Source organism: Nocardia neocaledoniensis, from assembly GCF_029868625.1.
In the GTDB taxonomy this organism is placed as follows: Bacteria; Actinomycetota; Actinomycetes; order Mycobacteriales; family Mycobacteriaceae; genus Nocardia; species Nocardia neocaledoniensis_A.
On record NZ_JARWOJ010000178.1, the window covers coordinates 1 to 52889 of the forward strand.

At 68.8% G+C, this 52889-nt stretch carries 50 protein-coding genes and 1 tRNA gene; 19 read left to right on the top strand and 32 right to left on the bottom strand.

All coding sequences use genetic code 11. The features are described from left to right. Window positions 1-71: 71 nt before the first annotated feature. The 6 genes from purM to purF all read right to left on the bottom strand — a co-directional run bounded on the left by purM (window position 72) and on the right by purF (window position 8417). A complete protein-coding gene (gene purM / locus QH270_RS12790) occupies window positions 72-1151 on the bottom strand; it encodes a phosphoribosylformylglycinamidine cyclo-ligase (protein WP_110037393.1) in 1080 nt (359 codons plus the stop codon). A gap of 88 nt (window positions 1152-1239) precedes the next feature. Beyond that, the gene (locus QH270_RS12795; RefSeq protein WP_280341316.1) at window positions 1240-2913 is read right to left on the bottom strand and encodes an ABC transporter ATP-binding protein; all 1674 of its coding nucleotides are present in this window, start codon (window positions 2911-2913) and stop codon (window positions 1240-1242) included. Further along, window positions 2910-3890, bottom strand: coding sequence for an ABC transporter permease (locus QH270_RS12800; protein ID WP_280341318.1), 981 nt, complete (start codon window positions 3888-3890; stop codon window positions 2910-2912). The genes QH270_RS12795 and QH270_RS12800 overlap by 4 nt, the downstream gene beginning before the upstream one ends. Beyond that, the gene (locus tag QH270_RS12805) at window positions 3890-4900 is read right to left on the bottom strand and encodes an ABC transporter permease (protein ID WP_432420353.1); all 1011 of its coding nucleotides are present in this window, start codon (window positions 4898-4900) and stop codon (window positions 3890-3892) included. The genes QH270_RS12800 and QH270_RS12805 overlap by 1 nt, the downstream gene beginning before the upstream one ends. A gap of 98 nt (window positions 4901-4998) precedes the next feature. Beyond that, window positions 4999-6600, bottom strand: coding sequence for an ABC transporter substrate-binding protein (locus QH270_RS12810; protein ID WP_432420354.1), 1602 nt, complete (start codon window positions 6598-6600; stop codon window positions 4999-5001). Between the two features lie 269 nt (window positions 6601-6869). Continuing rightward, window positions 6870-8417 (bottom strand): amidophosphoribosyltransferase, encoded by a 1548-nt coding sequence (gene purF / locus QH270_RS12815; protein WP_280341323.1) that lies wholly within the window; start codon window positions 8415-8417, stop codon window positions 6870-6872. Between the two features lie 303 nt (window positions 8418-8720). Between purF and QH270_RS12820 the strand changes: the two genes are divergently transcribed. Beyond that, a complete protein-coding gene (locus QH270_RS12820; RefSeq protein ID WP_280341325.1) occupies window positions 8721-9962 on the top strand; it encodes a YhgE/Pip domain-containing protein in 1242 nt (413 codons plus the stop codon). 4 nt (window positions 9963-9966) lie between these two features. On the opposite strand, the gene QH270_RS12825 is transcribed toward QH270_RS12820, so the two are convergent. Continuing rightward, complete coding sequence (locus tag QH270_RS12825) at window positions 9967-10365, bottom strand: sterol carrier family protein (protein WP_280341328.1); 399 nt, start codon at window positions 10363-10365, stop codon at window positions 9967-9969. Window positions 10366-10419: 54 nt separating this feature from the next. Continuing rightward, on the bottom strand, window positions 10420-11052 hold the full coding sequence (locus tag QH270_RS12830; protein ID WP_280341330.1) for a TetR/AcrR family transcriptional regulator: 633 nt from the start codon (window positions 11050-11052) through the stop codon (window positions 10420-10422). A gap of 82 nt (window positions 11053-11134) precedes the next feature. On the opposite strand from QH270_RS12830, the gene QH270_RS12835 reads away from it, so the two are divergent. After that, entirely contained in the window at window positions 11135-12004 is an 870-nt protein-coding gene (locus QH270_RS12835; protein WP_280341332.1) for an alpha/beta fold hydrolase, read from the top strand. A gap of 12 nt (window positions 12005-12016) precedes the next feature. Here the strand turns inward: QH270_RS12835 and QH270_RS12840 are convergent, their stop codons facing one another. Further along, on the bottom strand, window positions 12017-12631 hold the full coding sequence (locus tag QH270_RS12840; RefSeq protein WP_280341335.1) for a CPBP family intramembrane glutamic endopeptidase: 615 nt from the start codon (window positions 12629-12631) through the stop codon (window positions 12017-12019). Window positions 12632-12785: 154 nt separating this feature from the next. Next, on the bottom strand, window positions 12786-14516 hold the full coding sequence (locus QH270_RS12845; RefSeq protein ID WP_280341337.1) for an alpha/beta hydrolase: 1731 nt from the start codon (window positions 14514-14516) through the stop codon (window positions 12786-12788). Window positions 14517-14657: 141 nt separating this feature from the next. On the opposite strand from QH270_RS12845, the gene QH270_RS12850 reads away from it, so the two are divergent. After that, a complete protein-coding gene (locus QH270_RS12850; protein ID WP_280341340.1) occupies window positions 14658-14948 on the top strand; it encodes a YiaA/YiaB family inner membrane protein in 291 nt (96 codons plus the stop codon). Between the two features lie 48 nt (window positions 14949-14996). Here the strand turns inward: QH270_RS12850 and QH270_RS12855 are convergent, their stop codons facing one another. Then, entirely contained in the window at window positions 14997-16772 is a 1776-nt protein-coding gene (locus QH270_RS12855) for an alpha/beta hydrolase (protein WP_280341342.1), read from the bottom strand. Window positions 16773-16825: 53 nt separating this feature from the next. Next, window positions 16826-19120, bottom strand: coding sequence for a phosphoribosylformylglycinamidine synthase subunit PurL (purL, locus tag QH270_RS12860; protein ID WP_280341344.1), 2295 nt, complete (start codon window positions 19118-19120; stop codon window positions 16826-16828). Between the two features lie 165 nt (window positions 19121-19285). Here purL and QH270_RS12865 point away from each other — a divergent pair, with 165 nt between their 5' ends. Next, window positions 19286-20581, top strand: a complete 1296-nt coding sequence (locus QH270_RS12865; RefSeq protein ID WP_280341346.1) for a glycosyltransferase 87 family protein — start codon at window positions 19286-19288, stop codon at window positions 20579-20581. Window positions 20582-20585: 4 nt separating this feature from the next. Here the strand turns inward: QH270_RS12865 and QH270_RS12870 are convergent, their stop codons facing one another. Beyond that, complete coding sequence (locus QH270_RS12870) at window positions 20586-21878, bottom strand: M18 family aminopeptidase (protein ID WP_280341348.1); 1293 nt, start codon at window positions 21876-21878, stop codon at window positions 20586-20588. A 34-nt stretch (window positions 21879-21912) separates the two neighbouring features. On the opposite strand from QH270_RS12870, the gene QH270_RS12875 reads away from it, so the two are divergent. Both QH270_RS12875 and QH270_RS12880 read left to right on the top strand, forming a co-directional pair. Further along, a complete protein-coding gene (locus QH270_RS12875; protein WP_280341349.1) occupies window positions 21913-22785 on the top strand; it encodes an AraC family transcriptional regulator in 873 nt (290 codons plus the stop codon). 7 nt (window positions 22786-22792) lie between these two features. Then, a complete protein-coding gene (locus QH270_RS12880) occupies window positions 22793-23911 on the top strand; it encodes a serine hydrolase domain-containing protein (RefSeq protein ID WP_280341351.1) in 1119 nt (372 codons plus the stop codon). 7 nt (window positions 23912-23918) lie between these two features. Here QH270_RS12880 and QH270_RS12885 read toward each other — a convergent pair whose 3' ends face one another. Next, entirely contained in the window at window positions 23919-24350 is a 432-nt protein-coding gene (locus tag QH270_RS12885) for a MarR family winged helix-turn-helix transcriptional regulator (protein WP_232996383.1), read from the bottom strand. A 41-nt stretch (window positions 24351-24391) separates the two neighbouring features. Between QH270_RS12885 and QH270_RS12890 the strand changes: the two genes are divergently transcribed. After that, a complete protein-coding gene (locus QH270_RS12890; protein WP_280341353.1) occupies window positions 24392-25468 on the top strand; it encodes a substrate-binding domain-containing protein in 1077 nt (358 codons plus the stop codon). Here QH270_RS12890 and purQ read toward each other — a convergent pair whose 3' ends face one another. Together purQ and purS are read right to left on the bottom strand one after the other, a co-directional pair. Next, window positions 25469-26146, bottom strand: coding sequence for a phosphoribosylformylglycinamidine synthase subunit PurQ (gene purQ / locus QH270_RS12895; protein ID WP_280341356.1), 678 nt, complete (start codon window positions 26144-26146; stop codon window positions 25469-25471). Then, the gene (gene purS, locus QH270_RS12900) at window positions 26143-26379 is read right to left on the bottom strand and encodes a phosphoribosylformylglycinamidine synthase subunit PurS (protein WP_022565847.1); all 237 of its coding nucleotides are present in this window, start codon (window positions 26377-26379) and stop codon (window positions 26143-26145) included. The genes purQ and purS overlap by 4 nt, the downstream gene beginning before the upstream one ends. A gap of 98 nt (window positions 26380-26477) precedes the next feature. Between purS and QH270_RS12905 the strand changes: the two genes are divergently transcribed. After that, complete coding sequence (locus QH270_RS12905) at window positions 26478-27122, top strand: MBL fold metallo-hydrolase (protein ID WP_280341359.1); 645 nt, start codon at window positions 26478-26480, stop codon at window positions 27120-27122. A 1-nt stretch (window position 27123) separates the two neighbouring features. On the opposite strand, the gene QH270_RS12910 is transcribed toward QH270_RS12905, so the two are convergent. From QH270_RS12910 to QH270_RS12920, 3 genes are read right to left on the bottom strand one after another with little or no spacing between them, the layout of a single operon-like run. Further along, on the bottom strand, window positions 27124-28476 hold the full coding sequence (locus tag QH270_RS12910) for a dipeptidase (RefSeq protein ID WP_280341362.1): 1353 nt from the start codon (window positions 28474-28476) through the stop codon (window positions 27124-27126). Window positions 28477-28486: 10 nt separating this feature from the next. After that, complete coding sequence (locus tag QH270_RS12915) at window positions 28487-28924, bottom strand: hypothetical protein (RefSeq protein ID WP_280341366.1); 438 nt, start codon at window positions 28922-28924, stop codon at window positions 28487-28489. Next, window positions 28921-30345, bottom strand: coding sequence for an APC family permease (locus QH270_RS12920; RefSeq protein ID WP_280341367.1), 1425 nt, complete (start codon window positions 30343-30345; stop codon window positions 28921-28923). The genes QH270_RS12915 and QH270_RS12920 overlap by 4 nt, the downstream gene beginning before the upstream one ends. Window positions 30346-30520: 175 nt before the next feature. On the opposite strand from QH270_RS12920, the gene QH270_RS12925 reads away from it, so the two are divergent. Then, entirely contained in the window at window positions 30521-31921 is a 1401-nt protein-coding gene (locus QH270_RS12925) for a glutamate decarboxylase (protein WP_280341370.1), read from the top strand. A gap of 25 nt (window positions 31922-31946) precedes the next feature. Here the strand turns inward: QH270_RS12925 and QH270_RS12930 are convergent, their stop codons facing one another. Further along, complete coding sequence (locus QH270_RS12930) at window positions 31947-32648, bottom strand: DUF2334 domain-containing protein (RefSeq protein WP_280341372.1); 702 nt, start codon at window positions 32646-32648, stop codon at window positions 31947-31949. 75 nt (window positions 32649-32723) lie between these two features. Then, the gene (locus QH270_RS12935; RefSeq protein ID WP_280341374.1) at window positions 32724-34874 is read right to left on the bottom strand and encodes a S9 family peptidase; all 2151 of its coding nucleotides are present in this window, start codon (window positions 34872-34874) and stop codon (window positions 32724-32726) included. Between the two features lie 83 nt (window positions 34875-34957). Between QH270_RS12935 and QH270_RS12940 the strand changes: the two genes are divergently transcribed. Both QH270_RS12940 and QH270_RS12945 read left to right on the top strand, forming a co-directional pair. Further along, window positions 34958-35998 carry a DUF2330 domain-containing protein gene (locus tag QH270_RS12940; protein WP_280341376.1) on the top strand — a complete coding sequence of 347 codons (1041 nt, stop codon included), beginning with the start codon at window positions 34958-34960 and terminating at the stop codon, window positions 35996-35998. A gap of 206 nt (window positions 35999-36204) precedes the next feature. Further along, complete coding sequence (locus tag QH270_RS12945; protein ID WP_280341378.1) at window positions 36205-37236, top strand: DUF2330 domain-containing protein; 1032 nt, start codon at window positions 36205-36207, stop codon at window positions 37234-37236. A gap of 46 nt (window positions 37237-37282) precedes the next feature. Here the strand turns inward: QH270_RS12945 and QH270_RS12950 are convergent, their stop codons facing one another. From QH270_RS12950 to QH270_RS12970, 5 genes are all read right to left on the bottom strand, one after another. Continuing rightward, window positions 37283-38215: an alpha/beta hydrolase gene (locus QH270_RS12950; RefSeq protein ID WP_280341380.1), complete on the bottom strand. Its 933-nt coding sequence runs from the start codon at window positions 38213-38215 to the stop codon at window positions 37283-37285. Window positions 38216-38374: 159 nt separating this feature from the next. Continuing rightward, a complete protein-coding gene (locus QH270_RS12955) occupies window positions 38375-38797 on the bottom strand; it encodes an HIT family protein (RefSeq protein WP_110037422.1) in 423 nt (140 codons plus the stop codon). A gap of 66 nt (window positions 38798-38863) precedes the next feature. After that, window positions 38864-40285: an adenylosuccinate lyase gene (gene purB / locus QH270_RS12960; RefSeq protein WP_232996371.1), complete on the bottom strand. Its 1422-nt coding sequence runs from the start codon at window positions 40283-40285 to the stop codon at window positions 38864-38866. 6 nt (window positions 40286-40291) lie between these two features. Further along, window positions 40292-40945, bottom strand: a complete 654-nt coding sequence (locus QH270_RS12965) for a TetR/AcrR family transcriptional regulator (RefSeq protein WP_280341384.1) — start codon at window positions 40943-40945, stop codon at window positions 40292-40294. A gap of 155 nt (window positions 40946-41100) precedes the next feature. Further along, window positions 41101-42216, bottom strand: coding sequence for a pyridoxal phosphate-dependent aminotransferase (locus QH270_RS12970; RefSeq protein WP_432420355.1), 1116 nt, complete (start codon window positions 42214-42216; stop codon window positions 41101-41103). A 181-nt stretch (window positions 42217-42397) separates the two neighbouring features. Here QH270_RS12970 and QH270_RS12975 point away from each other — a divergent pair, with 181 nt between their 5' ends. After that, window positions 42398-43777: a peptidoglycan DD-metalloendopeptidase family protein gene (locus QH270_RS12975; RefSeq protein ID WP_432420352.1), complete on the top strand. Its 1380-nt coding sequence runs from the start codon at window positions 42398-42400 to the stop codon at window positions 43775-43777. A gap of 9 nt (window positions 43778-43786) precedes the next feature. Here the strand turns inward: QH270_RS12975 and purD are convergent, their stop codons facing one another. Continuing rightward, a complete protein-coding gene (gene purD, locus QH270_RS12980) occupies window positions 43787-45067 on the bottom strand; it encodes a phosphoribosylamine--glycine ligase (protein ID WP_280341389.1) in 1281 nt (426 codons plus the stop codon). 209 nt (window positions 45068-45276) lie between these two features. Between purD and QH270_RS12985 the strand changes: the two genes are divergently transcribed. After that, on the top strand, window positions 45277-45654 hold the full coding sequence (locus tag QH270_RS12985) for a PH domain-containing protein (RefSeq protein ID WP_110037428.1): 378 nt from the start codon (window positions 45277-45279) through the stop codon (window positions 45652-45654). Between the two features lie 14 nt (window positions 45655-45668). Continuing rightward, window positions 45669-46094 carry an HIT family protein gene (locus QH270_RS12990; RefSeq protein WP_280341391.1) on the top strand — a complete coding sequence of 142 codons (426 nt, stop codon included), beginning with the start codon at window positions 45669-45671 and terminating at the stop codon, window positions 46092-46094. Window positions 46095-46349: 255 nt separating this feature from the next. Here the strand turns inward: QH270_RS12990 and QH270_RS12995 are convergent, their stop codons facing one another. The 4 genes from QH270_RS12995 to QH270_RS13010 are packed head-to-tail and all read right to left on the bottom strand — an operon-like array spanning window position 46350 to window position 48759. Beyond that, complete coding sequence (locus tag QH270_RS12995; protein ID WP_280341393.1) at window positions 46350-46739, bottom strand: contact-dependent growth inhibition system immunity protein; 390 nt, start codon at window positions 46737-46739, stop codon at window positions 46350-46352. Window positions 46740-46760: 21 nt separating this feature from the next. Further along, window positions 46761-48113, bottom strand: a complete 1353-nt coding sequence (locus QH270_RS13000) for a polymorphic toxin type 28 domain-containing protein (RefSeq protein WP_280341396.1) — start codon at window positions 48111-48113, stop codon at window positions 46761-46763. A 5-nt stretch (window positions 48114-48118) separates the two neighbouring features. Then, entirely contained in the window at window positions 48119-48418 is a 300-nt protein-coding gene (locus QH270_RS13005; RefSeq protein WP_280341398.1) for a WXG100 family type VII secretion target, read from the bottom strand. Then, entirely contained in the window at window positions 48418-48759 is a 342-nt protein-coding gene (locus QH270_RS13010) for a WXG100 family type VII secretion target (RefSeq protein WP_280341400.1), read from the bottom strand. The genes QH270_RS13005 and QH270_RS13010 overlap by 1 nt, the downstream gene beginning before the upstream one ends. 237 nt (window positions 48760-48996) lie before the next feature. Between QH270_RS13010 and QH270_RS13015 the strand changes: the two genes are divergently transcribed. Genes QH270_RS13015 through QH270_RS13035 form a run of 5 tightly spaced genes read left to right on the top strand, consistent with a single transcriptional unit; the run spans window position 48997 to window position 52573 of the window. After that, window positions 48997-49518 (top strand): DUF3558 domain-containing protein, encoded by a 522-nt coding sequence (locus QH270_RS13015; protein WP_280341404.1) that lies wholly within the window; start codon window positions 48997-48999, stop codon window positions 49516-49518. A gap of 34 nt (window positions 49519-49552) precedes the next feature. Then, on the top strand, window positions 49553-49942 hold the full coding sequence (locus QH270_RS13020; RefSeq protein WP_280341406.1) for a hypothetical protein: 390 nt from the start codon (window positions 49553-49555) through the stop codon (window positions 49940-49942). Between the two features lie 14 nt (window positions 49943-49956). Next, the gene (locus QH270_RS13025; RefSeq protein ID WP_280341408.1) at window positions 49957-51297 is read left to right on the top strand and encodes a PPE domain-containing protein; all 1341 of its coding nucleotides are present in this window, start codon (window positions 49957-49959) and stop codon (window positions 51295-51297) included. Next, complete coding sequence (locus tag QH270_RS13030; protein ID WP_280341409.1) at window positions 51294-52046, top strand: ESX secretion-associated protein EspG; 753 nt, start codon at window positions 51294-51296, stop codon at window positions 52044-52046. Before QH270_RS13025 ends, QH270_RS13030 begins: the two co-directional genes overlap by 4 nt. A 29-nt stretch (window positions 52047-52075) precedes the next feature. Further along, window positions 52076-52573: a hypothetical protein gene (locus QH270_RS13035; protein WP_280341411.1), complete on the top strand. Its 498-nt coding sequence runs from the start codon at window positions 52076-52078 to the stop codon at window positions 52571-52573. Between the two features lie 124 nt (window positions 52574-52697). Here the strand turns inward: QH270_RS13035 and QH270_RS13040 are convergent. Further along, a tRNA-Thr gene (locus QH270_RS13040) sits at window positions 52698-52769 on the bottom strand. Window positions 52770-52889: the final 120 nt, after the last annotated feature.

The window sequence follows — 52889 nt, forward strand, 5'->3', positions numbered from 1 at the left end:
AAACCCCAAAAACACCCCCCGGGCCGGGCCCCCCAACCCCCCCCCCGGCCCCGAATGGTGCAAAGGTTTCGTCAGAACCTTGGATGATCCCCCAACAGCACGGCGCGCGGCGCGTCGGCGTCGGCGGCCTTCTTCACCTGACCCAGGGTCCAGCAGTCGATGTGGCGGGCGGTGAGCACCGCCAGCGCGCGGTCGGCGTCCTCGGGCGCGACGATCGCGACCATGCCGACGCCCATGTTGAAGGTCTTCTCCATCTCGACCCGCTCCACGCGGCCCCGCTGAGCGATCATCTTGAACACCGGGGCCGGGTTCCAGGTGCCGCGGTCCAGCTCGGCCACCAGGCCGGCGGGCAGCACGCGCGCCAGGTTGGCGGCCAGACCGCCGCCGGTGACGTGCGAGAAGGTGCGCACGTCGGTCTCGGCGATCAGCGCGAGGCAGTCCTTGGCGTAGATGCGGGTCGGCTCGAGCAGTTCCTCACCGAGGGTGCGGCCGAACTCCTCGACGTGACCGGTCAGCGACATGCGGTCGATGTCGAGCAGAACCTTGCGGGCCAGGCTGTAGCCGTTCGAGTGCAGGCCCGAGGACCCCATCGCGATGACGACATCGCCGGGGCGCACCCGGTCGGGGCCGAGCACCGAATCGGCCTCGACCACGCCGACGCCGGTGGCCGACAGGTCGTAGTCGTCCGGGTCCATCAGGCCGGGATGCTCGGCCGTCTCGCCGCCCAGCAGCGCGCAGCCGGCCTTGATGCAGCCCTCGGCGATGCCGGAGACCAGCTCGGCGACCTTCTCCGGGACGACCTTGCCGATGGCGATGTAGTCCTGCAGGAACAGCGGCTCGGCGCCACAGACGACCAGATCGTCGACGACCATGGCGACCAGGTCGAGGCCGACGGTGTCGTGCTTGTCCAGCGCCTGCGCGACGGCGATCTTGGTGCCGACGCCGTCGGTCGAGGCCGCGAGCAGGGGCTCACGGTATCCGCCCTTGAGCGCGAAGAGGCCGGCGAAGCCGCCGAGCCCACCCTGCACCTCGGGTCGGCTGGCCTTCTTCGCCAATGGTCCGAACAATTCGACGGCGCGGTCACCGGCTTCGATGTCCACGCCGGCGGCGGCGTAGGAGGCGCCGGCGCCGCTGGGGGTCTGTTCAGTCATTGTGGGGGAAAGCTCCAAACCGAATCGGCGGATAGATGCCTAGTAACTCTAAGTGATCCGCCGGTTCAGCTGGCCTCCGGCTCCTACATCATTGTTCCAGCTCCGTGGCGAATGTGGCCGCGATCTCGGCCCGCCGCGCTCGCTGACGCACCGGGTCGGGGACGGGGACCGCGGCGACCAGCCGACGTGTGTACTCGTGCCGAGGGGCGCGCAGGATCTGTTCGTTGTCGCCTTCCTCGACGCAGGCACCGTCGCGCAGCACCATGATCCGGTCGGCCAGCTGGTCGACGACGGCCAGATCGTGGCTGATGAACAGGCACGCCCAGCCGCACTCGCGCTGCAGCTGCGCGAACAGCTCCAGCACGGCCGCCTGCACCGAGACGTCGAGGGCGCTGGTCGGTTCGTCGGCCACCAGCAGGTCGGGGTCGAGCACCAGCGCCCTGGCCAGGCTGGCCCGTTGGCGCTGCCCGCCGGAGAGCTCATGCGGATAGCGATTCTCGGCGCCCGCGGGCAACTGCACGTCGTCGAGCAGCTTGCGCACCCTGGCGCGAATGGCCGCACGGTCGCCGGTGCGGTGCACGACCATCGGTTCGGCCACGCACTCGCCGACGGTCAGGCGCGGATTGAGCGAGCCGGCCGGATCCTGGAAGACGAACCCGAACCGGCGCCGGATCGGCCGCAGTTTGCGCTGGGACAGCGTGGCGATGTCCTGCCCGCGGATGCGCACGTGCCCGGCCGTCGGCCGCTGCAGCGCCGCGACGCAGCGTCCGATGGTGGACTTGCCCGACCCCGACTCGCCGACCAGTCCGAGGGTCTCTCCCGGCCTGATCGTCAGGCTCACCTCGTCGACGGCCCGGAAGGCCGGGCGCCCGAACGGCCCGGGAAACTGCACCACCAGATCGCTGACCTCGAGCACGGGTTCCGCGTCGGCGTCGATCGCGGGCCGCGCGGTGGTGGCCGCGCCCAGGTGCGGGACGGCGTCGAGCAGCGCCCTGGTGTAGGCGGCCTGCGGGCTGGCGAACAGCTCGTCCACCGGCGCCTGCTCGACCACCACGCCCTCGCGCATCACCACGACGCGGTCGGCGAGGTCGGCGACGACGCCCATGTTGTGGGTGATCAGCACGATCGCGCTGCCGAGCCGGTCACGCAGATCGCGCAGCAGTTCCAGGATCTCGGCCTGCACGGTGACGTCGAGCGCGGTGGTCGGCTCGTCGGCGATGATGACCTTCGGTTCGCAGGCGATCGCGATCGCGATCATCACGCGCTGCTTCTGCCCGCCGGAGAGCTGGTGCGGGTAGTAGTCCACCCGGTGCTCCGGATCGGGCAGGCCCACCGAGCGCAGCAGCTCGATCGCCTTGACCCTGGCGTCCTTCTTGCTCATCTCGCTGTGCGCGCGCAGCGCTTCGGCGATCTGGAAGCCGACGGTGAACAGCGGGTCCAGCGCGCGGGCCGGTTCCTGGAACACCATCGACACCGCCCCGCCACGCAACGCGGTGAGCTGCTTCTCGCTCATCTGCGTGACGGCCCGGTCCCCGACCGTCACCAGCCCGCTCACCTGCGCGGACTGCGGCAGCAGCCCGATCGCGGTGCGCGAACTCACCGACTTGCCCGACCCGGACTCGCCGACGATGGCGAGCACCTCGCCGGGGAACACCTCATACGACACCCCGCGCACGGCATGCACCGGACCCGCGTCGGTCGCGAAGGTGACCGACAGACCCGAGACCGACAGCGCGGCCGCCGCTTCGACAGTTGTAGTCATTCGGTCAGTTCCTTGTCGTCGACGGCGGCGGCCGGGTTCTCGGTGGCCGTGGTCACCGAGCGCCGGGTGCGCAGCATCGGATTCAGCGTCTCGTCCAGGCTCTCGCCGACCAGCGTCATCCCGAGCACGACCAGCACGATCGCGGTGCCGGGGAAGATCGAGGTCCACCAGATGCCGTTGGAGACATCGTTGAGCGCCTTGTTGAGGTCGTAGCCCCACTCGGCGGCCTGGGTCGGTTCGATGCCGAAGCCGAGGAATCCGAGCGCGGCCAGGGTGAGGATGGCCTCGGCGGCGTTGATGGTGAGGATCACCGGCAGCGAGCTGGTGACGTTGGACAGGATGTGGCGGAACATGATTCGCGTGGTCGACGCACCCGTCACCCGCGCCGCGTCGACATACGGCTCGTTCTTCACCGCGACCGTGGCGTTGCGCACCACCCGGAAGTACTGCGGCACATACACCGCCGTGATCGCGATCGCGGCCGAGAGCACTCCGCCCAGACTGCTGGACGTGCCACCGGCCACCACGATCGAGACGACGATCGCCAGCAGCAGCGTCGGGAACGCGTAGATCGCGTCCATCACCAGGGTCAGTACCCGGTCGACCCAGCGCCCGATGTAGCCGGATACCAGGCCGAGCGGCACGCCGATCAGCAGCGAGAGCGACACCGCGATCACGATGACGCTCAACGCCGTTCGCGCGCCGTAGAGCACGCGCGAGAACACGTCCTCCGCGCGGACCGAGGTGCCGAACCAGTGCTCGGCCGACGGCCCCTGCTGCGGCACGAAGGCCACCCCGTCGGCGGAGTTCTGCGCCAGGTCGTAGGGCGCGAGCAACGGCGCGAACAACGCCACCAGGACGAACACCGCCACCAGGACCAGGCCGGTGATCAGTGTGACCCGTTGCAGCCCCGCCGTTCTCGCCATCAGCTCCGCGCCGGGAATGCGCCACTTGCTGGTGGCCACCGGTGCGCTCATCAGAACCTCACCCTCGGGTCGATCATCGCGACGATGGCGTCGACGACGAAACTCATCAGCGCGACGACCAGCGCGATACAGGCCACGATGCCCTGCACCGCGACGAAGTCACGCGCCTTGAGGTACTCGGCGAGCTGATAGCCCAGGCCCTTCCACTCGAAAGTGGTCTCGGTGAGCACCGCGCCGCCGAGCATCATCGCGATGCACATGCCCATCACCGTGATGATCGGGATCAGCGCGTTGCGCACCGCGTGCCTGCCGACCACCACGCGCGGCGTGAGGCCGCGCGCCTTGGCCGCCTCGACGAAATCGCTGCGCATGGTCTGGATCAGGTTCACCCGCACCAACCGCAGGAACACACCGGCCGTGAGCAGGCCGAGCGCCACCGCGGGCAGCACCGCGTGTTTCAGCACGTCCAGCAGGTAGGACGGGTCGCCGTAGAGGATGGCGTCGATGACCAGGATGTTGGTCTTCGGCGACACATGCTGCAGGGCGAGTTCGACATTCGTGCTCGCCCTGCCGCCGACCGGGAACCAGCCGAGGCCCACCGAGAACACGAGCTTGAGCAGCATGCCGACGAAGAACACCGGCGCCGCGTAGGCCACGATGGCGCCGAGGCGCAAGGCCGCGTCGGCGGGGGTGTCGCGATGGGTCGCGGCGTAGCGACCCAGCGGCACACCCACCGCGAAGGCGACGATCAGCGCCCAGAACACCAGTTCCACCGTCGCCGCGCCGTAGGTGACCACGACGTCGCTGATGGCTCGGTTGTCTTGCGAGCGCCCGAAATCCAGTCGCGCCAGGCCCGAGATGTACTCCCAGTACTGGGTCAGGATCGGCCGGTTGAAGCCGGCCGCTTCCTTGCGTTCCTCGATCTGGTCCTGGGTGAGCCGACCACCCAGGGCCGCACTGATCGGGTCACCGATCACGCGCATGAGGAAGAACACCACCGTCACCAGCAGCCAGGCGGTCGGCACGATCAGCGCCAGCCGGACCGCCAGATACTTCAGCAACGCCACCTGGCGGGACTGCCCGCCGCCCTTGCTCTTTCCCGTCCCCGTCCCCGTGCGCCGCGCCCGGACCGGCGATCCGGGCGCGGCGGTGTCCTGACTCACTTGCCCAGCACCGTGAACCGGAACTTGAAGGAGCCGTCGAGGGTCTGGTCGAGCCCGGTGATGCCAGGCTTGGCGACCGCGACCTGCTTACCCGAGAGCAGCGGCAGGGTCGGCAGATGGTTCTGCGCCAGATCGGTCTGCAGCCGCTTGATCAGTTCGAGCCGCTTGGTCTTGTCCGGCTCGGTGGCCTCGGCGGTCAGCTGCGCGTTGATGCCGGGGTTCTCGAAGTGCGACTGCAGGAAGTTGTTCGGGCCGAAGAACGGCGAGAGGTAGTTGTCGGCGTCCGGGAAATCCGGGAACCAGCCGAACTGGTACAGCGGGTAGGTGTCGGAGGCACGCTCGCGCTGGTAGGTCACCCACTCGGTGGACTGCAGGTTCACCTTGAACAGGCCGGAGGCCTCGAGCTGCGACTTGATCGCGGCGTACTCCTCCGACGAACTCGGGCCGTAGTGGTCCGGGTTGTACTGCAGGTTCAGCGTGACCGGCGCGGCGACGCCGGCGTCGGCGAGGAACTTGGCGGCCTTGTCCTTGTCGGGCTTGGCGCCGTAGATGTCCTGCAGCGGGGTCGCGGCGCCCGGCATGCCCTGCGGCACATAGCCGAACGCGGGCTGGTAGGTGCCCTTGTACACGTTGGTGGCCAGCGCCTCACGGTCGATCGAGGACGCCATCGCCTTGCGCACGGCCAGCTTCTGCTCGGGGGTGTTGCCCGGCATGGTGTTCATGTTGAAGACCATGTAGCGCAGCTCGCCGCCGGGACCGTCGTGCACCTTGACGTTGCTGTCGTTGCGCAGCGCATCGATATCGGTGGGCGTGAACGAGCGGTAGCCGACGTCGATGGCGCCGTTCTGCAGGTCCAGCTTGAGGTTGTCGGAGGTGGCGTAGTACTTGGTCGACACCGTCTCGGTCGCCGGCTTGCCGAGCAGACCCTGGTAGTCCGGGTTCGCCTTGTACTCGACCAGCTTGTTCTTGTCGTAGCTGGTGATCGTGTAGGGGCCGGAATATCCCTTGCCCTGCAACACTTCCTCGTCGGTGGCGACCTTGTCGGCCGGGAACACTTTCTCGTCGACGATCGGGCCCGCCTGGGTCGGCAGGACCGTCGGGAAGGTCTGATCATTGGCGACCTTGAGGGTGAACGCGACGGTGAGATCGTCGACCACATCGGTCTTGTCGAGATTGCCCAGCAGCGAGGCGGGACCGTGCGGATCGTTGATCTTCACCATGCGGTCGAAGGAGAACTTCACGCTCTTGGCGGTGAGCGGATTGCCGCTGGCGAATTTCAGCCCGGATTTGATCTTGCAGGTGTAGACGGTCGGGCTGGTGAACTCACACTTCTCCGCCGCGTCGGGCTTCGGCGTGGTGTCACCGGGCGCGAAATTCAGCAGGTACGAATAGATCTGGGTCTCCACCAGCAGCGAGCCGTTGTCGTAGGCCGCGGCCGGGTCGAGCGCGAAGATCTTGTCGGTGGTGCCGACGACCAGGCCCGCTCCGGAGCCGGCCTGGTCGGTCCGGCCGGAGCCACACCCGGCCAGCGCGGCGGCGACCACGGCGGCGATTCCCACTGCGGCAACTTGTTTCGCGCGATTCTTGCGTCCGCCCATTGCACTGTTCAACATCAGGTCCCATTCTCGAACGCCTGCGTCGCCGCCGCACCCGGATCTCAGGTGCGGTGACGACGCGGTGAGCTAGCGATATAACGGGGGACCGTACAGGCGAACCATTACCGCCCAGTTTCAAATCGAGCGAAAAATTGCCGTCATGTTATGAACTAATCTTACGAAATATTCGTGCACCGGAATTTCTTGCGTACACAACACGAAAAGGGCCAGCCAGGCTTATCCTGACCGACCCTTCCGGCGAACGAGTGACGCTACGGCCTGCTCAACGCGTCGGCGTTGACGTTCTCCGCCAGCAACCGCGACTCCGGCTTGCCCGACAGCATGCCCTCGAGCACGTTCTTGCCGATGGCGGCTTCCTCCGGCAGCGGGATCGGGTACTCACCGGTGAAGCAGGCCGTGCACAGCCGCGAGGCGGGCTGCTCGGTGGCCGCGATCATGCCCTCGGTGGAGATGTAGCCGAGGCTGTCGGCGCCGATCGAGCGGCGGACGTTGTCGACCATGTCGGTGTAGCTGTCCTCGGAGCCGGTGCCGTTGGCGATCAGCTCCGCGCGCGAGGCGAAGTCGATGCCGTAGAAGCAGGGCCACTTCACCGGCGGCGAGGCGATCCGCACGTGGATCTCCAGCGCGCCCGCCTCCCGCAGCATGCGGATCAGCGCGCGCTGGGTGTTGCCGCGCACGATGGAGTCGTCGACGACGATGAGCCGCTTGCCGCGGATCACCTCGCGCAACGGGTTGAGCTTGAGCCGGATGCCGAGCTGGCGGATGGTCTGGCTCGGCTGGATGAAGGTGCGGCCCACATAGGCGTTCTTCATCAGACCCTGGCCGTACGGGATGCCGGAGCCCTGCGCGTAACCGACCGCGGCGGGCGTGCCCGATTCCGGGACCGGGATCACCAGGTCGGCGTCGACCGGGTTCTCCTTGGCCAGCTTGCGGCCGATCTCCACGCGGGTGGAATGCACCGAACGTCCGGCGATCGTGGTGTCGGGGCGGGCCAGGTACACGTACTCGAAGACGCAGCCCTTGGGCTCGGGGTTGGCGAAGCGCATCGAGCGCACGCCGTCGGAGTCGATCGCGAGCAGCTCGCCCGGCTCGATCTCGCGGACGAAGGCGGCGCCGACGATGTCGAGCGCGGCGGTCTCCGAGGCGACCACCCAGCCGCGCTCGAGCCGGCCGAGCACCAGCGGACGCACGCCGTGCGGGTCGCGCGCCGCGTACAGGGTGTGCTCGTCCATGAAGGTCAGGCAGAACGCGCCGCGCAGCTGCGGCAGCAGCTCCATCGCGGCCTGTTCGATGCTGGAGTCCGCGGCGGCGTGGGCCAGCAGCGCGGTGACGATGTCGGAATCGGAGGTGGCGCCGGTCATCTGCGGACGACCGTCGATCACGCCTGCGCCGATGAGGCCGAGTTCGCGTGCGCGCCCGGCCAATTCGGCCGTGTTCACCAGGTTGCCGTTGTGACCGAGCGCCAGCCCGGAGCCGACGGCGGTGGTGCGGAAGATCGGCTGCGCGTTCTCCCAGGTGACACCACCGGTGGTGGAATAGCGACAGTGGCCGACGGCGATATGCCCGGGCATCGCGCCCAGGGTCTGCTCGTCGAAGACCTGGCTGACCAGACCGAGATCCTTGAACACGAGGATCTGTGAGCCGTCGGAGACGGCGATACCCGCCGCCTCCTGCCCGCGATGCTGCAGGGCGTACAGGCCGTAGTAGGTGAGCTTGGCGACGTCCTCGTCGGGAGCCCAGACGCCGAAGACGCCACACTCCTCGCGGGGCTCGTTCTCGGGCTCGTGAAGGTCGTTCACCGTTTGCTCCCTGTTCGGGCGGGCTGGGGGCACTCGTCATTCTACGGGTGCGGGCGACCGCGTTGTACGCGCGCTCGCACACCGGCGGCAATCACCGGTCGCGAACCCACCGATCGGCCCCGGCGAGCTGTTACCGTGCGCAAGGTGACGACTGACCACAGCGCGCACGAACCGGCCGATGGTGCCGCTCAGAACAGTGAGAACGCCCCGGCTGAGCCGAAAGATTCCGGGCAGCCCGCGACAGGCGGAGCGACATTCGCCACATCTGGGAACGATCGACGGCACTGGTCGCACATTGTGGTCATGCCGACGCTGGTCCTCACCGTGCTCACCGCCCTGCTCGGGGTGATGTACCTCGGCTACATCGCCGACCCCGAGGAGAACCTGCACGACTTCCCGGTAGCGCTGGTCAATCTCGATGTCGGCGATGTGACGAGCACCGGCGCGCGCGTCGACTACGGCAAGCAGGTGGCCGACGGACTGATCGCCAACGTGCCGACAGACAAGGTCGACCTGCGGGTGGTCGGCAAGGCCGAGTCCGAGCAGATGCTGCGCAACGCGCAGGTGTACGGGGCCATCATCATCTCCGGCGACTTCAGCAAACGGCTGGGCAATCTCGGTGTCGGCAGCGTGGTGGCCGGGGAGATGGAGCGGCCGGTCATCACGCTGCAAACCAACCCGCGGATGGGCGCCTTCGGCACCCAGATCGTGCACCGCATCGGCGATCAGGCGCTGGTCGAGGTCAACAAGCAGGTCGGCGCGCAGCTCACCCAGCAGGTGCGCGACACCCTCGCGCAGACGCCGGAGGGCGCGCCGGTTCCGCAGGTCTCGGGCGCGGCGATGATCACCCTGGAGAGCCCGGTCGATGTGGCGCAGCAGCAGTTCCGTCCACTGCCGCCCGGCACCGGCGAGGGGTTGACGGCGTTCTTCTACGCACTGCTCCTGCTGCTGGCCGGGATGGTCGGCGGCATGGTCATCCACACGATGATCGACGCGCACCTCGGCTTCGTCCCGACCGAGTACGGGCCCTGGTTCGTGCACTACCCGACGGCGTCGATCTCGCGGTTCCACACGCTGCTCATCAAATGGGGAGTGATGGCGCTGGTCGCGGTGATCGTGTCGGTCGTGTTCATGATCGCGGCGAAGATCGTCGGCATGCCGATCGACAATCCGCTGGCGCTGTTCCTGTTCTCGGTGCTGGCCATGATCGCGGTCGGCTGGACCGCGCTCACCTCGCTCGCCGCCCTCGGCACCGCGGGCCTGCTGGTGAACCTGGCCCTGTTCGTCATCCTCGGGCTGCCGTCCTCCGGCGGCACCGTCCCCATCGAGGCCATCCCGACCCAGTTCGTCTGGCTCGCCGAGTTCGAACCGATGCACCAGGTGTTCCTCGGCGTCCGCTCGATCCTCTATTTCGAGGCCAACTACGAGGCGGGCCTGGATCGCGGCATCTGGATGTCACTGCTCGGCATCTGCATCGCCGTGGTCGGCGGCATCGTCATCACCCGCTACTACGACCGCAAGGGCCTGCACCGCAAGAACGCCTGAGGAGTCAGTCCGGCGTCGCTTTCAGCGGCACGATCGGCAGCCACGCGGCGATCTCACTCGCCCGCGTTCCGGAGACGGAGAGGGCGCCGGACTCCACCGCCGCGTCGAATTCGAGCAGCCCGGTGGCCAGCAGCAACCAGGTCCTGGCATCGGTCTCGACCACGTTCGGCGGCGTCCCCCTGGTGTGCCGCGGCCCTTCCACACACTGCACCGCCACGAACGGCGGCACCCGCACCTCCACCGAATGCCCCGGCGCGTCCGCCGCCAACGCCCGCGCGGTCCCCCGCACCGCCGCCGCGAGCACCGGCCGCTCCGGCTTCGACTCCTCCTCAGCCAACAGCCAGTCGGCCACCTCGGCCACCGCGGCCCGCACCTCGGCCGCTCCCATCACCTTCCGCACCATGCCGACGACGCTACCGAGCCACACCGACCTTCTGCGGCCGCGGGGAGCCGGCGGTCAGACTCGGCCCGTGTGCAGGGCGGAGATGCGGAGGTCGAGGTATTCGCGCATCATCTGGCGGGCGTCGGTGCCGCCGAGGAGGGCGAGGCGTTTGGTGTGGGCGAGCAGGAGCAGGCCGGAGAGGTGGGCGAGGACGTCGGCGGTGATGACGCGGGCTCGGTCCTCGGTGGCGCCGAGTTCGATGGTGGCCGAGACCATCGGGGCGAGGCCGGCGAGCATGGCGGCGTTGAGGCCCGCGTTCAGTTCGGCCCCGAGGCCGTGGGGACGGATGCCGCCGCGGAAGAGGTAGAAGCCGAGGTCCAGGTCGCGGGGATTGCCGTCGTAGAAGTCGAAGAAGGCCAGGCCCGCGGCGCGGAATCGGTCGGCCGGATCCACGAGAGACGTCACCGCGGCCACCGCGGTCGAGAGCCGTTCCAGCGATTCGCCGAGCAGCGCGGCGTAGATGTGTTCCTTGCTCGGGAAGTACGCGTAGAGGGCGCCGGGGGTGTAGCCGGCGGCGGTGGCGATCGCCCGGATATTGGCCGCGTCGACGCCGTCTCGCTCGAAGATCGCGCGGGCCGCGCGCAGGATGATCGCGCGTTTCGCCTCGGCGATCTCGTCGCGTCGTCCCGCCCGGCTCGGTTCGGCCACTCGTCCCCACTTCCCTTCGATCGGGTCATCACGCTACATTCTGAACATCGTTCAGCACAGTGAACGTCGTTCAGGAGGTGTCATGTCGAGCTCGACCGAGCCGCTGGAACCGACCACGCTGCGACTGCGCGGCGCGGACGGGTTGACGTTGGCAGCCGATGCCTTCGGCCCCGCGGACGGGCCACTGGTGGTGATGCTGCACGGCGGCGGCCAGAACCGGCACTCGTGGAAGCGCACCGGACGCGCGCTGGCCGCCGAGGGGATGCGGGTGGTCGCGGTCGACGCCCGTGGCCACGGCGACAGCGAATGGTCGCCGACGCGCAACTACACGCGCGAAGTGATGGTCGGCGATCTGCTCACCGTGCTCGCGCAGCTCGGCGCCACACCGGAGCGCGGCGCGGTGGTCGTCGGCGCCAGCATGGGTGGCATCACCGGCCTGCTCGCGACGGCCGCGCCGGGTGGCGACGCGATCCGCGCGCTGGTGCTCGTCGATATCGTGCCCCGCTCCGAATCCAAGGGCGTCGAGCGCGTGATGGACTTCCTCGGCAGGCACCGCGACGGTTTCGACACCCTCGACCAGGTGGCCGACGCGGTCGCCGCCTACCTGCCGCACCGCCCGCGACCCGACAACGCCGACGGCCTGCTGCGCAATCTGCGTCAGCGCGACGGCCGGTGGTACTGGCACTGGGACCCGGACCTGATCAGCAACCTCGACGCCGACGCCGAGGCGCGCATCGCCGAGATGGAAGCGGCCGCAGAGGCTTTGACCATCCCCGTCCTGCTCGTGCGCGGCGGCAAATCGGATGTCGTCAGCGACGAGGGCACGGCCGCCTTCCTCGCCCTCGCACCGCACGCCCGCCTCGCCGAGATCACCACCGCGGCCCACACCGCGGCGGGCGATGACAACGACGCCTTCACCGACGCCGTCGCGGGCTTCGTCGCGACGGCCTGATCGAGCTCGCGGCTAGCCCCGCCGCCGCTCGATCCACAGGGCAGCGCGCGGCAGCACCGCTCCCCCGGCATTGATCGCCAGGTGCAGCAAGGCGGGCGCGGTCGCGCTGCCGGTGTGCCTACGCAGCACGCCGAAGACCAGCCCGGCCACGGCGGTGAGGGCGACGGTTCCGGCCACCGATTCGCCGGTGGTGCGGGCGGCGTTGATATGGCACAGCCCGAAATCGAGCGCCCCCACCCCCGCCGCCACGCGCGGGTCGGTGATCTCGTCGAGCAGCGGGTCGAGCGTGCCTCGGAAGACGGTCTCCTCGGCCAACACCGTACCGACGGGAATGTGCAGGACGATCCACTCGAGCGTCGAGGTCTCCGGCACCCGCTCGGCGACTTCGAGCGGCAACCGCCGCAGCGCCGGAACCGCGAGAGCCACACCGTAACCGGCGAAAACCAGCGCCGCGCCACCGATGCCCCAGCGAAATCCCTTGGCCGACACCCAGTTCGGACGGCCACTGAACATCACCGCATACCCCGCCGCGAACCCGAGGTTCGCTACTGTCCGCCCACGCAGCGGCAGATCCAGCGCGGGCAGCACCCGATTGCTCCACACCGGCGGTAGTCCCAGCGCGAACACCCCACGCGCCCTTCGCCATAGCGTCGCCGGACGGTGCGGTCGTGCGCCCCGCGCCGCCACTACCGCGTCCGCCACGGGATACCCGGCGCGTACCGCCACGAACCGCCCGGTTCGCCGCCGCTCGACGATGTCGCACCGCTCATCTCGGGCGGAATCACTTGACCTCCCGCTCGTACTCCTCCGCCGATTCCAGTGCGGCACGCGTCTTCTCGACGACCTCAGTACTCACTCCCGGCGGTTCGGCCACCGCCAGCCACCCGTCCAGCACCAGCGTTCCGTATCGATGCCCGTGCCCGTCCGAAACCCCTTGCGCGTTGGTCAGATCGGCCGTCACCTGCCAGAACGTCACGAACGGCGCCCACCGCATCTGCGTCGAGACATCCGCGCCGCGCGGCTCGCTCAACCAGTCGGGCCGCGTGAAGATGAGATCGGCCGACCACCACACGATGGGATCGGAGGGATGCTGCAGATAGGCGATGCGTGGCTCCAACCAGGTGACGCCCTTCGCCAGATCCCCCGCGTCGTCGGCGAATCGGACGACGAGCCCGTCGGCGTAGCGTGGCGCGACGGCGGGCGACCCGGGATCTCGCCGGTCGACGAACTGGCGCCACAACCGATTCGAGTTCGGCGGCCCCACCCACAGTGCCCCGTCGACCTTCTCGCGCAGATCGGCGAGCCCGTCGAAGGCGTCCTCCGAGCCCTGCGAGCCCAGGCTCTCCCCGTACACGAACAGCTTCGGCCGGTGCTCCGGCGGTTGGGCCCTGGTTCGTTCGTACACCGCGTCGAACAGTTCCCGACCGGCCGCGGCCGCCTTCGCCCGGTCCGACAGGAACGACAGCACACTCGGCAGATACGAGTACTGGGTGGCGACGATCGCGGTGTCGCCGCCGTAGAGGTATTCGATCGCGCCCGCCGCCATCCCGTTGACCCAGCCGGTGCCGGTGGTGGTGACCACCACGATCGCCGCGCGCTCGAAGGCCTTGGTCCGCTCGAGCTCGTCGACGGCCAGCCGCGCGGCCGTCTGCTCGCCGGTCACCGACTCCAAACCCACATACGCCCGGATCGGTTCGCGCGCGGGCTGTCCGGTCACCGCGGTGATGTCCGTGGCGCGCGGCCCGTTGGCGACGAACCAGCGGCCCTCGTAGCCCAAGGTCTCCCACGGCGCGAGCGAGGCGAAGCTGCCCGAGCGTTCCGGCTGTGCCGGGCGCACCGCGTGCTCGGTCATCCGGTCGTTGCGCACGCTGAACGCGGAGTTGGCCACGGCGAACAACGCCCGCGACGCCACACCGTTGACGATGGTCACCGTGAACACGACCAGCACCAGCGCGCCCGCGGCCGGGGCCAGCTCGCGCGGCACCCGCACCCACCGGTTCAGCTGCCGCGCCAGCACCAGCACCAGCGTGCGCACGGTCCGGTAGGCGGCGACCACCGCGACGCCGACGGCCACGCTGAGCAGCCCGGTTCGCAGGTAGGCGGGGGTGGTGGTGCCTTCCATCCCCATCAGCGAGGTGATCTCGCGCTGCCAGCGCGCCGACTGGATCAGCATCAGCGCGGCGACCAGCGCGCACCCGACGAGCACGGTCGCCTTGATGCCGTAGCGCAGCCGGTCCGAGGGGCTGGGGATCGGGATCTTCGCCCGTACCCAGCGCCGGAACAGCCATTCGAGCACACACCCGAGCCCGTATCCGATGGCGGCGTTGATCCCGCTGATCAGGCCCTGGAACAGCCAGTCGCGCGGCACCAGCGAGGGCGTCACCGACAGCGCGAAGAACAGGGTGGCCAGGGCCAGACCGGGATAGTTCAGGTCGATGATGTCCTCGAGCCGGCGCAGCACCACGGCGCCGCGCGCACGCAGCGTCTCTAGGGTGGAGCCTGTCGCGGACACCGATCCAGTATGGCTGGCCGGTTCCGGCCCAGCGGGGTGTTGTGGATGGCGCGTCGGTCACTCTCGGCGGCGGCAACTACCCACCTCACTCGAGTAGTTTCACGCGCCCGCGTGAAACCCCCGCTCAGCACACTGATTTCCATGAGCACACCGAATGCCAAGCCGAAGAACACCTCGGCGTACATGGTCCAGGCCGCGATCGCGTTCGCCGTCAGCCTGTTCGGCACCGCCGCCGGGATCTACTACCTGCCGCTGGACGCCTGGCAGCGCGGGTTCCTCGCGATGTCCGGCCTGTTCCTGGTGACCAGCTGCTTCACTCTCGCGAAGGTCGTGCGCGACCAGCAGGAGGCACAGTCGCTGATCGGACGGATCGACGAGGCGCGGCTGGAACAGCTGATCGCCGAACACAATCCGTTCCGATCGGTGCCGTAGCCGGGCCGGGGCAGCCTCGATCGAGGGGTTCGGCGCTGCCCCGCCCGGTTACTTCAGCTGATGTTCGGTGGCCGCGGACTCGACCAGGAAGGCCTTGATTCGTTCGGCCAATTCCGGTGTGTAGTCCGGCGGTTGGGCCACCGCGGCCCATGCGTCGGGCACCACGTTGCCGTAGTTGTGGCCGTGGCCGTTCGACACCGATTGCGCGCGTGGCAGATCCGCGGCGACCTGCCAGAACGTGACGATCGGATACCAGGCCATCGCCGGCGACACATCGGGGCCGCGCCGTTCCCTGAGCCAGTCCGGCTGCTCGAACAGCAGATCCGGCGACCACCACACCACCGGATCGGAGGCGTGCTGCAGGTAGACGATGCGCGGATCGGTCCACTTGTCGGACGGCCGGGCCAGCTGGTCGGCGGCGGCGGCGAAGCGCACCGAGAGCCCGTCGGCGTAGATCGGGGTGATCTCCTCGGTGCCGGGATCGCGGCGGCGCACGAATTCCGACCACAGCCGGTTGGAATTGGGCGGTCCCACCCACAGCACGCCGTCGGCGCGGTTGCGGATGTCGGCCAGGCCGGAGAACGCGCCCTCCGAGCCCTGCGAACCGAGGCTCTCGCCGTAGACCAGCAGCTTGGGCCTGGTGTCCTCGGGCAGCGCGGACCAGCGCTCGTACACCTTGTCGAACAGCAGGCGACCCATGGTCATCGACTTGTCGCGGTCGGACAGGAACGACAGCGCGCTGGGCAGATACGAGTACTGGGTGGCGACCAGGGCGGTGTCGCCGCCGAACATCAGCTCGACCGATTCGGCGCTGGTCGAGTCGACCCAGCCGGTGCCGGTCGTGCTGATCACCACCAGCACTTCCCGTTCGAAGGCCTTGGTGCGGTCGAGTTCGGCGATGGCCAGATCGGTCTGCGCTTCGAAGCCGTCGGCCGATTCCAGGCCCGCGTACACCCGGATCGGTTCGCGCGCGGGCTTTCCGGTGACCTGGCTGATGGCCAGCGCGGTCGGCGCGTTCGAGACGAACCACCGGCCCTCGGAGCCGAGCGTGTCCCAGGCGGCGAGGGATTCGGGGCTACCGGAGCGTTCGGGCAGCGTCGGCTGGATCGCGTGCGCCGAGGTGTGTCCGTTGCGCGCGCTGAACGCCGAATTGGCTACGGCGAAGAAGGCTTTCGCGAGCACGCCGTTGAACAGCAGTACGGCGACGACACCGACGACGAGCGCGCCGAGCGGCCGGGCGACCGAGGCGGGCACCCGGACCCACTGGTTCAGTCCGCGCGCCACCGCGCGGGCCAGGCGGGCGACCCCGCGCGAGATCCAGATCAGCAGTCCCACCACGACCGCGCCGACCAGCAGGGTGCGCAGGTAGCCGGAGTCGCCGATCGGCTCCATGTCCATCAGGTCGGTGATCTCGCGCTGCCAATGACCGGACTGGATCGTCATCAGGAGCGCCGCGATCAGACAGATCACCACGATGACCGATTTGATCGCCAGCGCGGTCCAGCTCGGCCGCTGTTCCCACACCTCCGCGGCGCGGGCGGGCAGCATGATCCGTGGCGCGACCCAGCGCCGCCACGCCCAGGCGAGCAGGCAGCCGAGTCCGTAGCCGATGGTGGCGTTGATGCCGCTGACCAGCCCCTGGAAGAACCAATCACGCGGCAGCAGCGAGGGTGTCATCGACCAGCAGAACAGGATCGTGGCCACGATCAGGCCCACGTAGTTCGGGTGGAAGAACCGCTCCGCCACATGGAGCGCCCGGACGAGCGGATTCGCGCGTCCGGCCGGTGTGGTGACCGCCGCACCGGCGGTGTCCTGCACAGTCATCGTCGTTCCCTCCGCTGAGCCGAACGCCCAGGCGGAGAGAACGAACCCGAGGGTCAGGCGGTGTGCGCTCCGAACAGCTTAGGCAGGGTGCCCTCGAACGCCTCGCGCAATTCGGCGAGTGTCACCGAGAACTGCCCCTGCACCTCGATCGAATCCGAGCCCTGATCGACCACACCGATGCGCGCCCACGGCAGCTGGCGCGCGTCGCACATCTTGGTGAAGCGGGTCTCCTCCGAGCGCGGCACGGCGACGAGCACGCGGCCCGCCGACTCCGAGAACAGCTCGACGAACGGGTCGGCGCCCTCGGGCAGGATGATCCGGCAGCCGGTCTCGCCCGCCAGCGCGGCCTCGACGACGGTCTGCGCGAGGCCACCCTCGGACAGGTCGTGCGCGGCCGAGATCATGCCGTCGCGCGAACCCGAGGTGAGCACCTCCGAGAGCAGCTGCTCGCGGGCGAAGTCGACCTTGGGCGGCACGCCACCGAGGTGATCGTGCACGACCTGCGACCAGATCGACCCGTCGAGCTCGTCGCGGGTCTCGCCGAGCAGGATCAGCGACTCGCCGGGCTCGAGGCCGAGGCCGGTGGGGATGCGGCGGTGCACATCGTCGATCACGCCGAGCACGCCGACCACCGGGGTGGGCAGGATGGCGTCCTTGCCGGTCTGGTTGTAGAAGCTGACATTGCCGCCGGTCACCGGGATGCCCAGCGCCGCACAGCCGTCCGCCAGACCGCGCACGGCCTGCTGGAACTGCCACATCACGCCCGGGTCCTCCGGCGAGCCGAAGTTGAGGCAGTTGGTGACGGCCTTCGGGGTGGCGCCGGTGGTGGCGACATTGCGGAAGGCCTCGGCCAGCGCGAGCTGCGCGCCGGTGTACGGGTCGAGCTTGGTGTAGCGGCCCGAGGCGTCGGTGGCCAGCGCGATGCCGCGGCCGGACTCCTCGTCGATGCGCACGACACCGGCGTCGGCGTGTTCGGCGAGCACGGTGTTGCCGCGCACGTAGCGGTCGTACTGCTCGGTGATCCACTTGCGGCTGCACAGTTGCGGGCTGGCGATCATCGTCAGCAGGGTCTCGCGCAGCTCGTCGGCCGTCTTGGGCCGCGGGAGGTTCGCGGTGGTGTCGGCGATCAGAGCGTCCTGGTACTCGGGACGCTGGACCGGACGCTCGTAGACCGGGCCCTCGTGGGCGACGGTGCGCGGCGGCACGTCGACGACGGTCTCGCCGTGCCAGGTGATGACGAGGTGATCGCCGTCGGTGACCTCACCGATGACGGTGGCCAGCACGTCCCACTTCTTGCAGACGGCCATGAAGGCGTCCACGTTCTCGGGGGTGACCACCGCGCACATGCGCTCCTGCGACTCACTCGACAGGATCTCGGCGGGGGTCATGTGCTTGGCGCGCAGCGGGACCTTGGTGAGGTCGATGTGCATGCCGCCGTCGCCGGCCGCGGCGAGTTCGGAGGTGGCGCAGGACAGCCCGGCGCCGCCCAGGTCCTGGATGCCGACGACCAGACCGGCCTTGTAGAGGTCGAGACAGCACTCGATGAGCACCTTCTCGGTGAACGGGTCACCGACCTGCACGGCGGGCAGCTTCTTGCGGCCGGTGCCGGTCTCCTCGCCGGAGAAGGTGTCCGAGGCGAGCACGGACACGCCACCGATGCCGTCGAGGCCGGTGCGCGCGCCGAACAGGATGATCTTGTTGCCCGCGCCGGAGGCGAAGGCCAGGTGCAGGTCCTCCACGCGCATTGCGCCCGCGCACAGCGCGTTCACCAGCGGGTTGCCCTGGTAGGAGGCGTCGAAGACGGTCTCGCCGCCGACGTTCGGCAGGCCGAGCGAGTTGCCGTAGCCGCCGATGCCGCGGACGACGCCGTCGACCACGCGACGGGTGTCGTGGGCGTCGGCCGCGCCGAAGCGCAGCTGATCCATCACCGCGATCGGGCGCGCGCCCATCGCCATGATGTCGCGCACGATGCCGCCGACGCCGGTGGCCGCGCCCTGGTAGGGCTCGACGTAGGACGGGTGGTTGTGGCTCTCCACCTTGAAGGTGACCGCCCAGCCGTCGCCGATGTCGACCACACCAGCGTTCTCGCCGATGCCGGCCAGCATGGAGGCCTTCATCTCGGGGGTGGTGGTCTCACCGAAGTAGCGCAGGTGCACCTTCGAGGACTTGTAGGAGCAGTGCTCGCTCCACATCACGGAGTACATCGCCAGTTCGGCGTCGGTGGGCCTGCGGCCCAGAATCTCCTTGATGCGGGCGTACTCGTCGTCTTTGAGACCGAGTTCCTTGTACGGCTGCGGAGCATCCGGGGTGGCTGCGGCGGTAGCGACGGTGTCGACCTGCAGTGTCACGGGAGACCAGGGTCCTTTCGGCCGGGGGAACTTGACTACAGAGTCTAATTGGCCCTCGTCGCGGCCGAACGGCCCGCCCCGAGTATTGCGAACAAGTGACAGACCTCGCACTCGCCCTGGTCACACCTGCGCTTCGGGCGCGGCCCGACCCGCTAGTCTGACGCCGTGAACGAGAGTCCGGGGGTTGCCGAGCAGGTCGAGTCACCCGTTCCCGCGCATGACGCAGTGCCCGGCTCCCTTCCCGCCGGGTCCTCGGCGGCACCCCGCGTGACCGATCGGCAGCGCCGCAGGCTCGCCGCCGCGATCGGGCTCTTCGCGTTCTCCGCGGTGGTCGCGGTGCTCGCGCACTGGTGGCACGGGTACATCGACCTGCAGGTCTACCGCAACGGCGCGCGCGTGTGGCTCGACGGCGGCGACCTCTACGGGCCGATGCCGCCGGTCATGGGGCTCGGCCTGCCCTTCACCTATCCCCCGCTGGCCGCGGCGTTCTTCGTGCCGCTGGCGCTCATGCCGTTGCCCGTCGCCGAGATCGCCGTGCTGGTGACCTCGCTGCTGAGCCTGGCCGTCGCCCTGTGGGTGGTGCTGGGCCGGATCCGGCCCGAGCTGGACCGGATCTCGGTGCTGACCGTCGTGATCGCCGGGCTCGGTCTGGCCCAGTTCCTCGAACCCATCCGCCAGACGGTGAACTTCGGCCAGATCAATCTGATCCTGATGGCCGCGATCACCGTCGACGTGCTGGTGCGCAAGCCGTTCTGGCCGCGCGGCATGCTCATCGGCATCGCGGTCTCGATCAAGCTGATTCCGGCCGCCTACCTGCTCTATTTCCTGCTGCGCCGGGACTGGAAGGCCGCGGGCACCATGGTCGTGTCGGCGGCGGGCGCGGTCGGTCTCGGATTCCTGTTGTTCCCGAACGATTCGGTGCAGTACTGGTTCCACACCGTCACCGACACCGGTCGCATCGGCACGCCGTATTTCGCGGGCAACCAGTCGATCAAGGGCACGCTGTTCCGTCTCGGCCTCGACGAGTCGGTGGCGACCGGGCTGTGGCTGCTGCTCTCGGCGCTGACGGTCACCCTGGCCGCGGTGTGGATGTACCGGCTGATCGGCGCAGGCCGGGACGTCTCGGCATTGCTGGTCAACGCGGCCGCCGTGCTGCTGGTCTCGCCGGTGTCGTGGTCGCACCACTGGGTGTGGGTCGCCCCGGCGCTGGTCGTCGCCGTCGACCAGGCCACGCGCCGCCGCTCGCGTGGATTCAGCACGCTCGTGGGCGTTTTCACGGTGATCTTCATCATCGGCCCGCAGTGGGTACTGCCGCACTCGGGCGGCAAGGAACTCGCCTGGGCGTGGTGGCAGCAGATCATCGGCAGTACCTATGTGTGGGCAACCTTCGCGGTGATCGTCTACGCGGTGATCACCTACCGGCCCGAGCGCGAGCCCACCGCGGAACTCGCCACGGCCTGAGGCGTCAGTCGAGCTCGGCCGGGGTCAGGAAGGCCGCCAGTGCCGCCGCGTAGGCGGGGACGTCGGCCGCGCCCATGAGTTCCCGGCAGGAGTGCATGGCCAGCTGCGGTGCGCCGATGTCGACGGTGGAGATGCCGGTGCGGGCCGCGGTCATCGGGCCGATGGTGGAACCGCACGGCAGATCGGCGCGGTGGACGTAGCGCTGCAACGGCACCCCCGCCTGCGCGCAGGCCAGCGCGAACGCGCCCGCCCCCGCGGCATCGGTGGCGTAGCGCAGGTTCTGGTTGACCTTCAGCACGGGCCCGCCACCGACCTCGATCCGGTGCGCGGGCTCGTGGCGATCCGGGTAGTTGGGGTGGGTGGCGTGGGCCATGTCACCGGAGGCGACGACCGAACCGGCGAGGGCGGCCAGGTAGTCCGCGCGACCACCGCCGCGGGCGAGCACGATCCGCTCCAGCACGGCGGGCAGCAGATCCGACTGCGCGCCCCGATCGGACTGGCTGCCGACCTCCTCGTGGTCGAACATCACCAGCACCGGCGTCGCGGCGCCGGGATCGTCGATGGCGGCGAGAAAGGCCTGCAACCCCGCGTAGCAGGTGCCCTGGTTGTCCAGGCGGGGCGCGCTCACCAGGTCGTTGTCGCGCCCGACCAGCGTGCTCGGGGCCAGATCGTGGGTCATCAGTTCCCAGCCGAGCACGTCGGCGCCGTCGACCCCGGCCCGCTCGGCCACGAAATCCAGGAACGACGCCGGCGCGTCACCGGTCCCCCAGATCGCGTTGACGTGCCGTTGCGGATCCAGCGTCACCCCGCGCCGATCCTCGGACAGGTGGATCGCCAGCTGCGGCACCCGCAGGATCGGCTCGTCGACGCGCACCAGCACATCGCGCATCCGCGCGCCCTCGCGCACGCTCAAGCGCCCGGAGACCCCGAGTTCGCGGTCCAGCCACGAGTTCAGCCACGCGCCGCCGTAGGGCTCGAGCCCGACCAGCTGCCAGCCCGCGCCCGCCAGATCGGGATGCTGCTTCACCCGCAGATTGGGGCTGTCGGTGTGCGCGCCGACCACCCGGAACGGGTCGGTGGGCGCCGCGTCGTAGTCGGCCCACGCGATGAGCGAACCGCCGCGCACCACATAGTGTTTCCCACCCGCGCTCTCCCACGGCTGCGCCTCCGACAGCGGCGTGAACCCGTTCGCCGCCAATTCCTCCGCGACGGTCGCGCACACGTGGAAGGGCGACGGCGAAGCGTCGATGAAGGCGCACAGGCCACTCGCCGTGGCCGCGGTCAGAGATACAGGCATATTCGCGATCGTATCTTTCCCCTAGCCTGGAGGGGTGGGGACTGTGGACTCGGACCACCGGCCCGATGGCGGCTGGGATTTCGCTGGTCCGGCCGATGCCGTCCCGCCGGGTGCCGCGATCATCGGCTACCGCGACACCGCGGGGACCGGCGTCGATCTGCGCGTGGCCGGGGCCGCGGTGGTCACCGTACTGATCGAATTCGGGGAACACGGACTGGTCGTCGACGACGTGTCCGGCAGCCGCAGCCTGGGCGGTTTCGTCGCCGGAATGCCCATCGAACCCATGCGCATCCGTGGTGCGCGGGCGGCGTGTATCGAGGTTCGGCTCTCGCCGGTCCTGGCCTATTCGCTGCTCGGCGTCGCCCCGTCGGAACTGGGCCGTGGCGCGCTCGCCCTCGACGACCTGTGGGGCTCGCGCGCCCAGCGCCTACGCGACCAGCTCGCGTCCGCGCGGACCTGGGACGACCGTTTCGCGCTGACGAAAGCGTTTCTGGCACAGGGCGACCGGCCGACGAAAGCCCCCGATCCGGAGGTGCTCGCCGGCTGGGATCGCATCCTCAGCACCGGCGGCCGGGTCCGCATCGGCGCGCTGGCCACATCACTCGGCTGGAGCAACAAGCGATTGTGGACGCGGTTCGAGTCTCAGATCGGCCTGACCCCCAAGCGGGCGGCGATGCTGGTCCGGTTCCGATCGGCGGTCGACGGCCTCCTGGCCGGCCGCCCGGCCGCCGAGGTTGCGGCGGACTGCGGATACGCCGACCAGGCTCATCTGTGTCGCGATGTGTCGATCTTCGCGCACCGCACCCCGGGCACGCTGGCCACGCACTATCTGCCCACCATCGCCAAGCACCGATACCGGGCGTGGGGAAATTTCTTCCAATACCCCGAGGGGGCCATCGCCCGATAGTTGTGCCGTGACCACGACTTTCGATCCAGCCGAGCTCCAGCTCGCCCTCGAGACCATCCATCGCGCCGGCCTGCCCGGTGTCTTCGCCGAGGTACGCGCCGCCGACGAGAGCTGGCGCGGCGCCGCCGGCGTCGCCGATCTCGCCACCGGCCGCCCCGTCACCGCCGATATGCGACATCGCGTCGGCAGCATCACCAAGACATTCACCGCCGCCGCCGTCCTGCGCCTGGTCGAGGACGGCCTGATAGAGCTCGACACACCCATCGGCAGGCACCTGCCGCACCTGGTTCCCGGCGAACGCGGCGCCGCGATCACGATCCGGATGTTGATCGACCACACCAGCGGGCTCGCCGACATCCTGCCGCACGCCTATCCGTCCCTCGCCGCCTTTCCCGACCTGACGAAAACGACCCCGGCCAGCCTCGACGACAACCGATTCACCCGATTCGTCCCGGCCGACCTGATCGCGCTCGGCGTCGCGGCACCCGCCACCGGCACGCCCGGCGGTACACCTGGCGTGTACTCCAACACCAACTACCTGCTCCTGTGCGAACTCGTCACGGCGGTGACCGGCCTGCCCGCGCGGGACTACATCACCGCCGCCGTCATCGAGCCCGCCGGGCTAGGTGAGACCGAACTCCCCACGGGACCGGAGCTCGACGGACCGCATTCGCTGCACTACGAGGCCTGGTTCGGCATGATCGACCCACCGCGCGACTACAGCGTCTACGACATGTCGTGGGTGGGCCCCGGGGCAGCGCTCATCTCGACCGTCACCGATCTGAACCGGTTCTACCGGCTGCTGCTGGCGGGCGAGATCATCAGCTCCTCGTCGCTGGAACGGATGCGGCGCACCGGTCCGGTGGTCTCCTTCGAGGGAAAGATCATCGAATACGGACTCGGCCTACAGAAGATGACCATTCCCGGGCATGGGACCTACTGGGGCCATGAGGGTTCGGTGTGGGGCGGCGGCGCCATCTCCTGGATCAGCGCCGACGGCACGCGGCAGCTGTCGCTGGCGGTGAACATGCAGCGCTGGAACGATCTCGACGCCACTGGAAGGCCGGTGCCCCACCCCATCGACCACGCGCTCGGCGCCTTCGTCGAGCTCGCGTTGACCAGCTGATTCCGCGCTACAGGTCGGCGATGACAGCGAGCGCGGCGGCCAGCTCGCCGTAGCGGCGTACGCCGAGCCGCGCTCGCAGTTCGTCCTCGGCGAGCTGCTCCTGGGTCCTGACCCGGTCGACGACCTTGGCACCGAGGCCGCTCAGACCGATCAGGATGCGGCGGCGATCATCGGTCGCGGCGACGCGGAAGATCAGGCCGCGTTCGGCGAGATAATCGGCGTGCCGGGTGGCGGAGGACGGCGCCAACCGCGCCGCGGCCGCCAATTCGGACATGGTCATGCCGTCATCGGTGGAGAGCTGGGAGAGAATGGCCCAGTGATCGGCGGTGAGATTGTCGGCGGACAGGGCCGATTCCAGCCGGCGAACCCAGTTGCGTTCCGCCGAACGCAGCGCACCGTGCAGTGTGGAAGACCCACTTATGATGGACACCGATCGCATTTCCCACCTGCCGACATGATTTCAAAGCGATAGAGTACAGAATGCCAACGCGCGACGAGAGTCGGAACGAGACGATCGAGATTCTCTCGATCGTGCCGACGCAGGGCCCCGCGGGCATCATCGCCCCCTCCTGCACCGCCGCGATTTCCCTCGCCGTCGATGAAATCAATGGTGGCACAGGAATTCTCGGTCGGGAAATTCGGCTGACGACCATCGACGGCGGCCGCTCCCCCTATGCCGTCGCCGCCGAGGTCGAGGCATTTCTCGCGACCGGAATGGTCGGCGCGATCACCGGTTGGCACACCTCGGCGGTACGCCGAGCGGTCGCCGACGCCGTCGACGGCCGGGTCCCCTACCTGTACGCGACCGACCACGAAGGCCTGCCCGACGAACGCCCCGGCGTCCTGCTGGTGGGCGAACATCCCGACCAGCAGACCGTGCCCGCGGTCGCGTGGCTCGGCCGCGAACTCGGCGTGCGCCGGTGGGCGGTGATCGGCAGCGACTACATCTGGCCGCGCCAGACCGTCAACGCGCTGCGCCGCGCCCTACCCTCGCCGACCGACATCGTGCTCGAGCAGTACGTCCCGCTCGGCACCACCGATTTCCACGCGTTCCTCGACAGCCCGGCACTCGCCCGCGCCGACGGGGTGCTGATCCTGCTGGTCGGCGCCGACACCGCCCGCTTCAACCGCCAGTTCACCGCGGCGGGTCTGGCCGACGCGATGCCCCGGCTGAGCCCGGCCGTCGACGAGAACGTGTTGCTCAGCGGAGGCCCGGGCGCCAATGCGAACCTGTTCGTCGCCTCCGGCTTCTTCGTCGACGAGCACACCGCCGACGGTCGCGACCGGCGCGCCCGCTACCGCGAACACCAGGGCCGGTTCGCACCCGCGCTCACCACGTTCAGCAATTCCACCTACGAGGCGATGCACCTGCTGCGGACCCTGGCCGACACGGTGGGCACCCTCGACGTGCCGACGATCACCGAGCGCCTCGCCACCGGCGTCTTCCTGGACGGACCGTCCACGCGCCGCGGCTTCATCGGAAACCAAGCCGTCGGCCCCGCGTTTCTCGCGAGAGCCGACGGCGTGGATTTCGAGATCTTGGACCGGCTGGGCTGATCAGGCCCCGACCAGGCTGTCGATGACTGAGTAGAACATGCCAAGACCGTCGTCGCTGGGACCGGTGAGCGCCTCGGTGGCGTGCTCGGGGTGCGGCATCAGGCCGACGACCCGGCCGTTGGCCGAGGAGATACCCGCGATGCCACGCTGCGAGCCGTTCGGGTTGTCGCCCGCGTAGCGGAACACCACGCGACCCTCGCCCTCGAGCTCGTCGAGCACCTGCGCCGAGGCCTGGTAGCGGCCCTCGCCCGACTTGAGCGGGATGAGGATCTGCGCGCCCTGCTCGTAGCGGGAGGTCCAGGCGGTGTTCGTCGCCTCGACCTGCAGCCACTCGTCGCGGCAGATGAAGTGCAGGCCCTCGTTGCGGGTGAGCGCGCCGGGCAGCAGGCCCGCCTCGCACAGCACCTGGAAGCCGTTGCAGATGCCGAGCACCGGCAGGCCCTGACCGGCCGCGCGCACGACCTCGCCCATCACCGGCGCGAACCGGGCGATGGCGCCGCAGCGCAGGTAGTCGCCGTAGGAGAAGCCACCGGGCACGATCACCGCGTCGACACCCTTGATGTCGGCGTCGGCGTGCCACAGGCTCACGGCCTCGGCACCGGCCAGCCGCACCGCGCGGGCGGCGTCGACATCGTCGAGCGTGCCGGGGAAAGTAATGACGCCGATACGCGCGCTCACGAGACCCGAACGACCTTCCAGTCCTCGATCACCGTGTTGGCCAGCAGCGCCTCGGCGATCTGCTCGAGCTCGGCGTCGGAGACACTCTCGTCCACCTCGAGCTCGAATCGCTTGCCCTGCCGCACATCCGAGATTCCGGCGAATCCCAGACGCGGGAGCGCGCCGACCACGGCCTGTCCCTGGGGATCCAGGATCTCGGCCTTCGGCATGACCTCGACCACGACTCGTGCCACGCGTTGCTCCTCATGTGGTGTGGGGGTTACGGAGAAATCCTAGTTGACCCGGCCGTCGCGCCCGCCTTCCGGGGTCGCGGCGGCTTAGCATCGGGTACATGCGCATCGCCCACTTCGGTCATTCCTGCATCCTCGTGGAACTGCACGGCACGAAAGTGCTGTTCGATCCGGGCACCTTCGCGCACGGCTTCGAGGGCATCACCGGGCTGGACGCGATCGCGGTGACCCATCAGCATCCCGACCACATCGACCCGAACCGGATCGAGGCCCTGATCGAGGCCAATCCGACGGCGCGCCTGCTCTCGGACCCGCAGACCGCGCAGCAGCGCGCCGAGGGCTGGGAGCCGGTCTCGGCCGGTCAGGTGCTCGAGCTCGGCGAGCTGCAGATCACCGGTGGCGGCGGCAGGCACGCGGTGATCCACCCCGACATCCCGGTGATCGACAACACCGTCTTCCAGCTCGGCACCGCGGCGGACCCGGCCCAGCTCGTACACCCGGGCGACTCGCTGTGGGTGCCGCCGGTGCCGGTCGGCGTCCTGGCCATCCCGGCCGCCGCGCCGTGGATGCGCATCTGGGACGCCGTCGACTACCTGCGCGCGGTCAATCCCCGCACCGCCGTTCCCATCCACCACGGTGTCATCGATCCGGCGGCCCACGGCGTCTATTTCGGCAGGTTGACCGAGATGGCTCCGGCCGGAACCGAGTTCCGGGTGATCCAGCCGGAGGACCAGGCGCAGTTCTGAGTCAGCGGTAGCTGCTCAGGAACAGCGCCTCGGCCAGCGCCATGTGTTCGATCTCGCTCGGGTCGACACTCTCGTTGGGCGCGTGGATCAGGCACTTCGGCTCCTCCACGCCGATCAGCATGATCTCCGCCTGCGGATAGGTGTCGGCGAAGACATTGCACAGCGGGATCGAGCCGCCCTGGCCCTCGGTGGTCACCGCGCGCCCGTACGAGGTCGCCATCGCCTGCTCGAGCGCCGACCTGGCAGGCCCGTGCTCGGACGCGACGAACGGCTCGCCGAGCGCCTCGACCTCGATGTCGAGACGCGCGTTCCACGGCACGTGCGCGCGCAGGTGCTTCTCCAGCAGGTCGTATGCCTGCTTGGGCTCGGTGCCCGGCGGAATCCGCAGGTTGAGCCTGGCCCGGCTGGTCGGCTGGATCGCCGCCGACGATCCGACGACCGCGGGCACGTCCATGCCGAGGACGGTCAGCGCGGGCCGCGCCCACACCATGTCGGAGACGGTGCCGCTGCCGAGCAGGTCGACTCCGTCGAGCACGCCCGCGTCGGCGCGGAAGTCCTCGACGGGGTACTGCACGCCGGTCCACTGCTGATCGTCGGTGAGACCGTCGATGGTGGTGTTGCCGTCCTTGTCCCGCAGCGAGGCCAGCAGCTGGATCATCGCCGCCAGCGCGTCCGGCGCCGGCCCGCCGAACATGCCGGAGTGCATCGGCCCCCGCATCGTCTCGAGGGTGACAACGACATTCACGTTGCCGCGCAGGGTCTGAGTGAAAGTGGGCACGCCGACCGCGAAGTTGCCGCAGTCGGCGACCAGGATGACATCGGCGCTGAGCAACTCGGGGTTGGCGACGACGAATTTCTCCAGCCCGCCGGTGCCCTGCTCCTCCGAGCCCTCCGACACCACCTTGATGCCGATCGGGAAGTCCGGTCCGATCGCGCGCAGCGCCGTCAGGTGGGTGACGATATTGCCCTTGCAGTCGGCCGCGCCGCGCCCGTACCAGCGCCCGTCCTTCTCGGTGAGCGTCCAGACCGGCGTCTGCCAGGCGGCGTCGTCGAGCGGCGGCTGCACGTCGTAGTGGCAGTACAGCAGGACCGTCGGGGTTCCTGGCGGGCCCGGCTTGTGCCCGATGACCGCCTTGCTCCCGTCGGGCGTCTCGTGCAGGCCCACCTCGGTGAGCCCGGCCGCGCTGAACGCGTCGGCGACCCACTGCGCGGTCCGCTCGCACCCTTCGGCGGGGAACTGGCGCGGATCGGCGACGGATTTCAGCGAAACGAGCTCGGCCAGATCGGTTTTCGCCCGGCCCATCAGGCCGGCGATCTCGCCGCGCAGCGCGTCCACATCGGGGGCTTCGGTCATCGATCCCGCCTCACTTCGTCGTATCGTCCAGCTTCAGGGTGTCCAGATGAGAAAGGTAGTCCCGCAGTCGATCCGGGCAGTAGACCGCGATCGTGAGACCGACCGCCTCGGCGGTGTCGCGCGGCCCGATCACCGGGCGCTGGCCGGGTCCGGACGCGCCGTTGCTCAGCGAGGCCTGGTATTTCGCCTTGATCAGCGGCGAACTCGGGTCCTGGCACACCGAGCCGCCGTCGTCACCGAGCGCGGTCGCGATCACCTCGGGCTCCGGCGCGGGAAGCCCGGCGGCGAGCAGATTGTCGTGTAGCTGTCGGGCTTTGGTGTCCGCCTGGGTGTTCTCCCGAATCGCGGTGAAGGTGAACAGCCCGGTCAACGCGAAGACCACGAGCAAGACCGCGGCCGTGAGGTAGATCCAGCGGCGCTTCTGTTCGGGGGCGTCTCCGGTCGTCATGCCTTCTCCCCTTCCGGAACGGCGAATTTCCAGCTGTCCCTGCGATTTCGGTAGAACAGATACGGAATGAGCAGGCCGACGATGCCCATGCCGCCGCCGACGATGAGCACATACACCCACGGACTGCCCGCGCCGAATTGTGAGGGTGGCACGAAACCGATGGCGAACGCGGCGATCGAGGACGCGGCGCCGAGCGCGCACAGCGCCAGCAACGCGGGCGCGCGATAACCACGGGGATGATCGGGATCGTCTCTGCGTAGTTTCGCCGCCGCCGCGAACATCAGCACATACATGATCAGATACACCTGCGTGGTGATCACCGACAGAATCCAGTACGCGCTGGAGACATTCGGGATGAACGCGTACAGCAGCGCGATCAGGGTGGTGAAAATGCCCTGGGCCACCAGCATGTTCTGCTGCACGCCGTGTTTGTTGAGCCGGGTCAGGATCGGCGGCAGATAGCCCTCGCTGCGCCCGATCAGCAACAGGCCCTTCGACGGCCCGGCCAGCCAGGTGAGCATGCCACCGAGCGCGGCCGCCACCAGCGCGATGCCGACGATCGGCGTCAGGAAACCGACCCCGAAATGGCTGAAGAATCCGTCGAAGGCCTGCATCACGCCCGCGGTGAGACTCAGGCTCGCCGAGGGGACGACCCAGCTGATCGCCAGCGCGGGCAGAATGAAGATCACCAGCACCAGCCCCATGGCCAGGAACATCGCCTTCGGGAATTCCTTGGCCGGATTCCTCAGCGACGACACGTGCACCGCGTTCATCTCCATGCCCGCGTAGGACAGGAAGTTGTTGACGATCAGCACCAGGCTGGCCAGGCCCGTCCACGCGGGCAGCAGGTGACTCGAATCCATCGGCGCCGCAGACGGATTGCCCTGCGCGAGGAACACAAGGCCGAGCACCACGAGTACCGTTCCCGGGATCAGCGTGCCGATCACCAGGCCCATACTCGACAGGCCCGCCACCGTCTTGGTGCCCTGCGAGGACACGTACACGCCCGCCCAATAGACGGTGATGATCACGATCGCCACATACAGACCGTTGGACGCCAGCGACGGATGAATGATGTAGGCGAAAGTGCTCGCGACATAGGCGAGCAGGCTCGGGTAGTAGAAGATCGTCATGGCGAACTGGCACCAGACGGCGAGAAAGCCGAGCGGCTTGTTCAGCCCGTCGCCCACCCATTTGTAGACGCCGCCCTCCCAGCCCGACGCCAATTCCGCCGCGACCAGCGAGGTCGGGAGCAGGAAGAGAATCGCGGGGATCACATACAGGAAGACACAGGCCAATCCGTAGACGGCCATGGTGGGGGCCGAGCGGAGGCTGGCCACCGAACTCGTGGTCATCAGCGCCAATGTGACCCAGGACAGATACTTCGTCGTCGTCGCGGCTTTCGTCGCGGTGCCCGTCATCAACGCTGCCTCCTGCTGTGAATGCACAACTAGCGGAAACCCTTGATCAACTGCTCACGCATAGTAACCGCCGAGCATCCTCCAGATACGCTCGAATCGAGCACTTTCGCGCGAAATCGTTGCAGAATTCCGTTGGAGCTAACACCTGGCAGTGCACCCCCTGACTGGAGCCCCCATGGCCGAGAATCCGGATCCCCACGACCTTTTCAGCCTTCCCGGTTTCACCCGCCCCGCACCGCACGGCGGCTTTCCCGCCTACGAGCTCTTCCCCGAGGTCGCCTACGAGATCGTCCACGACGAACTGTTGCTCGACGGCGTCGCCCGCATGAACCTGGCCACCTTCTGCACCACCTGGATCGACGAACCCGCCCGCAGGCTGATGGCGGAGTCGCTGGACAAGAACATCGTCGACAAGGACGAATACCCCCAGACCGCCGAGCTCGAGCACCGCTGCGTCCGGATGCTCGCCGACCTGTGGCACGCGCCCGACCCGGCGACCACCCTCGGCACGTCCACCACCGGTTCCAGCGAGGCCGCGATCCTCGGCGGGCTGGCGGCCAAGTTCCGCTGGCGGGCGCGCGGCGGGACCGGCACCCCGAACCTGGTGAGCGGCCCGGTCCAGGTGTGCTGGGAGAAGTTCGCCCGCTACTTCGATGTCGAGCTGCGGCAGGTGCCCCTGCGCGGCGACCGCTACACCCTGCATCCCGACGACCTGGCGACCTACTGCGACGCGAACACCATCGCGGTGGTGCCGACCTTCGGCCAGACATTCACCGGTTTGTTCGAGGAAGTCGCCGCGATCAGCGCGGCCCTCGACCGACTCCACGCGAACGGCGGACCGGACATCCCGATCCACGTCGACGCGGCCAGCGGCGGCTTCCTCGGACCGTTCACGGCCCCGGATCTGGTGTGGGACTTCCGGTTACCGCGAGTGAAGTCGATCAACGCCTCCGGTCACAAGACCGGGCTCGCGCCGCTCGGTGTCGGCTGGGTGGTGTGGCGCGAGGCCGCCGACCTGCCGAGGGAACTGGTCTTCGACGTCGACTACCTCGGCGGCCACATGCCGACCTTCAACCTCAACTTCTCCCGGCCCGGTGGCCAGGTGATCACCCAGTACTACGACTTCATCCGGCTCGGCCGCGCCGGCTACACCCGCGTGCAGTCCGCGATCTATCTGGTCGCCCGGCATTTCGCCGAGGGGCTGCGCGCGCTGGGACCGTTCGAGCTGATCCACGCCGGCGAGCCCGAGCGGGGCATCACGGCGGTGGCGTGGCGGCTGGCCGACGGCGCCGACTACAACCTCTACGACCTGTCCGATCGGCTGCGGGTCCGTGGCTGGCTCATCGCCGCCTATCCGCTGCCCGCCGATCGGCAGGACGAGACCATCATGCGGGCGGTGTTCCGGCACGGCTTCACCGTCGACATGGTCCAGTTGCTGCTCGCCGACATCCGGCGCGGCCTGCGCCAGCTCTCGGACAACCCCCGGCGCACCCCGCTGACCAGAGCGGAAGCGGGCGGGTTCACCCACGACGCCAGGCCGGAGGTGCCGGAACAAGGGCCACCGCCGCGCGCGTAATCGCCGATGCGCGCGGCGGTGGCGGTCAGGCAGCCTTGGCCGCGGTGAACGGTTCCCAGCGGTACACGTCGCTGCGCGCGCCGTGGTAGAGCGCGAGGTCGACGGCGTCGAGCATCGCCTGGCGCGGGCCCGAGCGCTGCAGCTGCGCGGCCGAGATCGCCAGGCGCAGGATGCCGCCCCGGCGGGCCGTGCGGGCGGCGCCCATCACCAGGGCCCGACACCACCACGGTTCGGCGCGGAAACCCTCGCCGATCCCGTACACCCTGGCCTTGCTCGTCGTGGCGCGTTCGAGGTCGGTGATGGTGGTCAGGCCGAGCGCGAGCCGGAAACCCACGTCGGGCAGGGCCGCCAGCGCGCCTGCCGAGGCGTCCCAGCGCGGCGCCGCGAACAGCCGGGTGCGCAGCTCCACCTGCTCCATCACACGGTCGGCCGCCTTGAGCCGCAGCGTGGCCTCGTGCCGCGGCAGGCTCGCGAACTCGGCCCGCCTGCGCTTGGTCGCGGCCTGGTCGTACCCGTGCAGCACGATCGCGTCGCCCTCGTGGCGCCTGCCACGCAGCCACGACTGCGTCGCCGGATCGTCGACCAGCCGGTACTTGCCCTTCAGCCGGGGCGCGACCAGCAGCGACAGCCGCACCTCCCGCTGGTCCATCTCGGCCGCGAACTCGATCGCGGCGTCGCGGGTGGTGTCCCGGATCCCCGACACGGAAACGATCAGCTCAGCGTTCATGGACCAACGGTGTCAGCCCCAGGTGACACCCGCGTGCTGCACCGATGACGCCCCGACGAACATCACCGCACGCCTCTAGACGCCGGACAGACCGACCTTGTCGAGGACCCAGGCGTACTCGAAGGCGACTTCCTTCCACTTCTCGTAACGGCCGCTGACACCGCCGTGACCTGCGCTCATCTCCGTCTTCAGCAGCAGTTCGCTGTCGCCGGTCTTGGTGTCGCGCAGCTTGGCGACCCACTTGGCCGGTTCCACGTAGAGCACGCGGGTGTCGTTGAGGCTGGTGATGGCCAGGATGGCGGGATAGTCCTTGGCCTCGACATTCTCGTACGGCGAGTAGGACTTCATGTACTCGTAGACGTCCTTGTCCGCCAACGGGTTTCCCCACTCGTCCCACTCGATCACGGTCAGCGGGAGCGACGGGTCGAGGATCGAGGTGAGTGGGTCGACGAACGGCACATTGGCCAGGACGCCGGCGAACAGCTCCGGCGCCAGGTTGGCCACCGCGCCGACCAGCAGACCGCCCGCACTGCCACCGTCGGCGATCAGCCGGTCCGCGGCGGTCACGCCGGAGTCGATGAGATGCTGTGCGCAGGAGACGAAGTCGGTGAAGGTGTTCTTCTTGCTCAGCGTCTTGCCGTGCTCGTACCAGAGCCTGCCCATCTCGCCGCCGCCGCGCACGTGCGCCACCGCGAACACCATCCCGCGATCGAGCAGCGAGAGCCGCGACACCGAGAAGGACGGGTCGATGCTCGCCTCGTAGGAGCCGTAGCCGTAGAGCAGCGTGGCCTTCGGGCCGTCGGCGGGAAGATCGCGGCGCTTGATGATCGAGATCGGAATCCGGGTGCCGTCGGCAGCCACCGCCCAATCACGGTGCTGTTCATAGTCTTTCGGCTCGTAACCACCGAGAACGGGCTGCTCCTTGCGCAGCAGCAGTTCACCAGTGGTCGGCACATAGTCGAACACCTGCATCGGGGTGATGAACGAGGTGACCCCGACCCGCAGCGTCGGCTGCTCCCACTCCGGGCTGGAACCCGCACCGGCGGAGAACAATTCGAGCCCGAAATCGAGCTCGGTGAGCTCGCCGTACCCGTCGGCGGTGAGCGGCCACACCGACAGCCGGGGCAGCGCGTCGCGCCGGTAGCTGAGCACCAGGTGGTTGGCGAAGGCGTCGATGTCCTCGAGCCGCACATCCTCGCGGTGTCCGACCAGGATGGTCATGTCCGACGGGTCGTCGGCGGGCGCCTCGGCCAGGACGAAGTTCTCCGCCTTCACCCCGTCGACCACGTCGTTGTGCAGGATCAGGAAGCGGTCCTCGCCGCCGATCACCGCGTGCTCGGCCGAGTACTCGACGCCCTCGCGGCGCGCGAGCAACACCCGGAACTCGCCCTCGGGGTTGTCGGACTCGAGCACCCAGCCCTCGGTGGTGATCTTGGAGCCGAGCCAGATCATCAGATACTTCTCGGAGCGGGTGGCGCCCACGCTCACCCAGTAGCGCTCGTCGGGCTCGTGGAACACCGTGACGTCGGCGTCGGACGCGGTGCCGACGCGGTGCCGCCACACGGTGTCGGGCCGCCAGGACTCGTCGACGGTCTGATAGAAGATGTGCGTCCCGTCCAGCGACCAGGTCGCGCCGGGCGCCGCGCCCGCCACCTCGTCGGGCAGCAGCTCACCGGTGCGCAGGTCCTTGATGCGCAACGTGTAGCGCTCGTCGCCGGTGCTGTCGACAGAGTAGGCCAGCAGATTGCCGTCGTGGCTCAGCGAGAAGGCGCCCAGCGCGAAGAAGTCGAGGCCCTCGGCGAGGACGTTGCTGTCGAGCAGCACCTGTTCGCCCTCGATCACCGTGTCGACCTCGAGCTGCGGCGGGGTCCAGGCATCGATGCCTTCGGCGGTCGCGTCGATCGGACAGCGGCAGTGCACCCCGTATTGCTTGCCCTCGAAGCTGCGCGAGTAGTACCAGTACTCGCCCAGCCGCGTCGGCACCGACAGGTCGGTCTCCTGGGTGCGCGCCTTGATCTCGTCGAAGATCTTGTCCCGCAGCGGCTGCAGCTGGCCCGTCCGCGCCTCGGTGTACGCGTTCTCGGCCTCCAGGTACGCGATGACCTCGGGGTTCTCCTTGTCCCGTAGCCACTCGTACTCGTCGACGAACGTATCGCCGTGGTGCACCCGCTCGGTGGGCACCTTCTTCGCGCTCGGCGCCGACACCGTCACATTCTCGCCAGCCATGCGCTCCACCGTAGCCGTAGCCGTGGTCACCGGCCCGCCAACTCGGCCACGCCACGAACTGCGCCGTTCACTAGATTGGGTCGATGCGCACGATCATCGCCCTCCGCCTCGGCCTCGCCGTCGCGGCGCTGTGGGCGAGTACACCGGTGGCCTCGGCCGCCGTTCCGCTCGGCCACGCCGGTACGCCGCCGCCGTCTGCCGCGTTCACGAATGTGTTCCTGACCTGGGACGGACGGACCGAGACCCTGATCATCGACCCGTCGATCCAGGCGGAATCCGAGCAGGTCGCGGTGATCGTTCCGACGCCGAGCCCGGCGATCACGACACCCGTCGGCACCGGTTTCTTCGGCGAGCTGGCCGATCTCACCGCCCCCGAAGTCGTCGTGGAACGGCACTGGTTCACCACCGCCGAACCGCCGCAGGCCCAGCAGTTCATCAGTGTCTTCGGCGGGATGTCGCCACCCGGCCCGCCGCACACGTCCGGCTCGCTCGCCGCGGTCGACGCCTGGCTCGCCGCCCGTGACATCACCGTCGACGCCACGACGCTCGAGACGCTCGAGCAGTACCGGCGGGACGGCTGGTCGTTCACCGCCGTCCAGCTCGGCGCGATCGAGTACGGCGGCATGACCTTCGAGAACCCGGACGGGCACGTCTCGACGGAACCGTTCCTGCTCCGCTTCGACACCGATCGGCTGATCTACCCGATGCGGGCCGACCGTGGCGCCCCTGGACCGATGGCGACCAAGATGTACGTGTTGGCCGAGCATCGACTCGCACGGGCGGATGCCGATGCCCATCAGCACAACGTCGACATCGAGTTCGCCGGACGCCTCGCGCCGACCGACCGGGCGCTGCTGAACGAACCGATCCAGCGCGGCCACGACTACCTGACGGTCCTCACCACCACCGTCGCCGCGCCGTCGACGATCACGTCCGATGCCACCTTCGTCCGAGCAGCGAGCGATGAATCGTTCCGCCAGACCGTCACCCTCGTCGAGAACGTCGAGCTCTTCGGAGTGCCGCGCGGCTGGGTGTTCGTCGGCATCGGCCTCGCCGCTTCCGCCCTGGTCGGGGTCGTCGTGAGTCGACGCCGCGCCGACACCGACGCCTCGGCAACGTCCTGACTCATCACCTGATCGACCCCGCAGGCTCGGAGTGACTCGACGTCGGTGGCGTGGCGCCGGGCGGTGGCGGCCGAAGCTCAGCGTCGAGGTGTCACCGGCGTGCTGTCGCGGACGAGCTCTGGCATCGATCGGTGGCGTCCGGAGTCGTTGGGCGGGTGGGTATTTCTACGGATTGCCGGAGCGCCGGGAGGACGTAACCTGCTGCCATGGGGATGTGTGACAGTGTTCGAGCACTCGTGGTGACCGCCGGGGTGGTGCTGGCGACGGGTGCCGCGGCGCTGACACCGGCGACGGCGTGCGCCTGCGGCGGCGTCGTCGGCCGGGGCGACTCGGCGCAGGTCGACGGCGAGACCGCGGTGCTCGGCTGGGACGGGCGCCGCGAGTCGGTGCTGATGCGCCTGGACATGCGCTTCGAGGGTGCCGACGCGGCCCTGATCATGCCGACGCCGACACCGGCGACCGTCACGGCGGGCAGTTCCGCCGCGTTCGCCGAGCTGTCCCGGCTGACCGCACCGGAGGTGGTCACCGACCGTCGCTGGTTCGGCAGCGACACCGGCGAGACCTCGGGCGCCGCGCCGGGCTCCGGCCCGGAGGTCCTCGGACGGGTGCAGCTCGGACCGCTGGAGGCGACGACCCTGCGCGGTGGCGATCTGACCGGGGTCAGGGAGTGGTTGGACGCCAACGGCTATCAGCTGCGGCCGGAGGTCAGCGCGACCCTGGAGCCCTATCTGCGCGAGGGCTGGTCGTTCGTGGCCATGCGCCTGACCAGCGCGGCTCCCCTCTCGGGCGCGCTCGATCCGGTCCGTCTCACCTTCGACACGGATCGGCTGATCTATCCGATGCGCATGTCCGCCGCCGCGACCAAGCCGCAGTCGGTGCGGCTGTACGTCTTCAGCGACCACCGCGTCACGCGCACCGACCCGGACGCCGCGGCGCAGTCCACGTTCACCGAATTCGCTTCGCCCGTGGGCGAACTCACCGATCCTGACCTGGTGTCGCTGGCCGCGGGGAAGAACTACCTCACCCAGCTCTCCGTGCGGATCACCCAGCCGTCGGCCATCACCAGCGACTTCACGCTCGGCGCCGCGCCGGACGACACGATCGTGCGCGACCGGGTCGAGCGCACGGAGTACGTCGAAATCCTGGGCTTCCCGGCGGGGTACGTGCTGATCATCGTCGGGCTGTCGATCGTCGGTGTAGGCGCGGGCGCGGTATTGCGCCGCCGATCCACCCGATAACGCGCGACGACCCGGCTCGCGAAGGGGCCGGGTCGTCGAAGAACTGTCAGGCGCCGAGTGCCGGACCGATGGTCGGCCAGGAGGCGTGCAGCGCGTCTTCCCAGTAGGACCACGAATGGGTGCCGACCGGATGCCAGTCGATCTTCGCCGGGATGCCGACGGCGCGCAGCCGCTGCTCGAAGGCCACCATGCAGGTGTTGACGCCGAGCTCGATCGGACCGCCCAGGAAGATGTTCTCCGCCAGCTGCGGCTTGAGCTCGGCCTCGTGCGGGCCGGGGATGCCGGTGCCGGTCGACATGTACAGCGCCTTGCCGCGCAGCCGATCGGCCATCAGGGCCGGGTCGTGCGCGGTCCATTCGGGACTGCCCGGCGCGCCCCACATATTGCCCGGATTGCCGCCCCGGTTGGCGATGGAGAACATGATCGCGCCCGCCGCCATCGCACTGTCCGGGCACGCGCTGTACCCGGCGACGGCGCGGTAGAGGCCCGGGTGCCTGGCGGCCAGGATGTAGGCCGCGTTTCCGCCCATCGACAGCCCGCCGATGCCGTTGACGCCGTTGCCGTCGAACTCGGCGTCGATCAGGCCCGGCAGCTCCTGAGTGAGGAAGGTTTCCCACTTGTACCGGCCGAAGCGCGGGTCGTCGGCGATCCAGTCGGTGTAGTAGCTGGCCTGGCCGCCCAGCGGCATCACCACATTGACGTTCTTGCCGCGGAAGAAGGCTTCGGCGTCGGTCGCGTTGGTCCAGGTGCTCTGGCCGATGCCGGGGTCGAGGCCGTCGAGCAGGTAGTAGGTCGAGCGCGAACCGCCGCCGGCCGGGTGCAGCACCTGCAGGTCGATATTGCGGCCCATGGCGGGCGAGGTGACGGTGATGGCCGTCCGGGTGGAGCTGAGGTTGTTCATCCCGACGATCTGGGCCGCCGCCGCGGGGGCGGGGTGCACGATCGCGGGGCCGAGCAAGGCGATGGCGAATGCCAGCACTGAAGCAGCAACACCTGTACGACGCACAGTCCCACCCTCCATAACCGCATGCCAATGACAGTCCAAAGTAACCCACGGGTGAACGATCAGAAAGCATTCGGCGTTTTGGGCGTTTCGCCAGCAAACCCTCCGGTACGAGATGACCGGTTCGCCCGGAAGTCAGCGCGTGAGGGCGCCGCGAATGGACCCGGCGAGGTAATCGAGGTCGGCGCGCGGCGGCGAGGTCGGACGAGCGCGCAGCCCGAAACCGTCGCCCGGTGTCCGCGGGATCACGTGCAGATGCACATGGAACACTTCCTGGCCTGCCGTCACCCCGTCGGCGAGGAAGAAATTCACCCCGTCGGCGGCCACCTCGCTGGCGCGCAGCGCGGCGGCGATCCGCTGCCCCACCTGGAACAGCTTGCCGCCGAGCGCGGGATCGAGATCGGCCAGGCTCGGCGCGGCCACCTTGGGCACCACGAGCACATGCCCCGGCGTCACGGGACGGATGTCCATGAAGGCCAGGCAGTCGTCGTCCTCGTAGACCTTGGAGGCCGGCGCCCGGCCCGCGACGATGTCACTGAAGATCGTGTAGGGGTTCACACCCCATCCTAAAATGCCCGCCAGACGCCGCGCCCTGGTGCGAATACCCGGACGCGGCATCGGGACTCAGAGGATCGGCGACGGGCTGTAGCGCGCGGCTTCCGGGTTGGCCTCGACCAGCTTCTGCACCTGCGCGATCACTTCGGACACCTGATCCGAGGCGGCGCCGATGAACGCCGACTTGTCCGCCAGCGCGGCGTCGAGCGCGGCGCGGTCGAGCGGCATGCGGTCGTCGGCGGCGAGACGGTCCAGCAGATCCGGCTCGCGGCCCTGCTCGCGCATGGCCAGCGCCACCGCGACGGCGTGCTCCTTGATGACCTCGTGCGCGGTCTCGCGACCCACCCCGGCGCGCACCGCGGCCATCAGGATGCGCGTGGTGGCCAGGAACGGCAGGTACCGGTCGAGCTCGCGCGCGACCACGGCCGGGTAGGCGCCGAACTCGGCGAGCACGGTCAGGAACGTCTCGGTCTGGCCGTCGATGGCGAAGAAGGCGTCGGGCAGCGCGACGCGGCGCACCACCGAGCAGAACACGTCACCCTCGTTCCACTGCGCGCCCGCGAGCTCGGCCGCCATCGAGCCGTAGCCGCGCAGCACGACCTGCAGCCCGTTGACGCGCTCGCAGGAGCGGGTGTTCATCTTGTGCGGCATCGCCGACGAACCGACCTGGCCGGGCTGGAAGCCCTCGGTGACCAGCTCGTGGCCCGCCATCAGCCGGATCGTGTGCGCGAACGAGGACGGGCCTGCACCCAGCTGCACCAGCGCCGACAACACGTCGTGATCGAGCGAGCGCGGGTACACCTGGCCGACGCTGGTGAACACGTTCGCGAAGCCGAGGTGGGTGGCCACCTGCTGTTCGAGCGCGGCCAGCTTGCCCGCGTCACCGTCGAGCAGGTCGAGCATGTCCTGGGCGGTGCCCATCGGGCCCTTGATGCCGCGCAGCGGGTAGCGGTCGATCAGATCGCGCAGGCGGGCGAGGGCGACGAGCACCTCGTCAGCGGCGGAGGCGAAGCGCTTGCCCAGCGTGGTGGCCTGCGCGGCGACATTGTGCGAGCGGCCTGCCATCACCAGCGCCTGGTACTCGGCGGCCCGCTCGGCCAGCCGGGCCGCGGTGGCCACGCCGTGGTCGTAGACGTGCTCGAGCGAGAGCCGGATCTGCAGCTGCTCCACGTTCTCGGTGAGGTCGCGGCTGGTCATGCCCTTGTGCACGTGCTCGTGCCCGGCCAGCGCGTTGAACTCCTCGATCCGCGCCTTCACGTCGTGGCGGGTGACCCGCTCGCGTTCGGCGATCGAGGCCAGGTCCACGTGGGCGATCACCCGCTCGTAGTCCTCGATCACCCCGGCGGGGACGTCGATGCCGAGCGCGGCCTGCGCCCGCAGCACCTCGAGCCACAGCCGGCGCTCGAGCACGATCTTGTTCTCGGGCGACCAGAGCGCGACGAGCTCCGGGCTGGCGTATCGAGTGGCGAGGACGTTCGGGACAAGGCTCACGAACGCTCAGTCTAATTGCCGCGCGCGTTCCAGCTGCTGGGGCATCATGTTCGGCACGACGGGCGGGGCGACGATGTCGATCATCTCCAGCAGACCGGCCCGTGCGGGGCGGCGCGGTTCGGGATGACCCTCGATCAGCGCGGCCACGACAGCGCCGTCGACGACGGCGACCAGACGGCGCAACTGCTCGGGGCGCACCACTCGATCGGAGCGGCGCAGCACGTCGGCGAGCAGGTCTTCGAGCTGGGTGCGTAGTCGGAGCTGGACCTCGCGTAACTCGGGGTGCCGAGCGGAGGCCACGGAGCGCTCGTAGCGCGCGATCAGCTGACCCCTGGCGTCGAGATCGCCGTCGTCGGGGCCGACCAGCAGGTCGAGGACGAGGTCGACCGTCGCCTCGGAGCCGCGGCGACGGTGGCTGACCTCACCGACCCGGCGGCGCATGGCGTCGAGTTCGATCGCGCCGCTGAACTCCACGGCGCGGGCGATCAGATCTTCCAGGGATTCGAAGTAGTAGGTGGTCGAGGCGAGCGGAAGATCGGCTCGCGACGCCACCGAGCGATGTCGCACCGCGTCGAAGCCACCTTCGAGCAACAGTTCAGCCGCCGCCGCCACCAGGGCCTGGCGACGTCGTTCGCCTTTCGGGGTCGTCGCGGTGGTCACCGTGCCATCGTGCCAGTCATCATCAGTTCAACCGTGCGCAATCGTCATCGGGGAAACGCGGGAAATAGGGATACCTGAGTTTTACCGCATCCCGGCAAAGATGTGTTCGTACTAGGCAAAGTTGTTGTCGCACATCACTGTTGAGTCCAGACTGGTCAGTCCTTCAGGAAGCGTCCCAACCGGTCCAGTGCTGCGGCGATGTCGTCGGTGGCGCCTGCGAAGGAGAAGCGAATCGTGCGAATGCCGTGCACGGTGTCGAAGTCGAGACCGGGCGCCAGCGCGACGCCGGTCTCGGCGAGCACGCGCTCGCACCAGGCCAGCGAGTCATTGGTCAAGTGACCGATATCGGCGTAGGCGTAGAAGGCGCCGTCGGCGGGCGCGAGGTCGGTGATCCCGATGCTCGGCAGCCCCTCCAGCAACAGCGCCCGGTTGCGCGCGTAGCGGCGCACGTGCCCGTCCAGCTCATCCTTGGCTTCCGGCCCGAAGGCGTGCACCGCCGCGTACTGGGAGATGGCGGGCGGGCACACCGTCATGTTCGAGGCCAGCCGCTGCAGCGCGGGCCGCAGATCGGCCGGCGCGAGCATCCAGCCCAGCCGCCAGCCGGTCATCGAGAAGTACTTCGACACCGAGCCGATCACCACCGCGCTGCGGGAGAACTCCCAGGCCGAGGCGGTCGGGGTCGAGTCGCCGAAGGTGATGCCGTGATAGATCTCGTCGGAGATCAGCAGCGTGCCGTGCGCCTCGCACCAGCGGGCCAGCGCGGCCAGCTCGGCCGGGTCGATCATGGTGCCGGTCGGGTTCGCCGGGCTCGCCACCACCAGACCGGCGGGCGGTTCGGGCAGCGCCTCGAGCATGGCGACGGTCGGCTGGAAGCGGGTCTGCGGGCCGCAGTCGAGTTCCACGACCGTGCAGCCGAGCGCCGTCAACGTGTTGCGGTAGGCCGGGTAGCCGGGCCGGGCCACCACGACCGTGTCGCCCGCGTCGAAGGCCGCGAGGAAGATCAGGGTGAACGCGCCGGAGGAGCCGGTGGTCACCACGACCTCGTCCGGGTGCACGTCGTAGCCGTAGGTCTCGCTGTGATGGCCCGCGATCGCCTCGCGCAGGGGCAGGATGCCGAAGGTCTCGGTGTAGCCGAGCAGCTCGTGGTCGATCGCGGCCCTGGTCGCGCGCAGCACCGGGGCCGGCGCCTGCGTGGAGGGCTGGCCCGCGGCGAGGACGAGCACGTCACCGTGCGTTCTGGCCCGCTCGGCCGCCGCCTTCCACACGTCCATCACGTAGAAGGGGGGAATGGTCGACCGGCGCGATTGTCTGGACACCCCGAAAACGGTAGAGCACCCGGATGCGGGCGTTCACCGATATGGTCGGCACAATGGCTCCGACAGCGAATACGCAGCCACCGACGCAGCAGGCGAGGCCGCGTCGGGGCAGGTACGCGGGGGCAGCATGGAGTGGGTGAAGACGGCGCGAGCGCGACGGCGCGCGTCATCGACGGTCGACACCACGGCGGCCGACGACACGTCTTCCGGCACCGATGCCGCGGCGCCGACCGAGCCCCGGCACGGCGCCGCTGTGGAATCCGACGTGAACGTCGACCGGGCGCCGACCTCGGATACGCCCACCACGGCCAACACCGCACCTGTCGTCGCGCACCGCGCCGAAGCGGGGTCGGCTGCGAACGCGGGCGCCACGCACGACACGGCAGCCCACACCGAGATCGACACGACGGCCGACAGCTCGGCCGACGACACGACCACGGCCGACAGCTCGGCCCGCGACACAACCACGACCGACGACTCAGCCGGCGACGGGGCTGCAGACGGTGCTGCGGCGCACAAAGGTCCGCGGCGCCGGGTGTTCACCGCCAATGGGCATATCCTGCAAGCGGATTGGCGTGCGCAGCTACGCCCGGCGATCGGTGTGCGTGAGCGGACGCGGGGGTGGGTCGCGGCGCATCCGGTGGTCGGCGAGATCGTGGGCGAATTGCGTGGTGGCGAGCTGCGCAAGGTCTTCTGGGTGCGGCCCAAGGCGCTGACCGAGACGCTGTGGGAGCGGCGGCCGAGCCGGGAACGCGTGCGGCGGGTTCTGCTGGAACGGCGGGTGCTGATCGCCGGGGTCGCGGTGGTGGCGGTGTTCGTCGCCGCCGACGCCCAGCGCGCCGACGTGCCGAGTGATCGCCCGGTGACGCTGGGCGAGGCACAGCACGTCGCGATCGCCTACACCCCGCAGCTACTTCCGAATCCGCAGTCGTCGAGCCGCCTGCTCGCCGCCATCGCCGCCGGTGAGAAACGGCGCGAGGCCGCCGTGGTCGCCGCCGCGGCCCGCGCGACGCTGGAACGCGCCAAGGCCGAGGCCGCGGCCGCCGCCTCCGGCGAATGGCAGGACTGGATGGGCCAGCGCGCCCCCGTGGTCCCCGGCGTGCTGGTGCCGGGCTCGACCCCCTCGGGCGGCGGTTTCAGCCTGCCCGCGAAGGGCGCGTTCACCTCGGGCTTCGGCTCCCGCTGGGGCACCATGCACCGCGGCATCGACATCGCCGCCCCCATCGGCAGCCCCATCTACGCCGTCGCCGACGGCACCGTCGTCGAGGCGGGCCCGGCCCAGGGCTTCGGCCTGTGGGTTCGCATCCGCCACGACGACGGCACCATCAGCATCTACGGCCACATGTACGACTTCTTCGTCTCCCAGGGCGAACGCGTCCCCGCCGGCATGCAGATCGCCCGCATCGGCAACCGCGGCGACTCCACCGGCCCCCACCTGCACTTCGAGATCGTGCAGAACGGCCAGCACGTCGACCCGCAGGCCTGGCTGGCCCTGCACGGCCTCAGCCTGACCTGACCGCCGGACCTACTCGGCCGCGACCGCCCGTTCCGGGATGACGACCTCGGTGGCGCCGATGTCGGTGCGGAAGTGGCTGCCGGGCAGCTTGATCTGGGCCAGGCGGGCGTAGGCGCGTTCCCTGGCCTGGGCGAGGTCCGCGCCGACGCCGACGACATTGAGGACACGGCCGCCCGCGGAGACCAGGGCCTTGTCCTCGCGCTGGCCGGTGCCCGCGTGCAGGACGAGGGTGTCGCCGTCGAGGCTGTCCTCGGCGCCGGTGATCACGTCGCCGGTGCGCGGCCGGGCCGGGTAGTTCTCGGCGGCCAGGACGACCGTGATCGCGGCGCCGTCCTTCCAGCGCGGCGCCTCGACCTCGGCCAGGCGGCCGGTGGCGGTGGCGTGCAGCAGTTCGGCGAAGGGGCTGTCGAGCAGCGCGAGCACGGCCTGGGTCTCGGGATCACCGAAGCGGCAATTGAATTCGACGACGGCGGGCCCGTTCGAGCCGACCGCGAGCCCCGCGTACAGCAGGCCGGAGAACGCGCTGCCCCGGCGCACCAGCTCGGCCGCGACGGGCTTCACCACGTCCTCGACGATCTCGGTCAGCGTCTCGGCGGGCAGCCACGGCAGCGGGGTGTAGGCGCCCATGCCGCCGGTGTTGGGCCCGGAATCGCCGTCGCCGACGCGCTTGTGGTCCTGCGCGGGCAGCAGCGGGACGACGGTCTCCCCGTCGACCAGACAGAACAGCGACACCTCGGGCCCGTCCAGGAACGATTCCAGCAGCACCGGATGACCCTGTTCGAGCAGCTCGGCGCCGTGGTCGCGGGCCGCGCGCCGATCGGCGGTCACCACCACGCCCTTGCCTGCGGCCAGGCCGTCGTCCTTGACCACCCAGGTCGGGCCGAAGCGATCGAGCGCCGCGTCCAGGTCGGCCGGGTTGTCGACGATCTCGCTGTGCGCGGTCCGCACACCCGCCGCCGCCATCACGTCCTTGGCGAACGCCTTGGACCCCTCGATCCTGGCCGCGTCGGCGGACGGGCCGAACACGGGGAAGCCGGCCGCGCGCACGGCGTCGGCGATGCCGAGCACCAGCGGCACCTCGGGCCCGATCACCACGAGGTCGGCGGCCACGTCGGTCGCGAGCGCGACGACGGCCTCGGCCGAGCAGGGGTCGACCTGGCGTAGTTCGGCCTGCTGCCCGATGCCGGGATTGCCGGGGGCCGCGATCACCGCCGTCACCGACGGATCCCGGCGCAGCGCCAGGACGAGGGCATGTTCACGGGCTCCGGAACCGATGACGAGTACGCGCACGGGTCACAGATTAGTCGCGCTCTTCGCGCGCGGTTCGCACGCCCCGGCCTGCCATCGAGTCGCGATATCCGGCGGCGGTGACCGTCGTTCCCGGCCCCCACCCCGCACCGGGAATTCACTCGCGCACGCCACCCGGGACGGGTTCGCTTGGGGGACAATGGGGTCGGCGCGACGATACGCACGCCGGGAACAGGCGAGGGGAGAACGTCATGGGTCTGCTCGACGGGATGATGGGCAACGCGGGTCGCATCGACCCGGCCGCCGCCCAGCAGGAGTACGCCAAGCTGTTCGGGCAGGGTGAGCAGGTGTATTCGGCGTTCATCCTGGTGCGCGACGCGATGCTGTTCACCAATCGGCGCCTGATCCTGGTCGACAAGCAGGGCGTCACCGGGCGCAAGGTGAGTTATCACAGCATCCCGTACCGGTCGATCACCCATTTCGCCGTCGAGACCGCGGGCACCTTCGACCTCGACGCCGAGCTCTACATCTGGATCGGCAGCGGCAACGAGCCGGTCAAGCAGCGTTTCAACCGGCAGGTCGACATCTACGAGGTGCAGGGCATCCTGTCGCATTTCGTCGGGATCTAGTTAGGCTCGCGGCTATGGCATCCGTCTTCAGCGCGATCATCGCAGGACAGCTCCCCGGCCGCTTCGTCTGGACCGACGACGAATTCGTCGCCTTCCTCACCATCGCCCCCGTCACCCAGGGCCACACCCTCATCGTGCCGCGCGCCGAGCTCGACCAGTGGCAGGACATCGACCCCGCCGTGATGGCCAGGATGACCGGCCTCGCCCAGAAGATCGGCCAGGCCGTCCGCATCGCCTTCGACGCCCCGCGCGCCGGCCTGCTCATCGCCGGCCTCGAGGTCCCCCACCTGCACACCCACGTCTTCCCCGCCTACACCATGGGCGACTTCGACATCTCCGGCGCCGACACCGACCCCTCCCCCGAATCCCTCGACGAGGCCCAGTCCAAGATCAAGGCGGCCCTGCGCGACCTCGGCTTCGGCGCCAACGTCCCCGACTGAGCTTCGTTCGCGACGTCGAATCCCCCTGCGGCTCGACGAGGTCACCGGCTCCGAGTTCCGCTCCGTCTGGGCTCGGGCCATGACCAGCAGGCCGACAGTTACACCACGTCGAACCCGCCCGTCCAATAATCAACATCTACCGAGCAACGCTGAATGACAAAGTCGTCCGGATGGTCGCGAAATCCAGGCGCAGCGCCGAGGCGTGCCACAGCGGCACGTGCATTGATTTTTGTTTACGGTAACGATTTTCCCACCTCACAGCCTGGCAGCAAGCTCCCATATCTCCGGAGGAACTGGCTCGGTTTCGCTCGGCGGTATCCGGCTGACAACCACCCGCAGTTTGTCCCGCACATCGCCTTCGAGATCGGTGTGCGCGATCCGCAAAGTGGCGACCAGTAGGTCGCCTGGATAAAAATCGCCCGACGCCAGGGGGTTTCGCATGAGCTCCTCTAGAACGCGAGGGATTAAAATTTCAAGTGAAGTCCTTTGTGTCACAAGTACCCGCAGGTCCTCCGTGGTCAGGTTTTCGATGGGAACTTTACGCAGCCGATGTACTGTTCGGGTCAGCCGTGTTGCGCTGCCGTCCGGTTCCGGCCACGGGCCGTCGACCTGCTCAATCGTCTGCTTCGCGGTCTCGCCTGCCATAACGCCTTCCCTATCCGATAACTAATTCCGGGGGACGAACTGCTCGGAGTGATCCAGCAGTTTGCTCGCCTCCGACAACTCCCGCTCGAGGGCCGCCCGTTCGGCTGCATCCAGCCCGGGCCATCCAAGTCGGCGATTTATCTGATCAATCCGGTTGGCAAGCCCTTGCTGTGCGTCCCGGACTTCCTGAACATGGTCCCATGGTGTGCCGTCCGGTTTACGAGCAACCACCTCCCCGTTCAGCTCCCGACGCGCGGCGTCGAGGTCACGATCGGTTAGGTGTTCCTTGATGCGATCCGTCGGTGTCGATTCTGATCCACCACCAGAGGTTCCTGCCTCATCCGAATCGTTGGCGGCGATGTAAACGCCCATTCCTGCGATCGCCGACACTGCGGCGCTGATGCCGGCGTTGGCTAGGTCCGGGATGCCAGTGAATCCGCCCGTGGCAGCACCGGCAACGACAACGGCGCCGAAGATGACGAGAAGGCGGCTGGCGGTCACCGTGTTCTTGATGATCAAGGCGGTCCCCTCGACGATCTCGACGGTGATGACCGCTCCTCCAGCCGCCGCTCCCCCGGAGGCGAGGCCCGCGGTGAACACTGCGGTGACCGCGACGACGGCAATGGTGATGCCGATGGCGGCCGCGATCTCGACCCCTGCCTGGGCTACTGCGGATTGAATCTCCGAACGCATGTCGGTGAGCGCGGCATGGTGGTCCGAGACAGGTGTCACCATGCCCTTCGCGGCCTCGGCGACCAGCTTCGCCGCCTGTTCGAGCGTGTTGAGCTTCTCGTCGATATCGATGATGTTGGGGTCGGTGCTGCCCTCGAACTTCGCACCGACACCCTTGATCCGACTTTCCGCACCAGCGATGTATTCGCTTTCAGCGAACCTCTTCCACGCGTCCCTGGCCGCGGCGAGCTTGGTGGCATCACCGTTGGGAATCTTTCCGACCTTCTCGAGCAGGCCTACGACAGCGCCTTCGTCCAGACCCGCACCGTTGTCACCCTTCGAGGTGACCGGAAGTGCCATCCCCGAGTCGTACAGCGGCTCGGAGGCCGTCGGCCGAGCAGGTTCGCTACCGCTGGCTTTCGCGCGGTTGGAGTGCCACCAGTTGTATCCGTTTGCTTCCAGCACGTCGCCGTATCGACGAAGCGCGTTCGCCAAAGTGGCTGTGAGGGTAACGATGTCGGCCGCGTGCCGGTCGTATGCCGTGATCCACGACGAACACTTTTCATGATCGCCAGCCATTCCACCGCACTCGTTCTGCAGGGCGGCGTTCAACGGACCCAGGGCCAGACTGATGTCGTCGGCGAGAAGATGGCACTTTTTCCCGGCGTCGTAGTACATGCCGGAGTCGATATTCCAGGCCACCCGGGCTATCCGCCCTGTAACATGCGCTTATTGGTTTCCGCCGCAGTGGTATAGCGACCATGCGCGTTTTTCGCAGCAGTGCTCATGTCCCGAATACCCTCAGCGAATTCTCGGGCCGCGGTAACCCATTGCTGGTGCGCGATCTGGTATGCGTCTGCTGCAACACCTTCCCAAGCGGTGCCTTTCAGTTTCGCGACATGATCATCGATATCGTCGAGATGATCGGCCACGTATCCTGCCAGTCCGGCCAACCGTGCCACGATCTGGTCGAGACGATCCATATCGACCGAGAACTCCGTGCCCATCACAGCTCCGGTAGATCGAGGCCGGCCATATTCAAGGCGTAAGAGATCGTGGTGTCTTGATTCTGGTAGGTGTCGGCGGTGACTCCCAGCTTCTCGGCCATCTCGGTCAACGCGAGGAAGATCTGGTTTCCACCGCTGTTCGTCTCACTCCAGCCCGCGCCGAACTCATCCGCCAGATCGCCGGTCCAGCCATCGCCGAGTAGAGTCTCGACCTCACGACTCGCCGAATCCAATGCCGTCCGGAGCGCATCCGCGATCCCGTACACGTATCGACCAACTGCGCGGACCTCGTCAGGCACGATCGCCAACGACTGACCGTCGCTCCCCCCAGGAGTGCTCATGGCGCGGGACGCTACCGGACCTGCCTGCCACCTGCCACCGATGCGATTGGGCATCCGGCGTGAAAGACTGGCGATGTTTGGGGGCCAGACTGTCTTTCAGCCCTGCAGGTAGGTCGGCGTCTGCGTGCCGGGCGCCGAGGTCGGCCCTTGACAGCGCATCTGAGGTGCAGGGGAACCGAAGCGATCGGTGGTGCGTCAAAGACTATCGAGTGGGTTGCGCGACGAGGGAGAGAGACGATGCGACTGATCGGGTTGGCCGCCGGGGCCTGCGCTGTGCTGGTGCTCGCCGGGTGCTCCGAGGAGGTCAGCGGGCAGCCCGAGGTCAGCGGGACGCCGTTGACCAAGGAGCAGTTGTTCGATCCGTGCACGGTTCCGGATGGGGCGCTGACTGCGGCTGGGCTTGATCCGGCGTCGAAGGACGACAACCTGTTCTCCGTGCCGCGCGCCGAATGGAAGGGATGTGCCTGGGCGGCCGACGGACACTTCGTCTCCTTCATGTCGACGGTGTACACAATGGATGAGATTCGCGCGAACGATCGATACCACGACTTCAAAGAGGTAACCGTCGGCGACCGGAAGGCCCTGCAGTTCTATATCGGCACGGAGCAGACTCCGGTCGAGTGCGAACTCGCCATCGAGACCGGCCAGGGCCGGGCATTGATCAACGCGAGCAAGTTCGTCGACAGCAAGTCACCCACAGATCCGTGCTCGTTGGCGAACAACGCGGCGCCGCACTTCATCCCGTACATCCCCCGATAGCCGCCCACACCCTCGAGCCGAGGAAGGATCAGCGATGGCCGAGAACGTTCTGGCGAGAGAATTTCAGACATTGGCCGGCGAGGCAGCGTCAGGTCACCTGATCATCGAAGCCGATGCTGCCGAACGGTGCGCCAAATGGTGTGACGACTACATCGCGGACCTGCGTGGACTCTCTTTGCGTACCAGGAGGATGGTCGACGCCGACTCTTTCGGCGACCTCGCCTCTGCCAAAGAGCTCGCCAAGAAGTTCGCTAACTTAGCCGAGGGCGGCGAAGGCTCCGGGTCGTACCTCGACGCCGCGACCAAGCACATCGAAGTCCTCACCCACATGGCCGACATGTACCGCAAAGCCGGTGCGGCGTACAAGAACTGCGACGAAGCGACGCAACTGGCCATCAAGCAGCAGACGACCACGCTCGACTGACCTCAGGGGGAGACATGTCGCTCGGAGAGTTCCTTTCGGATCTCGCGAATCCGCGGACCACGATCCCGACGCTGGCAGGCCGCGTCGGTGAGCTGTTCGATTCCGACGTGAGCGCCACCGACTCGGAGCTCACCGCGCAGGCCGACGGCAACCGGGAACGCGCCGATCTCTACGCCGCCAACAGCGCCCTGGCCGCCGGGTTCACCGGCGAATACGATCCGCAGCGGCTCGGCGGCGTGATGGAGAGCTTCCAGGACATGCCGCATTCGCGGATCATGCAGTTCGTCGACTCGATCGACATCACCCAGATGAGCACGAGCATCCAGGGCTGGACCCAGCTCGCCGACGACACCACCGCCAAGGCCACCACGTTCCACGACAACATCCAGAAGGAGATGGAGCGCGGGTGGGCCGGTAGCGCGGCGACCCAGGCCCTGGCCAGCACCAGGCAGTACCTCGCCGATATCCACCGGGTGGATCAGGCGGCGCGGCTCATCGCCAACAAGATGGCCGAGGCCAGGTCCGGGTTCCAGCAGGTGAAGTATTCGGTGCCGCACGAGTCGGAGAGTCAGTCCGATACGAAGATGGGCGTCATCGTGCAGATCTTGTCGCCGATGTCGGGGCTGATGATGGACAGCGCGAGCACCGCGCGTGCCGAAGCCGCCCAGGCCGCGGCGCGCGAGGTGATGAACACCGTCTACCGGCCGGTCGCGCTGCAATCCGACACCCAGGTCCCGAAGGTTCCGGCACCGACCAAACCGCAGTCCGGCCGGCCGACCGACGACGGCACGTCGTATCGCCCCAACGGTGACGGCTCGACCGACGGCACCACCGGCGGTACGAACGCCCCGGCGAGCGACCCGGGCGACACGACGCCGGCCACCACACCCACTGAACCGACGACGTCCACCCCGGACGACACCACGGGCGACGACACGACCGCGACCGACCCCGGCACGACCGAGAACCCGGACACCTCGCCCGCCGCGACCGACCCCGGCAACACCTCCCCCGCCGCCACCACACCGACCGGCACCTCGGGGGCCGGTTCCCCCGGCGGTGGTGCACCGGGCGGCGGCGGTGGCCCCGGCAGCCCGAGCGCACCCGGCGCGGGTACCGCCGTACCGGGCGGCGGTGCCCAGAATCCACAGCGCGCCGGCACCCCGGGCACACCGGGCAGCACGGCGGCGGGCCGTGCCGGAATGGGCGGCATGGGCGGGATGGCACCCGGTGCGCGCGGCGGCAAGGACGACGAGGACGAGCACAAGGCCCCCGACTACCTGCGCGGCGTCCACGAGGAGCTGCTCGGCCCCGACCGCCCGCACGTACCGCCGGTGATCGGCGGCGACGAATGACCGACGCCTGGGAACTGACCCCGTTCGAATTCTGGGTCGCCTGGGAAACACTCGGCCGCGACCGGATGCCGTGGCCGCTCACCTTCACCTCGGGCGTCGAGACCCAGGACGAGTTCGATCAGGAGTGCCGCCGCGCCGCGGATTCGCTGATCGCCAAGATCGGCTCCGACGAAGCGCTCTACCACGCCCTGCACGCGCTGGCCCATCCCGAGCTGCGCCTGGAACTGTTCGGTCACCGCTTCGACGGCCGCACCCGCATGGTCCGTGCCTGCGCGGCCACCGAGTCCGGCAACGGTGTCGTCGCCGCGCAGATCCCCGGTGCCGACTACGGCCAGGGCGGGAACATCCTGATCTATCTGCGACCGGCGAAGGTCGTCGCCCAGCGCCTGATCGCGGTCCTGCCGTCGATTCCGCCGGGCAAGCACCAGGGCTTCAATGTCCACCGCGACGAACTCACCGAACCACAGGGACCCGGCGCCCGCCGCACTCCCGGCGAGCTGGCCACCCGCTTCCTGAAGCGGCCCTTCCGCACCTACGCCGAATTCCGCGTCGACCTCGGTCCCGCTCTGGACGGCTGGAAGGAAGGCGGCACCCGCCTGCAGATCGTCGACTACATCGACGACGGCCGCTACCTGTTCCGCGAGGGCGAACGCGTCGAAGCCTTCCCGGTCACCGCGACCCGGCTCGCCGCCGAACTGCACCGGCTCATCGACCAGGCGGTCGACCCGGCTCGCGAAAACGCTTGGTAGACAAAGTAGTCGCACAACACGGGGGGATCGTGTCGAACACCACTGAACCGAAGCGGACACCGTTTCCGGTCTATCTGCTGCTCGCTGCTCTGGTCTTGTGTCTGGGTTCCGCGACATTGTTCTTCGTCAGCCAGCCGATCAATGTCCTCGCCTATTGGCTCGGTTACGGAGAGCCCGTGCAGGTGGTCGTCACCGAGGGGTCCGCGAACCTCAGCATCGGCCGCGGCGACCCGGGCGAAGGCCGTGTCATCGCCGACAACAGCACAATTCGCCTGTACGGCGTGACGACGGGCGAAACAGTGACGGCCCGACCGCGCTTGATCGACATCGGCGCCAACTCCTACGCCTTCCACAGTCCGCTGTGGGCCGCGGCGGATCTGCTGTACCTGATCCCCACCGTCCTCTTCGGTTTCCCCTTCGCCCTGGTGATCCTCGGCATCATCGCGCCCGGACGCCTCCCTGGGATCACCCGGTGGCTCGCCGAACACGGGCCGAAACCGAAGCCGAAGGGCCCGCCGACGGGATAGGCAGGTGCTGCCGACGACCTCATAGGCGCCGATCGGCGATCCTGAACGGGTCCACACCCCATGAGCCCACGATGAAACGCCCGAAGCCTCCGAACCACGAGCGGTTCGGAGGCTTCGGAAGCTGAGCCCCCTGTCAGGATTGAACTGACGACCTTCGCTTTACAAGAGCGGTGCTCTACCACTGAGCTAAGGAGGCGGGTGGGTGCGGCCCCGGAGGGCAGCGACCATCATAGCGGGGCGCGGGGGGGGGGGGGGGGGGGGGGGGGGGGGGCCGCCCCCCCCCCCCCCGCGGGGGGGGGCCGGCCGGCGGGGGGTT

Excerpts from the sequence above, each read along its gene's own strand:
- purM (WP_110037393.1), bottom strand. The coding sequence starts at position 1,151 with ATGACTGAACAGACCCCCAGCGGCGCCGGCGCCTCCTACGCCGCCGCC.
- QH270_RS12795 (WP_280341316.1), bottom strand. The coding sequence starts at position 2,913 with ATGACTACAACTGTCGAAGCGGCGGCCGCGCTGTCGGTCTCGGGTCTG.
- QH270_RS12800 (WP_280341318.1), bottom strand. The coding sequence starts at position 3,890 with ATGAGCGCACCGGTGGCCACCAGCAAGTGGCGCATTCCCGGCGCGGAG.
- QH270_RS12810 (WP_432420354.1), bottom strand. The coding sequence starts at position 6,600 with ATGGGCGGACGCAAGAATCGCGCGAAACAAGTTGCCGCAGTGGGAATC.
- QH270_RS12820 (WP_280341325.1), top strand. The coding sequence starts at position 8,721 with ATGCCGACGCTGGTCCTCACCGTGCTCACCGCCCTGCTCGGGGTGATG.
- QH270_RS12825 (WP_280341328.1), bottom strand. The coding sequence starts at position 10,365 with ATGGTGCGGAAGGTGATGGGAGCGGCCGAGGTGCGGGCCGCGGTGGCC.
- QH270_RS12835 (WP_280341332.1), top strand. The coding sequence starts at position 11,135 with ATGTCGAGCTCGACCGAGCCGCTGGAACCGACCACGCTGCGACTGCGC.
- QH270_RS12850 (WP_280341340.1), top strand. The coding sequence starts at position 14,658 with ATGAGCACACCGAATGCCAAGCCGAAGAACACCTCGGCGTACATGGTC.
- QH270_RS12855 (WP_280341342.1), bottom strand. The coding sequence starts at position 16,772 with ATGACTGTGCAGGACACCGCCGGTGCGGCGGTCACCACACCGGCCGGA.
- QH270_RS12870 (WP_280341348.1), bottom strand. The coding sequence starts at position 21,878 with ATGCCTGTATCTCTGACCGCGGCCACGGCGAGTGGCCTGTGCGCCTTC.
- QH270_RS12885 (WP_232996383.1), bottom strand. The coding sequence starts at position 24,350 with ATGCGATCGGTGTCCATCATAAGTGGGTCTTCCACACTGCACGGTGCG.
- QH270_RS12890 (WP_280341353.1), top strand. The coding sequence starts at position 24,392 with ATGCCAACGCGCGACGAGAGTCGGAACGAGACGATCGAGATTCTCTCG.
- QH270_RS12905 (WP_280341359.1), top strand. The coding sequence starts at position 26,478 with ATGCGCATCGCCCACTTCGGTCATTCCTGCATCCTCGTGGAACTGCAC.
- QH270_RS12910 (WP_280341362.1), bottom strand. The coding sequence starts at position 28,476 with ATGACCGAAGCCCCCGATGTGGACGCGCTGCGCGGCGAGATCGCCGGC.
- QH270_RS12915 (WP_280341366.1), bottom strand. The coding sequence starts at position 28,924 with ATGACGACCGGAGACGCCCCCGAACAGAAGCGCCGCTGGATCTACCTC.
- QH270_RS12920 (WP_280341367.1), bottom strand. The coding sequence starts at position 30,345 with ATGACGGGCACCGCGACGAAAGCCGCGACGACGACGAAGTATCTGTCC.
- QH270_RS12925 (WP_280341370.1), top strand. The coding sequence starts at position 30,521 with ATGGCCGAGAATCCGGATCCCCACGACCTTTTCAGCCTTCCCGGTTTC.
- QH270_RS12930 (WP_280341372.1), bottom strand. The coding sequence starts at position 32,648 with ATGAACGCTGAGCTGATCGTTTCCGTGTCGGGGATCCGGGACACCACC.
- QH270_RS12935 (WP_280341374.1), bottom strand. The coding sequence starts at position 34,874 with ATGGCTGGCGAGAATGTGACGGTGTCGGCGCCGAGCGCGAAGAAGGTG.
- QH270_RS12940 (WP_280341376.1), top strand. The coding sequence starts at position 34,958 with ATGCGCACGATCATCGCCCTCCGCCTCGGCCTCGCCGTCGCGGCGCTG.
- QH270_RS12945 (WP_280341378.1), top strand. The coding sequence starts at position 36,205 with ATGGGGATGTGTGACAGTGTTCGAGCACTCGTGGTGACCGCCGGGGTG.
- QH270_RS12970 (WP_432420355.1), bottom strand. The coding sequence starts at position 42,216 with ATGGACGTGTGGAAGGCGGCGGCCGAGCGGGCCAGAACGCACGGTGAC.
- QH270_RS12985 (WP_110037428.1), top strand. The coding sequence starts at position 45,277 with ATGGGTCTGCTCGACGGGATGATGGGCAACGCGGGTCGCATCGACCCG.
- QH270_RS12990 (WP_280341391.1), top strand. The coding sequence starts at position 45,669 with ATGGCATCCGTCTTCAGCGCGATCATCGCAGGACAGCTCCCCGGCCGC.
- QH270_RS12995 (WP_280341393.1), bottom strand. The coding sequence starts at position 46,739 with ATGGCAGGCGAGACCGCGAAGCAGACGATTGAGCAGGTCGACGGCCCG.
- QH270_RS13005 (WP_280341398.1), bottom strand. The coding sequence starts at position 48,418 with ATGGGCACGGAGTTCTCGGTCGATATGGATCGTCTCGACCAGATCGTG.
- QH270_RS13010 (WP_280341400.1), bottom strand. The coding sequence starts at position 48,759 with ATGAGCACTCCTGGGGGGAGCGACGGTCAGTCGTTGGCGATCGTGCCT.
- QH270_RS13015 (WP_280341404.1), top strand. The coding sequence starts at position 48,997 with ATGCGACTGATCGGGTTGGCCGCCGGGGCCTGCGCTGTGCTGGTGCTC.
- QH270_RS13020 (WP_280341406.1), top strand. The coding sequence starts at position 49,553 with ATGGCCGAGAACGTTCTGGCGAGAGAATTTCAGACATTGGCCGGCGAG.
- QH270_RS13025 (WP_280341408.1), top strand. The coding sequence starts at position 49,957 with ATGTCGCTCGGAGAGTTCCTTTCGGATCTCGCGAATCCGCGGACCACG.
- QH270_RS13030 (WP_280341409.1), top strand. The coding sequence starts at position 51,294 with ATGACCGACGCCTGGGAACTGACCCCGTTCGAATTCTGGGTCGCCTGG.